The 51167-nt window shown below is 43.7% G+C and carries 52 protein-coding genes, 2 tRNA genes and 1 pseudogene; 28 read left to right on the top strand and 27 right to left on the bottom strand.

Annotated elements, in window-relative coordinates:
• Nucleotides 1-185 (bottom strand): annotated as a pseudogene (locus FEF09_RS31910) (AraC family transcriptional regulator); the annotation flags it as partial.
• A gap of 833 nt (nucleotides 186-1018) precedes the next feature.
• Between FEF09_RS31910 and FEF09_RS25450 the strand changes: the two are divergent.
• The 3 genes from FEF09_RS25450 (at nucleotide 1019) to FEF09_RS25445 (ending at nucleotide 3088) form a co-directional block, all read left to right on the top strand.
• On the top strand, nucleotides 1019-2044 hold the full coding sequence (locus FEF09_RS25450) for an MFS transporter (protein WP_222597132.1): 1026 nt from the start codon (nucleotides 1019-1021) through the stop codon (nucleotides 2042-2044).
• Nucleotides 2041-2397, top strand: coding sequence for a hypothetical protein (locus tag FEF09_RS31905; RefSeq protein WP_222597131.1), 357 nt, complete (start codon nucleotides 2041-2043; stop codon nucleotides 2395-2397). The genes FEF09_RS25450 and FEF09_RS31905 overlap by 4 nt, the downstream gene beginning before the upstream one ends.
• Nucleotides 2398-2575: 178 nt before the next feature.
• Nucleotides 2576-3088, top strand: coding sequence for a DinB family protein (locus FEF09_RS25445; protein ID WP_146307722.1), 513 nt, complete (start codon nucleotides 2576-2578; stop codon nucleotides 3086-3088).
• Nucleotides 3089-3514: 426 nt separating this feature from the next.
• On the opposite strand, the gene FEF09_RS25440 is transcribed toward FEF09_RS25445, so the two are convergent.
• The 12 genes from FEF09_RS25440 to FEF09_RS25385 all read right to left on the bottom strand — a co-directional run bounded on the left by FEF09_RS25440 (nucleotide 3515) and on the right by FEF09_RS25385 (nucleotide 12523).
• Nucleotides 3515-3587, bottom strand: a tRNA-Lys gene (locus FEF09_RS25440).
• A gap of 83 nt (nucleotides 3588-3670) precedes the next feature.
• Nucleotides 3671-4651: a GSCFA domain-containing protein gene (locus FEF09_RS25435; RefSeq protein WP_146307721.1), complete on the bottom strand. Its 981-nt coding sequence runs from the start codon at nucleotides 4649-4651 to the stop codon at nucleotides 3671-3673.
• A 9-nt stretch (nucleotides 4652-4660) separates the two neighbouring features.
• Nucleotides 4661-5506 carry a hydroxymethylglutaryl-CoA lyase gene (locus FEF09_RS25430; protein ID WP_146307720.1) on the bottom strand — a complete coding sequence of 282 codons (846 nt, stop codon included), beginning with the start codon at nucleotides 5504-5506 and terminating at the stop codon, nucleotides 4661-4663.
• A gap of 14 nt (nucleotides 5507-5520) precedes the next feature.
• Nucleotides 5521-6312, bottom strand: coding sequence for a 23S rRNA (guanosine(2251)-2'-O)-methyltransferase RlmB (rlmB, locus tag FEF09_RS25425; protein ID WP_146307719.1), 792 nt, complete (start codon nucleotides 6310-6312; stop codon nucleotides 5521-5523).
• Nucleotides 6313-6413: 101 nt separating this feature from the next.
• On the bottom strand, nucleotides 6414-6983 hold the full coding sequence (locus FEF09_RS25420) for an NUDIX domain-containing protein (RefSeq protein ID WP_146307718.1): 570 nt from the start codon (nucleotides 6981-6983) through the stop codon (nucleotides 6414-6416).
• 110 nt (nucleotides 6984-7093) lie between these two features.
• Nucleotides 7094-8026, bottom strand: a complete 933-nt coding sequence (locus FEF09_RS30990) for a GNAT family N-acetyltransferase (protein ID WP_186774521.1) — start codon at nucleotides 8024-8026, stop codon at nucleotides 7094-7096.
• Nucleotides 8007-8924, bottom strand: coding sequence for an EamA family transporter (locus FEF09_RS25410; protein WP_146307717.1), 918 nt, complete (start codon nucleotides 8922-8924; stop codon nucleotides 8007-8009). Before FEF09_RS25410 ends, FEF09_RS30990 begins: the two co-directional genes overlap by 20 nt.
• Before the next feature lie 33 nt (nucleotides 8925-8957).
• Nucleotides 8958-10370: a pyridoxal phosphate-dependent decarboxylase family protein gene (locus FEF09_RS25405; protein ID WP_146307716.1), complete on the bottom strand. Its 1413-nt coding sequence runs from the start codon at nucleotides 10368-10370 to the stop codon at nucleotides 8958-8960.
• Between the two features lie 191 nt (nucleotides 10371-10561).
• A complete protein-coding gene (locus FEF09_RS25400; RefSeq protein WP_146307715.1) occupies nucleotides 10562-11050 on the bottom strand; it encodes a methylated-DNA--[protein]-cysteine S-methyltransferase in 489 nt (162 codons plus the stop codon).
• Between the two features lie 20 nt (nucleotides 11051-11070).
• Nucleotides 11071-11979: a DNA-3-methyladenine glycosylase family protein gene (locus tag FEF09_RS25395; RefSeq protein WP_146307714.1), complete on the bottom strand. Its 909-nt coding sequence runs from the start codon at nucleotides 11977-11979 to the stop codon at nucleotides 11071-11073.
• Between the two features lie 14 nt (nucleotides 11980-11993).
• Entirely contained in the window at nucleotides 11994-12170 is a 177-nt protein-coding gene (locus tag FEF09_RS34995; RefSeq protein WP_222597130.1) for an Ada metal-binding domain-containing protein, read from the bottom strand.
• A 23-nt stretch (nucleotides 12171-12193) separates the two neighbouring features.
• Entirely contained in the window at nucleotides 12194-12523 is a 330-nt protein-coding gene (locus FEF09_RS25385; RefSeq protein ID WP_186774520.1) for an ArsR/SmtB family transcription factor, read from the bottom strand.
• Between the two features lie 490 nt (nucleotides 12524-13013).
• Here FEF09_RS25385 and FEF09_RS25380 point away from each other — a divergent pair, with 490 nt between their 5' ends.
• Complete coding sequence (locus FEF09_RS25380; protein ID WP_261387775.1) at nucleotides 13014-14126, top strand: PLP-dependent aminotransferase family protein; 1113 nt, start codon at nucleotides 13014-13016, stop codon at nucleotides 14124-14126.
• The gene (locus FEF09_RS33755; RefSeq protein WP_315898188.1) at nucleotides 14015-14440 is read left to right on the top strand and encodes an aminotransferase class I/II-fold pyridoxal phosphate-dependent enzyme; all 426 of its coding nucleotides are present in this window, start codon (nucleotides 14015-14017) and stop codon (nucleotides 14438-14440) included. Before FEF09_RS25380 ends, FEF09_RS33755 begins: the two co-directional genes overlap by 112 nt.
• Before the next feature lie 70 nt (nucleotides 14441-14510).
• On the opposite strand, the gene FEF09_RS25375 is transcribed toward FEF09_RS33755, so the two are convergent.
• The 8 genes from FEF09_RS25375 to FEF09_RS25340 form a co-directional block, all read right to left on the bottom strand.
• A complete protein-coding gene (locus FEF09_RS25375; protein WP_146307711.1) occupies nucleotides 14511-15626 on the bottom strand; it encodes an ABC transporter permease in 1116 nt (371 codons plus the stop codon).
• Complete coding sequence (locus tag FEF09_RS25370) at nucleotides 15623-16729, bottom strand: ABC transporter permease (RefSeq protein ID WP_146307710.1); 1107 nt, start codon at nucleotides 16727-16729, stop codon at nucleotides 15623-15625. Before FEF09_RS25370 ends, FEF09_RS25375 begins: the two co-directional genes overlap by 4 nt.
• A gap of 14 nt (nucleotides 16730-16743) precedes the next feature.
• Entirely contained in the window at nucleotides 16744-17487 is a 744-nt protein-coding gene (locus tag FEF09_RS25365) for an ABC transporter ATP-binding protein (protein ID WP_146307709.1), read from the bottom strand.
• Between the two features lie 7 nt (nucleotides 17488-17494).
• Nucleotides 17495-18418, bottom strand: coding sequence for an ABC transporter ATP-binding protein (locus FEF09_RS25360; RefSeq protein ID WP_146307708.1), 924 nt, complete (start codon nucleotides 18416-18418; stop codon nucleotides 17495-17497).
• A gap of 2 nt (nucleotides 18419-18420) precedes the next feature.
• Nucleotides 18421-19353, bottom strand: coding sequence for an HlyD family secretion protein (locus FEF09_RS25355; protein ID WP_146307707.1), 933 nt, complete (start codon nucleotides 19351-19353; stop codon nucleotides 18421-18423).
• Between the two features lie 18 nt (nucleotides 19354-19371).
• Nucleotides 19372-20613, bottom strand: a complete 1242-nt coding sequence (locus FEF09_RS25350; protein ID WP_261387774.1) for a TolC family protein — start codon at nucleotides 20611-20613, stop codon at nucleotides 19372-19374.
• A gap of 54 nt (nucleotides 20614-20667) precedes the next feature.
• Nucleotides 20668-21276 carry a TetR/AcrR family transcriptional regulator gene (locus FEF09_RS25345; RefSeq protein ID WP_146307706.1) on the bottom strand — a complete coding sequence of 203 codons (609 nt, stop codon included), beginning with the start codon at nucleotides 21274-21276 and terminating at the stop codon, nucleotides 20668-20670.
• A 78-nt stretch (nucleotides 21277-21354) separates the two neighbouring features.
• A complete protein-coding gene (locus tag FEF09_RS25340; protein ID WP_089815325.1) occupies nucleotides 21355-21624 on the bottom strand; it encodes an ArsR/SmtB family transcription factor in 270 nt (89 codons plus the stop codon).
• Between the two features lie 145 nt (nucleotides 21625-21769).
• Between FEF09_RS25340 and FEF09_RS25335 the strand changes: the two genes are divergently transcribed.
• Complete coding sequence (locus tag FEF09_RS25335) at nucleotides 21770-23227, top strand: PLP-dependent aminotransferase family protein (RefSeq protein WP_146307705.1); 1458 nt, start codon at nucleotides 21770-21772, stop codon at nucleotides 23225-23227.
• Here the strand turns inward: FEF09_RS25335 and FEF09_RS25330 are convergent, their stop codons facing one another.
• Entirely contained in the window at nucleotides 23228-23878 is a 651-nt protein-coding gene (locus tag FEF09_RS25330) for a MarR family winged helix-turn-helix transcriptional regulator (RefSeq protein WP_186774519.1), read from the bottom strand.
• A gap of 376 nt (nucleotides 23879-24254) precedes the next feature.
• On the opposite strand from FEF09_RS25330, the gene FEF09_RS25325 reads away from it, so the two are divergent.
• From FEF09_RS25325 to FEF09_RS25300, 6 genes are all read left to right on the top strand, one after another.
• The gene (locus FEF09_RS25325) at nucleotides 24255-24767 is read left to right on the top strand and encodes a hypothetical protein (protein WP_146307703.1); all 513 of its coding nucleotides are present in this window, start codon (nucleotides 24255-24257) and stop codon (nucleotides 24765-24767) included.
• Between the two features lie 24 nt (nucleotides 24768-24791).
• Nucleotides 24792-25454 (top strand): hypothetical protein, encoded by a 663-nt coding sequence (locus tag FEF09_RS25320; protein WP_146307702.1) that lies wholly within the window; start codon nucleotides 24792-24794, stop codon nucleotides 25452-25454.
• A gap of 36 nt (nucleotides 25455-25490) precedes the next feature.
• Nucleotides 25491-26231: a sensor histidine kinase gene (locus FEF09_RS25315; protein ID WP_146307701.1), complete on the top strand. Its 741-nt coding sequence runs from the start codon at nucleotides 25491-25493 to the stop codon at nucleotides 26229-26231.
• A gap of 58 nt (nucleotides 26232-26289) precedes the next feature.
• Nucleotides 26290-26958 (top strand): response regulator transcription factor, encoded by a 669-nt coding sequence (locus FEF09_RS25310; protein ID WP_146307700.1) that lies wholly within the window; start codon nucleotides 26290-26292, stop codon nucleotides 26956-26958.
• Nucleotides 26959-27015: 57 nt separating this feature from the next.
• On the top strand, nucleotides 27016-27591 hold the full coding sequence (locus FEF09_RS25305) for a histidine phosphatase family protein (protein WP_146307699.1): 576 nt from the start codon (nucleotides 27016-27018) through the stop codon (nucleotides 27589-27591).
• A 483-nt stretch (nucleotides 27592-28074) separates the two neighbouring features.
• A complete protein-coding gene (locus FEF09_RS25300; protein WP_146307698.1) occupies nucleotides 28075-28530 on the top strand; it encodes a MerC domain-containing protein in 456 nt (151 codons plus the stop codon).
• Between the two features lie 27 nt (nucleotides 28531-28557).
• On the opposite strand, the gene FEF09_RS25295 is transcribed toward FEF09_RS25300, so the two are convergent.
• Nucleotides 28558-30591, bottom strand: coding sequence for a gliding motility-associated C-terminal domain-containing protein (locus tag FEF09_RS25295; RefSeq protein ID WP_146307697.1), 2034 nt, complete (start codon nucleotides 30589-30591; stop codon nucleotides 28558-28560).
• A 147-nt stretch (nucleotides 30592-30738) separates the two neighbouring features.
• Here FEF09_RS25295 and FEF09_RS25290 point away from each other — a divergent pair.
• The 4 genes from FEF09_RS25290 (at nucleotide 30739) to FEF09_RS25275 (ending at nucleotide 34824) form a co-directional block, all read left to right on the top strand.
• Nucleotides 30739-30823: transfer RNA gene (locus tag FEF09_RS25290), tRNA-Ser, on the top strand.
• A gap of 82 nt (nucleotides 30824-30905) precedes the next feature.
• Nucleotides 30906-32627: a P-loop NTPase fold protein gene (locus tag FEF09_RS25285; protein WP_146307696.1), complete on the top strand. Its 1722-nt coding sequence runs from the start codon at nucleotides 30906-30908 to the stop codon at nucleotides 32625-32627.
• Nucleotides 32620-33516 carry a hypothetical protein gene (locus FEF09_RS25280; protein ID WP_146307695.1) on the top strand — a complete coding sequence of 299 codons (897 nt, stop codon included), beginning with the start codon at nucleotides 32620-32622 and terminating at the stop codon, nucleotides 33514-33516. The genes FEF09_RS25285 and FEF09_RS25280 overlap by 8 nt, the downstream gene beginning before the upstream one ends.
• 291 nt (nucleotides 33517-33807) lie before the next feature.
• Nucleotides 33808-34824, top strand: coding sequence for a hypothetical protein (locus tag FEF09_RS25275; protein ID WP_146307694.1), 1017 nt, complete (start codon nucleotides 33808-33810; stop codon nucleotides 34822-34824).
• Nucleotides 34825-35074: 250 nt separating this feature from the next.
• Here the strand turns inward: FEF09_RS25275 and FEF09_RS25270 are convergent, their stop codons facing one another.
• From FEF09_RS25270 to FEF09_RS33740, 4 genes are all read right to left on the bottom strand, one after another.
• On the bottom strand, nucleotides 35075-35830 hold the full coding sequence (locus tag FEF09_RS25270) for an SDR family NAD(P)-dependent oxidoreductase (RefSeq protein WP_146307693.1): 756 nt from the start codon (nucleotides 35828-35830) through the stop codon (nucleotides 35075-35077).
• A 173-nt stretch (nucleotides 35831-36003) separates the two neighbouring features.
• The gene (locus FEF09_RS33750; protein ID WP_261387773.1) at nucleotides 36004-36417 is read right to left on the bottom strand and encodes an SDR family oxidoreductase; all 414 of its coding nucleotides are present in this window, start codon (nucleotides 36415-36417) and stop codon (nucleotides 36004-36006) included.
• The gene (locus tag FEF09_RS33745) at nucleotides 36414-36764 is read right to left on the bottom strand and encodes an SDR family NAD(P)-dependent oxidoreductase (RefSeq protein ID WP_261387772.1); all 351 of its coding nucleotides are present in this window, start codon (nucleotides 36762-36764) and stop codon (nucleotides 36414-36416) included. Before FEF09_RS33745 ends, FEF09_RS33750 begins: the two co-directional genes overlap by 4 nt.
• Nucleotides 36765-37217: 453 nt before the next feature.
• Nucleotides 37218-37349 (bottom strand): hypothetical protein, encoded by a 132-nt coding sequence (locus tag FEF09_RS33740; RefSeq protein ID WP_261387771.1) that lies wholly within the window; start codon nucleotides 37347-37349, stop codon nucleotides 37218-37220.
• Between the two features lie 188 nt (nucleotides 37350-37537).
• Between FEF09_RS33740 and FEF09_RS25260 the strand changes: the two genes are divergently transcribed.
• The 12 genes from FEF09_RS25260 (at nucleotide 37538) to FEF09_RS33725 (ending at nucleotide 51052) form a co-directional block, all read left to right on the top strand.
• The gene (locus tag FEF09_RS25260; protein WP_222597129.1) at nucleotides 37538-38311 is read left to right on the top strand and encodes an NUDIX hydrolase; all 774 of its coding nucleotides are present in this window, start codon (nucleotides 37538-37540) and stop codon (nucleotides 38309-38311) included.
• 219 nt (nucleotides 38312-38530) lie between these two features.
• Nucleotides 38531-39121: an RNA polymerase sigma factor gene (locus tag FEF09_RS25255; protein WP_146307692.1), complete on the top strand. Its 591-nt coding sequence runs from the start codon at nucleotides 38531-38533 to the stop codon at nucleotides 39119-39121.
• A 110-nt stretch (nucleotides 39122-39231) separates the two neighbouring features.
• Nucleotides 39232-40365 carry a FecR family protein gene (locus tag FEF09_RS25250; protein ID WP_146307691.1) on the top strand — a complete coding sequence of 378 codons (1134 nt, stop codon included), beginning with the start codon at nucleotides 39232-39234 and terminating at the stop codon, nucleotides 40363-40365.
• Nucleotides 40366-40611: 246 nt separating this feature from the next.
• Nucleotides 40612-44142, top strand: coding sequence for a SusC/RagA family TonB-linked outer membrane protein (locus FEF09_RS25245; protein ID WP_261387770.1), 3531 nt, complete (start codon nucleotides 40612-40614; stop codon nucleotides 44140-44142).
• A gap of 11 nt (nucleotides 44143-44153) precedes the next feature.
• Entirely contained in the window at nucleotides 44154-45524 is a 1371-nt protein-coding gene (locus FEF09_RS25240) for a RagB/SusD family nutrient uptake outer membrane protein (protein ID WP_146307689.1), read from the top strand.
• Nucleotides 45525-45535: 11 nt separating this feature from the next.
• The gene (locus tag FEF09_RS25235; protein WP_146307688.1) at nucleotides 45536-46474 is read left to right on the top strand and encodes a BT_3987 domain-containing protein; all 939 of its coding nucleotides are present in this window, start codon (nucleotides 45536-45538) and stop codon (nucleotides 46472-46474) included.
• 22 nt (nucleotides 46475-46496) lie between these two features.
• Nucleotides 46497-47624, top strand: coding sequence for a TlpA disulfide reductase family protein (locus FEF09_RS25230; RefSeq protein WP_146307687.1), 1128 nt, complete (start codon nucleotides 46497-46499; stop codon nucleotides 47622-47624).
• Nucleotides 47625-47642: 18 nt separating this feature from the next.
• Nucleotides 47643-48329 (top strand): DUF4369 domain-containing protein, encoded by a 687-nt coding sequence (locus tag FEF09_RS31900; RefSeq protein WP_222597128.1) that lies wholly within the window; start codon nucleotides 47643-47645, stop codon nucleotides 48327-48329.
• A 32-nt stretch (nucleotides 48330-48361) separates the two neighbouring features.
• Nucleotides 48362-48619, top strand: coding sequence for a TlpA disulfide reductase family protein (locus FEF09_RS33735; RefSeq protein ID WP_261387769.1), 258 nt, complete (start codon nucleotides 48362-48364; stop codon nucleotides 48617-48619).
• Complete coding sequence (locus FEF09_RS33730) at nucleotides 48616-48762, top strand: peroxiredoxin family protein (protein ID WP_261387768.1); 147 nt, start codon at nucleotides 48616-48618, stop codon at nucleotides 48760-48762. Before FEF09_RS33735 ends, FEF09_RS33730 begins: the two co-directional genes overlap by 4 nt.
• A 636-nt stretch (nucleotides 48763-49398) precedes the next feature.
• Nucleotides 49399-49755, top strand: a complete 357-nt coding sequence (locus FEF09_RS25220) for a hypothetical protein (RefSeq protein ID WP_146307686.1) — start codon at nucleotides 49399-49401, stop codon at nucleotides 49753-49755.
• A 799-nt stretch (nucleotides 49756-50554) separates the two neighbouring features.
• A complete protein-coding gene (locus FEF09_RS33725; RefSeq protein WP_261387767.1) occupies nucleotides 50555-51052 on the top strand; it encodes an LLM class flavin-dependent oxidoreductase in 498 nt (165 codons plus the stop codon).
• The last annotated feature ends 115 nt before the right edge of the window (nucleotides 51053-51167 follow it).

The following is a 51167-nucleotide window of genomic DNA, read 5'->3' as shown; positions in this document are numbered from 1 at the left end:
TTTGAACCAAACGTTTTTTCCAATAGCTGAAAAAAGTCATAGACATGCCGGTATTCATTATTTGTAGGTACAGTTACAAGATTGTGCGCGCGTTTGGTTGCAGTTAGTATGATCAGTTGAATGTAAGCCTGTAGAACATCCCCTGACTGGGTGCTATAAGAAGCCTCTTCCTGATGCATTTTCATAAACAATTCAGTGAGTCCGGCGGAGTCTTCCTGTGTACACGGATCATGCTTTTGGAAATGTCAGTAAAAATCCATATTTCTCCATAATCGTTTTAAGTATGGAATGATCCTCAATAAACTCTTTTGTAAACAAACAATATGTCCCGTAGACTCAGTACCGGTGTTCTCCCAGAGATGATCTCATTGGGGTGTATAAATGCTATTGTTGATTCATTTATCCGGTAAGTTTCCAAACCAAGTGTGAAATATCCATCGCCTCCATTTCAAAGAAAATGATCTGATAGAATTCCCGTCTGTTAGGTTTTAGATGCTTGCGACAAGTGTTATCCTTTCTGTCATATATTTTGATACCTGACCTGCCAAAGTTGATGTCCACATTTTCGAAAAGGTCGCGTATTTCGTTTAAGTGGCCAAGTTGTCGTGCGTATGTTTTTTTTGAGGACATAATATGAAGATAGACAGTTTGTATGAAAAATTCGTTATCAAATGTCAAATTCGCAGACCGGTTATATATATGATATTATCATTATATCCATACACAGATGGGCGATTCAAGGTATATTTCAAAACAAAATTGCTTTGCAAGGATATTTGATCCTTATAAAGGAATAATATTTTAGCCTGCGCTAATCAGGCTGTACTAATTCCATGCAACTATCATTGAAAATCATATAAACCGCTTAGAAATTAATATAAGATTCACAAAAGATTGCAAGGATATTTGTGCCTGAAAAAATAATGTAAAAACAGACAATTATTAACGCATTCATGCCAGATCTGATTCTCCATCGCAACTATCTGCGCATTTAAATCGGGCATAACACAGTAAGTAAATGAAAGAAAACATTAATGATCCTCGTCGGTGGATGGCCTTAGCCGTACTGCTAACAGGCACATTGCTACCGCCACTGGATTTTTTTATCGTCAACGTGGCCCTGCCTGCGATCCTTAAGGATCTGAATGCCTCTTCTGCTCATTCACAATTAGTGGTATCAGTGTACGCTACGGCGTATGCAGTCACATTGATATTGGGTGGGCGCCTTGGTGATATTTATGGCCGAAAGCGGGTATTCATTAATGGCATGCTTGGCTTTGGGGCAGCATCTGCACTTTGCGGTCTGGCACCGTCTCCCACTGTGCTGGTAGCAGGCCGACTGCTTCAGGGTGTTACAGCCGCCATCATGGGACCACAATCGCTGGCATCTATCCATGCCATTTTCCCCGCTGATGAAAAAAACCGTGCACTTAGCTTTTACGGCGCAACCTTTGGTCTGGCCTCTATTGCCGGTCAGTTACTTGGTGGTGTGCTTGTGTCCGCCGATATGTTTAACCTGGGATGGCGAAGTGTGTTTCTTATCAACCTGCCTATTATTCTGTTTGCCATACCGGCGGCTTTAATATTACTACGGGAAAACCGTGCTGAACGATCAGAGAAATTGGATATTCCTGGCGCGCTACTTCTCGCTGCGGGACTATTGACTCTTGTGCTGCCGCTTATCGAAGGGCGTGAAAATCACTGGCCATGGTGGTGTATAGTTCTCCTGATACTGAGCTTCCCTTTATTGTATATATTCTGGCATTACGAAAAAAAACAGGAATCTGCAGGAGGGTCACCATTGGTATATCCTTCGTTATTGATGAAAAGTGGGCTACGTCGAAGTTTGTCCGCAGCATTCTTCTTTTATGCACTTGCATCTTTCTTTCTCGTCTTCGCTATATATGAACAGGGCGCTTTGGGTCATGACACACTAGCAACAGGGCTGGCCATATTACCATTAGGGATAGGCTTTTTCTTGGCCCATGGTGTAGTCCGTCGGTTGCCCAAAGGCTTGGTGCGCGTACAGCCGCATTCGGTATGATTCTGGAGGTCACGGGCCTGATTCTCACAGCTATATTAACTGTAACAGCTAACTCATCCTGGCTTCCCGTACCGCTGTTTATTATAGGTTTAGGACAAGGTGTTGCCATTCCAGCACTGGTACGTTTAAACGTTGATCAGGTTGATCCTCGTTTTTCAGGACTGGCAGCAGGGGCAGTAAGTGCCACATTACAGATAAGTGCTGCCGTATTCGTTGCCCTGATCGGCGGCTTATTTTTTACACTAGCGTCAGAAGGTGCAGGTGTCCGGGAAATCGAAGTCAGCTTTGCAGTATCCACCTCCGCAATCGGAGTTTCTTTGGGATTGGCAGCAATCCTATGTTGGAAACGATAGTCCCCGATACTATAACATAGTTGTAAGAGTGCATAGTTAAAGCCAATAATGGGAAAGGGCTTTTATACTAATCTCTGGTACCCTTGTTTGAATGCAGAAAAAGTCTTATTGCGTTTGTCAATTCGCTTTTCACAGCTAAAGCTTGAAAATTTTTTATTACTATAATTACTGATAATAAATGGACACCAATTTAGAAACAAACTATACCGGGCAAATCATCAGTCAGGTTTTACGTAATTGGGATAATGAAGTTGCCCACGTCAATCGCATGTTTAACAAATATCCGGATGAAATTTATATGCAACAAGTGGCTCCCGGAAGAAACAGTGCGTGGTATATTTTAGGCCATCTTGCGGCGACTACTGATGCTATGCTTCCACAATCTTTTGCCGGGGAACTTATTTATCCGGATATAGCACCATTTCTGTATACCTCCGAAAAAACGCTTTCTGTTAAGGCAAATATCCAATATCTGAGAAGATGCTGGGTTGATATTACAAACCATTTTAGTAAAGAAACAAGAAGATTTTCATCGTCTGAATGGATGCAGCGTCATGCTTTAACATCTCAGGAAGATTTTGCAAGGGATCCCGGACGTAACAGGTTGAACCTACTGATGAGCCGCACCGCGCATCTGCGTTACCACCTTGGTCAGATTGCGTTGTTAACTCCTACAAATGCAGGGATCTGACAATATCGAAAAAGACAACTGCTCACTCGATATTCTGCCTTGCCAATTAGCACGAACCTGTTGACGCATGCGGTGACACAATCATTTAATGCGAAAGTAAAATCATTTAGGAACGCTATAAAGGGAGTCAATGTGAACTTATATCAAACAAAAAGCCCGACTTCTAAATGAAGCTGGGTATGTGCGATCCCGGCATGAGAAACTCAAATTGGATCGAATAAAATTCTTTATCTCTTTTTGTCATAGTAAAAAGATTCTGTCAAGCTATTAAATGGGTCTGAAAAAGCTGTAACAAGACTTTTATAGGTTTCCATTCTATTTACTAATCTTCGAACCCGATTCAAGGTTGATAATGAGACAATAGGTTAAATGGCATAAACCAAAAGCGCTTCAGGTCTTTCAACCTGAAGCGCTTTTGGTTTCCTGTGATCCCGCTGGGACTCGAACCCAGGACCCATACATTAAAAGTGTATTGCTCTACCAACTGAGCTACGGAATCATTCCCGCTGAACGGGGGTGCAATATTACACTTAAAGATTTACAATTCCCATTTTTTTTAATTTTTTCTTCGCGTAAACTTTTTCACGCTCCTTCAAAGTGCTTCAACTCGGCCTCCAACTGCAAAAATGGATATTCTTCCATCAACTGTTTTGTCTTTCGTGCGTATGTCTGCAAGAACTGTTGGTGTTGACTTCCTTCCGGATTAAATGGCCGATGCTGTTTTGCTCTTATGATTTCTGCTACGCGTGGTAATAGTTGTCTGTCTGACTCTTCCAGACAGTTTGCCGTAAAATGATCCCACACATAATTTACCGCCTGTTCATTCGGATGTACGAGGTCTTCTTTATAAAACCGGTAATCGCGCAGGTCATCTATCACAAGTTCGTACGCTGGGAAATAAAACAGGCGATCAAATTTATTCACCAGATGGTGAACTGTTTGTATCAATACCGCCTTACTCAGATTATTCTCTACTACGCCGTCACGTGCATAACGTACAGGGCTGATGGTAAACATGATCTTTACTTTCCGGTTGCGGAAAAACAAGCGGTGCATCAGATTATCCAGTGCAGAGATGGCGTCCGGGGGGGATAATAGTTTCTTATGGAAAGAGGTTGCGGGTACTTTATGGCAATTGCCTACCACGTAGTTGTTGCTGGTCAATGACCATGTAAATGCAGAACCAAGGGTGATGATGAGCCAGTCTGCTTCTTCCAGTTGTCTGGCAGCAGCTTCCTGTGCGGTATTGATGCCTTCGAGGACCTCTTCAGGATTAATACCGGAGAAACGGCTATGATGATCCCAGCTATGCCATACGTCATTTTGCAGGAACAGATCATCCTTCGTATATTTTTTACCGTCGAGATAAGTATGTAAGGCCTGTGTGATGCTGATAGGATTGTAAAGGATCCCATGAGGATTGATCACAGCATCAAAATGATATTGTTGTAAACGCTCTCCTATCTCTTCTGCGAAGCAGGAACCTATCATCAATATCTTATCGGTATATCTGACAGGTGTTGCAAATGGAGAAGCGGGAAAGGTCAGACGAAAATTTGTCATGATACAAGACTAATAAAAAATACGGTCTGCTATCTGCTGAGCGACCTGTAATGCAGTGAAGTCCAATCCAAGCTGTTCGTGACGTTGTACACTGAAATCAAGCAGCCTTTCAGTGGCAAGATTACCGACCAGTTCATCTTTGGCCATCGGACAACCACCGATTCCTTTAATGGCACTATCAAAACGTCTGCATCCCTGATCGTAGGCAGAGGCTACTTTTTCCTCCCAGTTGTGAGGAGCGGAATGAAAGTGTGCACCGATTTCTACTTCCGGATAAGCAGCTATAAGGGTTGAGAACAGTTTTGTGATAATCTCCGGATTGGCAACACCAACCGTATCAGCGAGGGAAATTGTTGTGATATCCCTTTTCACCAACTCTTCCACCCACTGCAAGGCAATGGAAGCATCGTATGGATCTCCGTAAGGATTGCCAAAACCCATGGAAATGTAGACTACCAGCTGCTTACCGTTTTTAATACACAGTTCCTGCATGGTATCTACCAGTTCCATTGATGCGCTGATCGTTTTATTAGTATTACGCAGCTGAAAAGTCTCGGAGATAGAGAAAGGATACCCCAGATAAGAAATTTCATCGAATACCACCGCTTCTTCAGCTCCCCGCTGATTGGCAACAATTGCCAGCAGTTTGCTTTTTGCATTGCTCATGTCCAGACGGGATATCACATCAGTGGTATCAGCCATCTGGGGAATGGCTTTAGGTGACACAAAGCTGCCAAAATCAAGGGTATCAAAGCCCACTTTCAGTAGTGCATTCAGATACTCAACCTTTTCATCCGTGCTGATTAACCTGTGCCAGCCTTGCATGGCATCACGTGGACATTCGATCAATTTCATTTACTGGAGATTTTTTATGCGCCTCTCTGTTTCATGGCTTCATACAGGATGATACCTGCTGCAACAGAGACATTGAATGACTCAAAGTTTCCGGCCATCGGAATGTGGAACAGGGTATCCGATGCTTTTATCAAAGCCGGGAACACACCTTTGTCTTCCGATCCCATAATTACCGCTACCGGCTCCTGTAGCTGACAGTCATAGAGCTTGGTTTCAGCCTCCATTTCGCTGGCAATCACTTTTATACCGTTCAGATGGAGGGTATCGATCGCTTTCAGCAGACTGTTCACGCGGCATACGGAGATTGTTTCCAATGCACCTGCAGAAGATTTAATAGCTTCTTCGTTCAGGGCAGCGATTCCTCTGTCAGGGATAATGATCGCCTGCGCACCACAACATACGGCACTACGGGCAATAGCTCCGATATTACGGACGTCAGTAATACCATCAAGGATCAGGAATAAAGGGGTCTGGCCCTGTTCGGTCACATGTGATATAACATCCTGGAGATCCAGATAGTTAATATTACCTGTGATGGCCACACAGCCCTGGTGATTAGCGGAGGTTAACCCATTCAGCTTCTCTACCGGGACCAGATTTATCGGAATATTATATTGTTCTGCTAACTGTCTGATCTGAGGGATAATCTCCCCTGTTGCACCGCGCAACATAAAAATACGCTCGATGGCCTTGCCCGCTTTCATCGCTTCCACAATTGGCTGTCTGCCAATCACCAGAGAAGAGGACTTCGGTCTGGGAGCATGCTGACGGAAACCGCCAGGCTTCTTAAATTTTCGTTGTTCCATTACTGCAAAGAACGGAATTTATAGTCAATTTGGAATTACGAATTAGGAATCAGGAATCTCCCATCCCCAAAAACTGACAGTTAGTATCCCGTGTGTCTAAGCTATAAGGCTGTCTGAATCTCCCCTTCCAGCATCATCAGTTTTAGCTTCAAAATGGCGGCGACGGACATAGAATCGGTAATTTCATGGTTTTTCACCATCTGATAGGCTGTCTCAAAAGGCACCTTTTTTGTGAACAGTTGTTCAGTTTCCTCCGGTTCTGCTTCCCGCTGCTCCAGATTGCGGGCTAGAAATATCACAGCGGCTTCATCTGACACAGAATTGGATAGGTGCATGTGTACAATGGGTTGCCAGTCGGATGCCACGAGGCCGGTCTCTTCCAGTAGCTCCCTTTGGGCGCCCAATAACGGATCTATGCCCAATGGTCCTCCGCCCTCAGGGATCTCCCAGCTGAATTGCTCAAGGGGAAAGCGATACTGCCCCACCAGATATATATTATTGTGTTCGTCAAGGGCTACCACACCGATCGCGGCATTCTTGAAGTGTACCACACCATAGATACCGTTACCACCGGATGGGTTAATCACCTGATGCTCCGTCACTTTTATCCACGGATTGTCGTATTTCTTCTCACTGGACAATATCGTCCAGGGGTTCTGTTGCATTTCCATACAGGAACGAAAATAAAAAAAAACCGCCTCGTTAAGAAACGAGACGGTGTCAACCAGATGTCGGCGGTAAATACCTTTTGAACATCATACCTAAATCTAAATCGTATCTTTTATAATATTATTTTCACTTGTGATAGATGGTGTTTTAAATGATGCAAATAATCCGTCACCACATATTGCAGTGTGACAGGTTCTTTCTCATTAATACTGATAAGGTTGTTTAGTGCTCCTGCGGGTATGGCGCGTATTGTTAACGCCAGATGTCTGTTCATCACCGCCCATAATTCGATAATTTCCTGCCAGCTGCTCAACTGCCAGGCTTGTCCCTTTACCCAAAACTCCTGTGTATAGCCAGGAATTTCCAGCAAAGATATTTGTTGTGATCGTATAAAACGAACATTATTATTAATTGCTGAATCAATTAAATGTCCGACGATCTCTTTCCGACTCCATTTATATCTGGAAAACCGCTCTGCTGCTGCCATTTCGGATATCTCACGTAAAAGCGGTAACGCCGCATTTACCGTCTTTAAAAGTTCTTCCGCAATGATATAATGAGGGTTTTCCTCTGACAGAATGATTTCCATTTTGATATCACTCCGTACGTAACGTCCTTCTTCCACCGGAATTTCCCTGAATCCGAGCTTCTGATACATTGTAATGGCAGGCGCCAGTCTTGTGTTCGAATACAGCACCACTCTTTCCAATCCCTTCTTTCTGGCCAGTTCCAGTATCCCTTTTGCCAGCTTCCAACCAATCTTATGTCCCTGATAAGCTTCGTCCACAGCCATCTTGGTCATTTCTGCGCTAACAGCATCTATTGGTTTTAAGGCAACCGTCCCCACGATATTTTCTCCTACAGCAGCGAAGATAATGTCTCCTCCTTTGGCCAATATATGTTTATCAGGATTACCAAGCACGTCCACGTCTACCGGCTCTACGGTAAAATATTTCTCTATCCACCACAGGTTCAGTCTTTCAAAATGCACTTGATAAGAAGGGATATAATCTATCAGTCTGACTTCATGATTTAGTGGTTCCATATTCTTTTTTATTTCTGTTTACAGCCATATTTACCATATAAACGCCTCCCAATGTCACCAGACAGGAAAGACCAGTGGTCCAGTTCAGGTGTTCCTGCAGGATCAGCCATCCCAGTAATACCGCCACAATCGGATTAATATAGGCGTATACGGAAGCAAGGGAAGTCGGCAGATTGTTCAATACAAACACATAAGAGGAATATCCAAGTATGGAACCAAAGAAGACCAGATAAACGATACTACCCCAAAGTTCTTTATTAAACCCGTCTAACGGTAAGGAATACCCCATAAATATTGCTGTCCCCGTCATGACAATACCGCTGAACAGCATCTGAAAACCTGCGCCATATAAAAAGTTTATCTTGAGCGCCCATCTGGCCGTCAGCACCGAACCAATTGCCCAGCTGATACAGGAGATGAGCGTCAGGAAAATACCGAACCGGAATTCAGGATTAGCCAGACTGGGCAGATAATCATAAAAGATGCCTCCCACTCCCAATAATCCAACCAACATGCCTGTGATCAGCAAGATGGTGAATTTTGTACGTTGTACCAGAAAATAACTGAATATAGTTATCCAGATAGGTACTGTTGCAACAATAATGGCACAAAGACCACTGGGAATATATTGCATGGCCCATGTAATTAACCCATTGCTCAAACAAAGCATCATCACGCCAATTACAAAGAGACGAGACAGTATAATCTTTTCCGGAAACTTAAATCCTCTCAGCAAAAAGAACCCTGTTAAAAGGATGCCGGCAATTGTTTGTCTGACACCTGCCAGCATTAATCCATGCGTATGGCGTACGCCGATCCTGGAAGCCAGGTAGGTGGTACCCCAGAAAATACTTACCAGCACCAATGCCATGTAGGCATTCGTGTTTGACTTTTTCATACTCCGAAGTTGTTATGGTGAATTAATAATAGATCAGTCTTCTCCTACAGTCGGTCCGGCCGCCTGTTGCAGCATATCTTCCCATGCAATGGTCAGATCCTTTTCTGTAGTACGCCAGTTGACCAACGCTGCCCGGATCGCCGGAACTCCCTGATAAACTGTTGGCGTCAGCATAACCTTGCCGCTATCGTTCAATGCTTTCAGGAATGCATCAATGGCTGCCTGTTTCTCTTCATCCGCTACATTCAGCGTAAAACAAACAACGCATAATCTGACAGGGGCCAATAGGCGGAAAGCATCATTCTCACTGATCAATGTTCCCAGCTGACGGGCTAACTGTATATTATTATTCACAATAGCTGTATATCCTTCGGCGCCATAAGCCACCAACGTAAACCATGCCGGCAATGCGCGAAGTCGTCGTGAATTTTCAGGTGTATAATTGCTGTACTTAAAATCTTTTTCGGGGTCGCCGAGATAGGCGGCGCCTACGTTCTTAAACGTATCTAGCTGCAACTGCAAATGACGGGTGAATACCATCGCGGCATCATAGGGCACATTCAGCCATTTGTGGGCATCAATGGTAATACTATCCGCCCATTCCCATCCATCCAACAGCTGCTTATATTCGGGTACACAGGCTGCAAATGCACCAAAGGCGGCATCTACATGTAGCCAGAAATTATACTCTTTCTTTAATGCTGCAATTGCCTGCAGATCGTCAAAGTCCACTGTATTTACGGTACCGGCACTCGCCACTACTATCAGGGGTTCTCCTTTATGTGCAAGCAGGTATTCTTTCAATGCATCAATATCAAATGCTTCCCTGCCTGCCAATGCAGGGATCTTCAGGAGCGCATTTCTCCCGAACCCTAGCATTGCCATAGACTTTACGGTACTCGAATGTGGCGTACAGGAAACGATCTTTGCATTCGCTAATGCAGCCATTCCTTCCTGTGCCACATCAACTCCCAGTTGCCTTCCCAGCCACTGTCTTGCAATGGCCAGTCCGGAGAAATTTGCCATCGTTGCTCCCGTAACAAAATTTCCGGAAAATGCATCCGGCAACCCAAATAGTTGCCGGAGCATTGAGATGGTTTCTGTTTCTATTTTGAATGGCGGCGTGTCTCTGTCAGAGGCGTTCATATCGAAGACTGAAGTCAGCCAGTCTCCGGCGATCGCTGGTATTGTTGCCCCTCCTGTTACAAATCCCCAGTTACGCGGACCACTATTGCCCGCAAGATGTTCTTCGTATCTCTTTCTGAATTGTGAGAGGGTATGCATGGCGCCCATTCCCTTTCGGGGAAGATCAAACAACTCAGACGAAGCAGTGGCAGCCTTTACTGGTAAAGTATCTACGCTGGATAAGAATAACACGCTGTAATCCTTAATCTCCTGTAAGAAATTATCTGATTGCTGCAGATCCTGGTTCAATAACTGATTCATCTGAGTGGATTTATGGTGAATGGGTATCAGACTTCAAAATTGGAATAATTCCGGGATATAAAACAGATTCAGTTTTGTAATTTTTGACCAGATCAGATTGGGTTTTTCAGGGGCTAGATCAGTTGATACTTTCGGTATGTTTTGTTTCGTTTTATTTGAGTTTTATTTTCTTGCGGAATATTATTGTTGCATCAGAACAACTCCAATGATCCGAATTTCTGCTTTATCTCGTGTTCCAACAACCACTTCTTGCGCCACAACCCACCTGCGTATCCGGTCAGTGAACCATCACTGCCTATTACACGATGACAAGGCACTACAATAGCAATCCTGTTCTTACCATTGGTCGTTCCTACTGCACGGATACTCTTCGGATTATTGATACGTTTGGCCAGCTGCATATAAGAGATCGTCTGCCCATACGGGATATCTCTCAGTTGTTGCCACACCGTTTGTTGGAACTCTGTTCCCGGTTGTGCAACGGGAAAAGTAAATCCCTGTACACTACCCGCGAAATACGCATTCATCTCTTCCACACATTGCAGCATCACATCTGATAATGGTTCCTGTGTAGGGACTATCCCTTCTTTAAAAGTAAGCGTATTGATTGCCTGCTCATCGCCAATAATAGTCAGATCCCCTACCGGCGTAGTAATAATATGAATATGTTCTATCGTCATAATAATCAGTATTGCGAATGTTATTGCATCAATGACCGCCACAGGTAAAAAGTAGCATATGCAGCATACTCACCCCAATGTTGGGTATACTCTTTTACGTCGGTCAGAGACGGTTTTGTTGTCAATTGCATTTGTTGCTTTAAGGCATTGTGTAAACCGGCATCTTCCAACGGTAATGCCTGATGATGACGGTGGTATTTCATCAGTACATAATTGGCAGACCAGTTACCTATACCCCGAAAAGATATCAGATGGGTTCTTGCCTGCTGATAATCCATTTCCCATAACTGCTTATCCGTCAGCAAACCATCAGTCATCGCTTTTGCCAGTCCTATAATATAGTCGGCCTTACTCCGCGAAAACTGCATGGCCATCAATGAGGCCGGTTCCAGCGAAGCCACTACCGCCGGGTGCGGATAAACATAGTAGTCTTTTCCGGCTATGACGGCATGATGTCCGAATGCATGAATAAACCGCTGTCGCAACGTGTAAGCAAATCCAAGGTTGATCTGCTGGCCGGTAATGCTCCAGGTCAATGCTTCGAACAGATCAGGAATACCGATCAGCCTCAATCCTTTGTAGCGATCAGCCAATGGCTTTAAAACAACATCTTTCTTTGCGAACTTATAAAATGGACGAAGGTCCGTCTCCAGATGCAACCAGTGGCTGATATATCTCCGGATGTGTGCCTCATCAATCTCTGCATCCCCGCCGTCCAGCACTCTCGCTTTTAAAGCCTTTGCAGCAGGATCGTCACTGATCTCCAGCAATACTGGGTGTCCATTGGATACCATCATTTTATGTACCACATTACCCTGTACATAATGCAGGCATTCTTTCTCCGACCTGCTCAAAAATACCAGACATTCCGCGAATGAGAAATTATCATGATCTGTAACAGGGATGTCTGTCAATCTGCTTTTCTTCATATTTTCCGGTTTTCTCAGGGCTTGCAACGCTTGCAGGCACGATATCCGTTCTTCAATGCCTCATCCCTTGTGATATAAAATGTTACGTTATCCGGACGTGGATTTGCAGAACAGGATGGCTTGCAAAAGATACCTGTAGTCCTTACTGCATTATAAAAAAGTCCGTCGAAATCCTTGTCCTTACTTAGCATTGCCTGTAACATAACCGGCTGGGTCAGTGGTGTCCCTGTTTATACGCGGCCTCTTCTACAAATACGCCGTGATCATTCTCTAAGGAGCGTTCTCCCCATTGCAGGTAGCCGTCCAACCATTCTTTAAAAGCATAAAATGCTGCTTTGTTCAGATAGCCGTAGCGCTCTCTGCCAGCCTGATAGATCTTGATCCAGCCGCTTTCTTCCAGAAATTGCAGGTGTTTGGATACTGCCTGACGGCTGATTTCATTGAAGTGTTCGTTGATCTGGTTCACGTTTAGTGGCTGCAGGCGTAGTAGTGCAAGGATTTCTCTTCTTACCGGATCTGCGACTCCTTTAAACAATTCGTCCATTGTGCAATTTTTTAGTTGCATGAAGTTATGCAATTTTAGAGTTGCGCGAAATGTATTTTGGGGTAAAATTACCTTGTGGGAATATTTAGCAAGAATCGGGTGGTGCATGGTTTTTTGTGATGCTTTGGGGTTTTGTGATGCTTTGGGTTTCAGATGGGCCGGCGGGCTGATGCCCTTTTTCGGGGAATGCTATTGGGCGTTGTGAATCGTGTCGGGCATTGGAGGTTGGATTAAACGCTGTCAAGCGTGTAGGGGCCGTAAAGGGCTAAGGCCCTTTGGCTCCATCTGAAACCCGCCGCAGATAATGTATTACTATAAATTAAATGACTTTCTTTCTAAATGAGTTCCTGTAATGCTGTTATTGTGTGTCAAGGCTACTTAAATCAATATAATATGCGTAATGCTATACTATATGCTATATGGAATAAACACCCTACCATATCAGTTCAAATTTCCTTACATTTGAACCAGATCAGTTCAACCAAAAGCCATGTTTAAAACCGCTGAACATCTTTATCTTCAGATTGCTGACAAACTGGAGCAGCTTATTGCTAAAGACGTATTAAAAATCGGAGACAAGCTTCCGTCTGTTCGTACTATGAGTGAAGAACAGGGCGTTAGTATGAGTACTGCCTTTCAGGCTTATTATCATCTGGAGGCGAAGGGACTTATTGAGTCCCGCCCTAAGTCGGGGTACTATGTCATCTTCAGTCCACGTCGTATGCCGGAAATGCCGAAAGTCTGCGAGGCGGTTAAAAAGCCCTCAGAAGTTACCGTACATGAGATGGTGACACAGGTTTCTCAGGATATGCGGCTGGAAAACATTACCAGATTTGCTTCTGCGGCGCCTCCGGAATCGATGCTGCCAGCGGCTAAGATATCCAAGGCACTTATACAGGCGCTGAGGAAAACACCTTTTGCGGGTGTAGGATATGAACCTGTGCAGGGGAATCCTGATCTCCGCAGACAAATAGCCCGCAACTCCATCCTTTGGGGTGGCGCCGTCAGCGAAGATGAGATTGTCACTACCAGTGGCTGTATGGATGCGCTCACACTTTGTTTGTCTGCCGTTACGCAACAGGGGGATACCATCGCCATTGAAAGTCCGGCTTATTACGGATCCCTGCAGCTGGCAGAAACCCTCGGACTGAAAGTATTGGAAATACCTACGCACCCGGGCACAGGGGTGGATCTGGAATATCTGGATAAAGCTATTCCTAAGTTTAAGATCAAAGCCTGTCTCTTTGTAACCAATTTTACCAATCCGCTGGGCGCCTGCATGCCAGATACACATAAACGGGAATTGGTAAGGTTGCTGGAGAAGTATGAGATACCACTAATAGAGGACGACATCTATGGGGACATGTACTTCGGCAAGGAACGTCCCGGTGTCTGCAAGACTTTCGATACCAGCGGACTCGTACTGCTGTGTAATTCCTTCTCTAAGTCCGTCGCACCGGGCTACCGCGTAGGCTGGACTATTCCCGGCAGATATCTGGAGAAAGTGCTGAACCTGAAAAGACACCACTCTATCTCCTCTCCTTCTCTCCGGGTGCAGCCATCGCCTGTTTTCTGGAAAACGACCGCTATGAGCATCACCTGAGAGGAATGCGTAAAGCCCTCCATACACAGTATATGCGACACCTGCAGGCGATCAGGGAGTATTTTCCGGAGGACTGCTGCGTATCTCGTCCACAGGGTGGATTTGTGTTATGGGTGGAGCTGAATCCGAACGTGAATACTTATGAGTTGTATGAACAGGCGATCAAACATAAGATCTCCTTTGCACCCGGCAGGATCTTTTCTTTGCAGGATCGTTATACAAATTGCATGCGCATTAGTTATAGTAATCCATGGAGCAAACAAATGGACGACGGACTCAAAACACTGGGCAGACTTATCAGAAAACTATCATAAATAAAAAGGACCGGGATAAGACTATCCCGGTCTCCTGTTAAACCTACAACTGTATATACTAATAAAAATTTTATGCTGTCTTACGATAGTTCCAGATAGCCCAGCCATTCAATACCAATGCAAAAGCCAGTTCATACAGCAACTGCATCTTTATATCTGCAAAACGACTCCCCTTCAGCACGACCATCCTCATCACATCAATAAAATGCGTCACCGGTGTCAGTTTTGCAATTATCTTCGCCCACTCAGGCATATTATCCACCGAAACAAAGAGTCCGCTCATCAGCATGAAGATCATGATAAAAAAGAACGCTACAAACATAGCCTGTAGCTGGTTATCGCTGTAAGTGGATATCAATAGTCCGAAGCCCAGCAGTGCCACCAGATAAACAGCCAGAAAGCCGTACAGTAATAACAGACTGCCCAACGGAATAATACCATAGACAAACCTTGCCAATAACAATCCCAATGAGAAGTCTACCATGCCAATCACCCAGAAGGGAATCAGCTTACCCAAAATAAACTGCCACTTCTTAACAGGTGTGACATTAATCTGTTCAATGGTGCCTATCTCCTTCTCTTTTACGATATTCAGAGCGGCGATGAAGCCCCCTACCATAGTCACCAGTAATACCAGTATACCGGGTACCATATACAAACGATAATTCATATTCGGGTTGAACCAATTTGAAGATGTCACCTCTATGGTGCCCGGTCCGGGTGCTGCCTCGGGTAGCCATTTCATCCGGATCTCATTATTGAAGTCCGCCAGTATGGTATTAAGATATGCACTACCCAATCCGGCCTTTGTACCGTTAATAGCATCAGCTGCTACATACACAGCAGCCTTATTCTCCTTCACCAGATCTACTTCAAAATGCGCAGGTATTTCCAGAATAATATCTGCTTTCTCGCGCTCTATCTGTTGCTGTGCAGGTGTGTAATCTGTATAGTAACCGGTGACATGAAAATAACCTGAGGAAGCTATCTTCGATATCATCTGTTGTGTATAAGTGGAATGGTCCCTGTCTACAACAGCGAGATTAATGTTCTTTACGTCGAAATTTGCGGCCAGTGGCATAATCAGCAGCTGCATCATCGGCATCACAAAGATGATGGGCAGCAAACCTTTGTCACGGAAGATCTGCCTGAATTCTTTTTCCAGTAGTAATCGTAATGTTCTCATGACAGCCGTGTTTTAAAGCTTTTAATACTGATCGTTAGTAATACGAGGGTCATCCCGGCCAGTACCAGCGTTTCTTTCCAGACGACGCCGATACCCAGTCCTTTTAACATCACTGCTTTTACGATGACATAAAACCAGCGGGATGGCAACAGATTTGAAATCAGCTGAAGAGGCAAAGGCATATTCTCCAAAGGAAAGATGAAACCTGTAAAAAGGATCGTCGGGAGCATCATGCCCATCATCGATACCATCATGGCCGTCTGCTGTGAGCGGGTCACACTGGATATGAGTAAGCCGAGTGAAAGACAACTGATAATAAACAGTGTACTTTCGAAGAACAGCAAAACGAGGTTTCCTCTTACCGGCATTTCCAGTGCCAGTACACTCAGTATCAGTATGATGACAAAATCTACCATGGCCAGTGCCAGATAAGGTACCGCTTTCGCCAGCACCACATACACCGGTTTAAAAGGGGATACCAATAATATTTCCATGGTGCCCATTTCCTTCTCTCTTACAATAGACACAGATGTCAGTGTTGTACAGATGATCATCAATACAAGGGCCATTACGCCGGGTACAAAGTTCATGGAACCGTTCAGTTCAGGATTATAGAGCATGCGGGTAACGGGCTCTATCCGCATCGGAATGTTAGCCGTTGGATTTACCTGTTGCTGATAATCTGCTACTATAGCCGTAATATAATTGGTCAGTGTTTTCGCGGTGTTGGGATCTGATGCATCTGCAATGACCTGTAATTGTGCGACCTGTCCATTCAGCAGATCGTTGCCAAAACCTGTCGGGAATACAACCGCACACTTTACTTTTCCCTGTTTAAATGCCTTATAAATATCTTGATCTGATGCAGTACTGCTGTTGATATCAAAATATTTACTGGCAGTGATCATGGTGGTCAGCTGTTGTGAAGCAGCATCCCCCGCGTGGTCTACGACAATGATTTCCGCATTTTTTATCTCGGTGGTCAGTGCGTAACCGAACAGCAGGATCTGCATAATCGGAAGACCGAAGAGTATCAACAGGGTGCGTCTGTCCCGGAAGACGTGATAAAATTCCTTTCTGACAAATACCATGAATTGTTTCATGTGTATAATAAATTTTAGTCGGCCGAGCGTTTTGCGCTTCTGGCCAGTGCATAAAATACTTCATTCATGGAGGTAGCTCCAAACTGTTGCCGCAGATTGGCTGGTGTATCCAGTGCATCTATCCGTCCATCAACCATGATGGAGATCCGGTTACAGTATTCGGCTTCATCCATATAGTGGGTGGTGACAAATACCGTGATACCCTGTTCTGCTGCATCATAGATCAGGTCCCAGAACTGTCTTCTTGTAACAGGATCTACCCCACCGGTTGGCTCATCCAGAAAAACAATGCGGGGCTGATGGATAATAGCGACTGAGAAAGCAAGCTTCTGCTTCCAACCCAACGGCAGACTTCCTACCATCATTTTCGCTTCCTGCTGCATGCCTAACTTTTCAATCAGCTCATCTCCTTTCTCTTTTAGCTGTTTGTCTGACAGCCCGTATACACCACCATAGAAACGGATATTCTCTCTTACGGTCAGACTCTCATACAGTGAGAATTTCTGACTCATATAGCCGATATTCTTTTTGATCTCCTCCTGTTGTTTAAACACATTAAAACCTGCTACTGTCGCTTCTCCCGAACTCGGATAAGACAAGCCGCAGAGCATACGCATAGCCGTGGTCTTACCGGCGCCATTGGCTCCCAGAAAGCCGAAGATCTCGCCCTGTTCTACTTCAAAAGAAATATGATTAACTGCAAAGAAATCTCCGAAACGTTTGGTAAGATCTTTACAGGTGATTGCCTTGTTGTTCATATCCACACTATTGCGGGTTACTTAATTTTTCTATAAAACAATCCTCGATATCCGGTCTTATCTCTTCTATGGCTACTGTCTGATGACCTTTACTTTTGAGGTAGGTCAGCAGTGCTGCCGGATGATCCTTACCGTCTTCTTTAAAAGCAATGTGCAATTTTTCACCAGCGGCATAACATTGTCTGATACCTGCATACCTTCGCGTATCAGGCAGCAGCAGATGCACTTTCGGTGCTCTTAACGCATATAGTTTACCGGGATAAGCAGCCACTATATTATCTGGTGTATCGATGGAAAGGATATGTCCTGTCTGGATCAATGCGATTCTTTCACAAAGGCTGGCTTCATCCATATATGGTGTAGAGACCACGATGGTGATTCCTTCATTTTTGAGGCGTTTCAGCATATCCCAGAATTCCTGACGGGAGACGGCATCCACACCTGTGGTAGGCTCATCAAGAAAAAGTACTTCCGGGCGATGCACCAGTGCACAGGAAAGTGCCAATTTCTGTTTCATCCCTCCTGAGAGCTTACCGGCACGCCTGTTTTTAAAGGGTGCGCTCTGTTCGTAGATATCTTTGATCAGAGCATAATTCTCAGAGATGGTAGTACCAAACAGGGTAGCAAAGAAGTTCAGATTCTCTTCAACAGTAAGGTCCTGATAAAGTGAAAACTTACCGGGCATATACCCTACGCAACTACGGATCTGATGGAAGTCTTTTACGACATCATATCCGGCTACAGTTGCCTTACCTGCATCTGACAATAGTAAAGTGGTCAGTATACGGAAGATGGTGGATTTACCGGCTCCATCCGGCCCTATCAATCCGAAAAGCTCTCCTTTCTTTACCGAGAAGGACACATTTTCCAATGCAGGGGGCGCATTTTTTATGTATGATTTGCTGATGTTTTCCAGTACGACTGTATCCATGATCAATGGAATTGAGTGAGCGCAAACATGCCTATTTTCAGATATCCGTCATTAGGGACACGCACCTTGATCGCATAAACGAGGTTGGCGCGTTCCTCTTTTGTCTGGATGGTTTTAGGCGTAAATTCTGATTTACCTGAGATATATGAGATGACACCCGGATAAGACTTATATTCTTTTTTGCCGGCATCGATCAATACTTTCACTTGTTGCCCCAGCTTGATCTCCGGTAGTTGTGTACCTGTGATATAGGCTTTCAGCAACAGTGTATCTGTATTGGCTATCTTATATAATGCCTTTCCTATTACGGCCATTTCTCCCTCCAGTGCATAGCGGGCGAGTACAGTCCCTTTTACAGGATTGACCACTACGCCTTTACCGATTTCATCATCATATCTGGCCAGTGATTTTTGCAGCGGACCTCTTTCACTTAACACGCTTCTGTTCTGGTTAGCGACGTTGGTTTCGCTGACGGTGAGTTGCTGACGGGTAGCCAATATCTGTTTCTGCATCTGATCAATGGAGGCATTCATGTCATCGAGCTGTTTCGGTGTAGCTGCATCTTCTTTAACCAGATTTTCGGTACGTTTCTGTTCATGCAGTAACTGTTTCAGCTGTGCTTCCTGTATAGCGAGTTGTTTACGTACAAGCATGACCTGTGGCTGGGGATCGGTGGTCTTTTCTTTCAATGCACTGATAGTCGCTTCTGTCTGCTCTTTCTGTAGTGTGAGTCCGTTGACGTCTATTTGTCCGACGATAGCACCTTTTGCAAGTGTATCTCCTTCTTTCGCAGTAAAAGACAACAATTGTCCGTTCTGTTGTGCAGAAACGATCACTTCATCCGCTTCAAAATTACCCTGTGCATCAGCTTCTATTTCCCGGCCGGAACAAGCTGCCAGGCAAAATAATATTACGGGGATGGCTAAGTATTTCATATCTCAAATGACGATTTATTAGTTACCTGATGTGTTTTTATGATTGTACTGTGCCTGCAGCAATTGTATTTCGTGCAGTACGAGTGATAGTCTGGCCTGATTTTCTGCATTCACCTGACTGATATAGTCGTGGGAGGTGATGACGCCGTTTTCCAGTTGTGCGACCGCCGCCTTTTTTACGGAAGTGCGCAGATCAATAATTTCCTGATCTTTCTGTATAAGATCGGTGTATTGGGCGACTTCCATCTGCTGACCGATCATCGTCTGTTTTGTATTAAAGAGAAAGGTCTCTTTCTGTACGTCCAGATCCTGCCGGTTGATGTGCAGCAGTTGTTTGCTGTTTTTATTTGTATACAGGCTGCCGAGGGCCCAGCTGAATCGAACACCTCCGATACCATAGAAGCCGAAATCATTGCTGACGATATTCAATGTAGGCCGGCCATAGTTTCCCTGTACGAATGCATTGACTTTCGGCAGATAACTTACTTTCAGCTGTTTTTCCTGAATAGTCAGGCTTTTTTGCTGATAGTCATATAGTAATAATTCCGGGCGACGTATTTCAGGAGATAATGGTACCTGTGCCGGACGTATCAATTGTACCTGATTATCCAGTGTCTGGTTGATAAACAGTCCCAGCATCTGCAGATAGGCCAGTCTGTTTGTTTTTAATTGCGTAGTGGACTGGTCTGTGTTAAGGATTTCCGCTTTCAGTTCGTCGAGACTGCTACGTAAGGCGGTTCCATTATTAACAGCTCCCTCGGTTTTATGGGCGCCGCTCTGGATATCCTCCTTTCTCAGCTGGTTTTGCTGCAACTGTTCGTCTATCAGCAGGATACCAAAGAAAAGCTGGCTCACCCTTTCCCTTATATTAAAGAGGTTGACTTCCAGTTGTTGTTGCTGTACAGCAGTATTTGCTTTACTGAGTTCCTGCTGGTAGTGAATGTTGCCCCCGTCAAAAAGGGTTTGTGTTACTTCTGCCTGCACCTTATACTGGTCTTTACTGATCTCCGGGGCGCCGGGAATAGGGATGGCCACCACCTGTGTCTGATAGGTGGCTTGTCCGGAGAAATTCAATTGGGGCAGATAACCCTTTGCGGCATTGGCTACGTTATAAGCACCGGCCTTGCTGATCAGTTCCCGCTGACGGACGAGCGGGTAATTCTTTTGCGCCAGCTGATAACAGTCTTCCAGCGTCAGGGAAGTTTGCGCCATGGCAGGTATACTGCTTAATAGTATGGCCCATACGAGATACTTCATCATTACTAACTGTTTATTTTAACCAATTGGTTAATTTATATTCCAAAAAAAAGCCTTTTAAGGCTTTAACCAGGCGAGTATTACATCTGCCGCCATCTTTTTCCGTTCTTCTATGAGCAGATCAAACTGTACGTTATCCTGTTGAAAGATTCCCTGTACGAGTGGCCGGGCCACGAAGGGGAATATACACAGTGAAACGATATTCAGGAAGAGCTGAATGGGGCTTACTTCCCTTATTTTACCATTTTTACCGGCTTCGATCACCTCTTTCATGAAATTCATGATACTACCAAAGGATGGTTGAGCATTTAGTCTTTTGATCATGATCTCCGGACGTTGATTCACCTCGCTTAATATAAATATTGGCAGATAAGGCACTTGTGAGATGCCGGTAATATAATGATCGATCACTTCTTTGATCTTCTCTTCTATTGGTCTTGTCCCTTCGAGGATATGTCCCAGCGGGGTCACTACTTTGGAGAATGCTTCATTAAAAACGATCTCAAACAGTTTGTCTTTGCTACGGTAATAATAATGTAGCATGGCTTTGTTAATACCGGCTTCATCTGCGATATCCTGCATACGTGCGCCGTCGAGCCCCCGTTTTACAAAAATCTTTCTGGCCGCTTCTATGATCTGTTCCTCTGTGTTTTTTTCCTGTGCCATTTAAACTATCCGATTTAACCATTTGGTTAATCAAAGGTAATATGCAGATTTGAATCTGCAAAATGTTTTAAAAAATGATCAGCTTAACTGTCCGAAGAAGGAAGAGAGGTGTTTCATCATCTCTTTGTTAATGGTTAACTGAACATTGCGTCCGGTTTTGTCATAAATGAGTATCCCACTGTCTACCAGGATCTTAATGTGATGGGACACAGTGGGTTGAGACAAACCTGTAAGTTCGGTGATTTCGCAGCATTGGATAGCGGATTGCCGGGAGGCAGCCAGTATAATGGATAACCGGTGCTTATCAGCTATTGCGTTTGCTGCTTTCTCTATCGTTACTGCGTCCATTCTGTAAAAATAGAGATTTTTCGAAGCCTTTAAAAATACGGATGGAAAATAGCGACCTCATATTTATAAATATTTTCATCATTAACAAAAATTAACAACCGTATACGTCTGACGTCCGTATATCAAAGACACCTTATTGCCAGCTATGAAGAGTTACAGGCATGTGCAGATCCAGTTGTCGTTCAACAAGAATGAGCCGATATACCAGCAGATCAAAGCATATATAATTAATGAAATCGTGAGAGGCAGGCTTCTCCCGGGAGCCTTATTGCCAGGTTCCAGGGTGCTGGCTCAGCAACTTAAAGTTAACAGGAATACGGTCATGCTTGTGTATGACCAGCTTATAGCCGCGGGATGGCTCACTTCTCATTATAAGAGTGGCACCCGGGTCAGTGATAGCATGCCTTCAGGGCATACGGGGCCACCGGGACAGGAAACGCCTCCGAAACAGCCCCTCCAGATCCCTTTCCGTCATGTGAATATCTCTCTCCCCCCATCCAATCCGAGTGGTAATTACGATATAATATTTGATGATGGTCTGCCAGACCTCAAGCTGATCCCTGTTGCAGAAATCACAAGGGAATGCAGAAGGCTTGTGCAGCAGGATGACCAGCGTACTATATATAATAACAATAGTGAGCGCGGGAATGAGTATCTGTTGCAGGAGATCAACACGATGTTAAATAATGACCGCGGACTGGCAGTAACGACAGAGAATATATGTATTACGCAGGGCGGGCAGATGGCATTATACCTGACGGCCCAGACTCTTTTATCTCCCGGTGATCATGTAGCTGTTGAGCATCCCGGATATCAGCCGGCATGGCAGGCATTTGCCATGGCAGGTGCCCAGTTACACTATGTCCATTCTGATGAACAAGGTATCAATCTGGACGAGCTGGAATTGCGTTGTCAGCAAACACCTCTGAAGGCATTATATATTACGCCACATCATCAGTATCCTACCACGACTACCTTATCTGTTGAGAAGCGGCAGCAACTGCTGGCGTTGAGTGAGCAATATAACTTTATGATCATAGAAGATGATTATGATCATGAGTATCATTTCCATACACACTACATACCATTGGCGGGAATGCCACATGCAAACAATGTGATCTACATAGGATCGGTGATGCATACACTCCCTATCAGCTTTGTATGTGGACCTGCGGACTTTATCAGGTCGCTGGCTGCGTATCGTAGTATTGTCAACAGAGAAGGCGATCCTATCTTACAACAGGCCATTGCCAATCTGATGGTGGCCGGAGATATCAGGAAACACATTCATAATACCCGTTACGTATATATGAAAAGACTGGACCTGACCCATAACATTATACATTCCGTCTTTGCGGGACAGGCGCATTATACACGTCCACAAGGAGGACTGGCCATATGGTTACAGTTGTATAAACAGGTGGAATCTGAACAGTTATTACAAAAGATGCAGTCAGCTGGTGTGAATCTGGTAAATCCGCTGAGTTATTATAATCCTAAGTACAGTCATGCTACGGGCTTACGGCTTGGTTATGCGTCAATGAATGAAACAGGTATTATTAAAGGATTGGGGAAACTGGCAAAGGTGATCCAGCAATTATAGTTATCCGTTATTATCGGATGATGATATGACTCTGGCTGGTCCTGATAAACTGGAGTGATCTATACAATCGATCTGCAATTCTGCAGATAACAACTTTTTCTTAAAGAGGCGGCAGTAATGCTGCCTTTTTTTGTTGCCTTCGTAATGTGCGCAACTATAACACATGCGTTGCATTCCCCCTTTCTCTTTATCATAGAGACCGGCAATGATTGTGTAAACGGACTGGTATAAACTGCTTTTCTCCTGTAAAGGTCTCTTTTGCAATATAGTATCCAGTTCGGCGATATATTGTTCTGCCTGTGTCAACACTTCTCTGCCTGTATCCGTGAGCAGGAATGAATAACTACGTCTGTCACGCATATCTTCTTCCATCCGCAGAAATCCTTTGCTGACAAGTGCTGCAGCTGCATCACTGACGGTAGGACGGCTTAGTTGTAACTCGGTAGCGATATAAGCGACCTTGTTCACTTCGGCTGTGTGATGACCTGTGAATAATAATATCTGTAATTGTAAGGGTGTTATACCCAGTATTCTCGCCTGCTCCCACTGCATGGCTTTGAGCATATCACTCAGCCGCTGTAATGACAACAAGAGTCTTGCGTCCAGCGAGGTAAGTTGTTGCTCAGGACTGAAGCCTGATGTTTTCTTCATTGTCAAATGTAAAAGGAGGACAAAAATAGATTGTGGATAATACTGATATAAGTACCAGATATTAGTTTTTTTTGAGTAGTCTGGACCAGTAATAATCAGGATGTGATAATCAGGATGCAGGAATTTACCTTCTAAAAGGCTTCCGTTGGAGCAGATGGTGCAATACGATGTCAGACCTGTTGTCTGTTTGTTACCAGGCATATGGCAGATTAAGTAATTACTGATTGTTAATGCTTAATTTGAATTTGTTTTATATTACACTTACAACGGCCCCGCCCCATCACGTATTTATACGTTTTATTTTCAGCATTTCTACCCGGTATAAAGCCGGCCATATCTATTAGCTTACATATTCAATCATCATAAAACCGCTATTATGAAGCACCGTAACATGATACGTTTCTTTTTCGTGGCCTTCCCCATTGCCGCGCTTTCAGCATGTACCCATGGTCCTTCCACCCCAAAAGGCGACATTCCTCTGGATCAGAGCAGAGCCTTCGAGCATGTAATTCCAATTGAAGAAGCCCGTAGTCTGAGACAGGGTTATCTTGCCGGCCGAAAAGAGTTACAAGCCAAACTGGGTGGCAATTATCTTGACAGTGCTTTTAATATTCCTGAAGGAGAAACGTTTAACCGCCATGCCATTGCCGCCATCCTCAATGCCAAAGGAGCTGACGGACTTCGCATCTATTTCGGTAAAGATCAGAAGGGTCAGGTAAGACTGGTACTACTGCCTGTGGATGCTGAGGGAAAAGATATTCTGACTACCCTTGTAGCAAGGGAGAAAGCTGCCAACGTGCCGGGCGTTTCGTCTGCCAAAGCGGGTTCAATGGATCAGGCCATGGAAAGTGGTCAGCGTTGTCCTCCTCTCTGTAAAAGTGCATTATAATCATCCCTCATTATCCTTGTCCTGATGAATAATATAGGCGCCTTTCTGGTAAGCCAGCTGGTCATTATTCCTTTGGCAATAGGGCTGATACGCTTCAACAGAACTGTTGCAAGCTTTCAGCCCTTCCTGCTACTCCTCTCACTGGCATTCCTGTCGGAAACGATCGGCTTTATCTGCATCCGTGTACTACATACCAGTAATGCCGTTCCCCTCAATCTGTATGGTCTTGCCGAGTCTATTGTGATCGTGTATCAGTTCTTTGTATGGGGTACGCTAAAGCGAAAGCGGCTGCTTTTTATCGGATTATTATCCGGTCTGGGAGGGATATGGATTACAGAGAATATCTTCTTCAACAGAATAGAAACTTTCAGTCCTTATTTCCGGGTTATCTATGCCTTTGTGACGGTGTTACTCAGCATCAACGAAATCAATTATCTGATTGTAAAAGATAACAAGTCATTATTCAGGAATGCCCGGTTCCTTGTTTGTATGGGATTTATCATCATCTTCATCTATCAGATCATCTATGAAGCATCGATGTTTATAGGCTCCGATACGGTACTATCGCTGCGTATTATTTTTATGTTTAATTATATCAATGCTTTTGTAAATTTGATATACGCAATAGCAGTGCTGTGCATACCTGTTAAGCCATCCTACTATTTCAACAAACATTTCGACGCATAGCCGAAAGCCACAACGCCCCCAAAATGATGATGCCCCATGGACGACAAAATATTTTATATCACCATATTTATCTCGCTGCTGATAGCCATCATCATTCTATTCTTTGTCATTTCTATTGTTTTGTATCATCGCCGGTACATACAACTGCAACGGGAGCGTATCGTTGCGGAAATTACTATTCTGGAGAATGAGCGGAAAAGGATTGCTGCTGATCTGCATGACAGTATGGGACCTTTGTTATCGACCATCAAACTCAATATTCATAGTATTGAAGTAGCAGATGACAGAGACCATCAGGTCATTGTCCGTTCTTCCGGATACATTGATGAGGTGATCAAAGGATTGCGGCAGATATCGCACAACCTGTTGCCAGCTACACTCGAGCGTAAAGGCCTCACGGAGGCTTTACATGAGTTCATTCGTCAGTTGTCGGGTAAACAGGAGCTTGAGATTAAGTTTCACACTTCCGGTAAGATTGACATTGCCCCTGAAAAACAGATCCATATCTTCCGTATTATACAGGAGATCACGCACAATACCCTGAAACATGCCAAAGCTACACAATTACAGATCGTGCTGACAAGAGAAAACGGCTTTTATCTCGTACTGATCAAAGAAAACGGGATCGGATTTGATGTAAAAAAAGCCAGAAATGAATCTGCCGGACTTGGTATGAAAAGTCTGGCTATCCGTACAGACATCCTGCGGGGATCACTATCTATCGATTCTGTACCGGGTCAGGGCACCAACTATTTCGTAAAAATTCCGGTGGGATAATGTAACTTTATAGCACGTTTAATCCCGGTCACACAACTTACCCCAATTCTAACAATCAATGAATCACGACATCCGATTAGTGATAGCTGACGATCATGAGATATTCCGAGACGGACTTGCATTAATGCTTTCGAGACAACCTGACATTACCCTTGTAGGGCAGGCCAACAATGGCAGGGAATTACTGGAATTACTGACAAGCGTCGAAGCGGACGTAGTCATGACTGACCTGAAAATGCCACTGATGGATGGCATTACTGCAACCCGTGCATTACTGCAACGTAATCCGGATATCAAGATTATTGCTTTATCCATGTTTGATGAAGAAGAGCTTATCGTAGAAATGCTGGAAGCAGGTGCAAAAGGTTATCTGTTGAAAAATGCAGACAAACAGGAGATCATCGAAGCCATCAACAGTGTGTATGAAGATCATATTTTTTATTGCCGGCAGACTTCGGCCAGGCTGGCAGCGATGATCGTTAAAAGCCGTTTTAATCCTTCCCGGGAGAATAATCCGGTTACTTTCACCGACAGGGAAAAAGAGATTATCCGACTTATCTGTCAGCAATTTACAGCGCAGGAAATCGGTGATAAAATATTCCTCAGTAAGCGTACCGTTGAAGGACACCGCACCCGCATACTGGAAAAAATGAATGTCAAGAATACTGCTGGTGTAGTAGTTTTCGCCCTGAAAAACAATCTCATCAGTGAGGCAGAACTGCTCTGAGGTTTCCATTCCTGCGGATCTGTGCGTATATTTGCGGCAACCAACATAAGAGAGCCTATGACACGTATAGCCCTGATCCGTCACGGAAGTACAGCATGGAACAAAGAAGGGAAAATGCAGGGGAGCACAGATGTAGCTCTGGACAATGAAGGACTTGAACAGGCCAGAAAACTGGGCTTACGGCTTTCTGACGAACCCTGGGATATTATTTATACCAGTCAGTTATCCCGCGCAAAAAAGACAGGTGAAATCATTGCTACTGAACTCGGCATCACTGATATCCGCGAAGACAGGCGTATCATGGAAGTGTCCGGTGGTCAGACAGAGGGTACCACTGAGGCTGACAGGATCGCTAAATGGGGTACCGGCTGGCGTCAGCTGGAGCTGGGTATGGAGACGGAACAGGCTGTTTTGACCCGTGGTATGGCTTTTCTGGATGATATGATGCAGGAGCATGCCGGCAAACATATTATTATTGTAAGCCATGGCAGCTTTATCCGCCATCTGCTGAAAAAACTGGCACCCAGTCTGGTACAGGATTCAAATCTGAAAAATACCTCCGTTACGCGTTTTACGGTAGATGACGATGTATGGGAATGTGAATTGTACAATTGTACAGCTCACCTTGTTTAGAAGATATTATCACAAATTCATATGAGTGCCGGTTAATACCGGCACTTTTTTTTGCCTTAAAAGTACATTTGTCCTGAATGCCCCCTATTCTCCCTAAAAGCTGTTTGACATGCTCTATACCCGACGTATACCGGGCGTATACCGGGAGCATCTCCGGGAGATCCCCTACTTATCAGGATCATTTTATGACCAATTACCCCCTCAGAGGGGTCAGATTCCCATCTATTTATCCGCAAAGGGTGTGTTTGTCCGTTGTCCCGGACCTTAATTGTCCATTATACCGTTACTACTCCGCTATTGTACCGGTATTTGCACGTCCGCGGACGAAGAAATAAGGCTGTAATGCCGATATAATAAGGATATATATTGAAGAAAGAATAGGCAAATCAGCCATAGTCAGGCATTCTGCGCCGATAGTAATTATTTTTTGCATCACCGTTTCATTTAACTACTTTTGTTACCCGCAGAACGAAAAGAGGAATCATGGAAAAGATATCAGAAAGACATAAGGAGAATGGTCATGCTTACGAAATGAAGTGGGATGCAATCGGCATAGGGGCCTCGCTGGCCTGCGCTATACATTGTGTACTCCTGCCGGTAATCTTCACTACACTGACCCTGTTTGATATAGATATTCTAAAAAATGTCATGCTGGAAGTGCTGACAATCGTCGTATCAATGAGTATAGGTGGCTGGGCCATCTGGAAAGGATATAAACGCGTCCATGGGCAGAAGTCCGTGGTGGTATATTTCGGGGTTGGTCTGACGCTGATGATTGCGGCTAACTTTATTCATGGCAGCGCTTTTGAAATGGGGCTAAAACTGACCGGGGCAGCATTACTGATCACCGCACACGTTAAAAACTGGAGAGGCTGCCGCAATTGTGAAGTACATACTGCTACCAGTCATACTACTGCCTCTTCTTCTATAGCAGCCTGACCCGTCAAAAGGCGGACCGTACCACTGCTAACGCAGCAGTACGGTAGTACCTTTCTTAAATACCTTCTTACCGGTATCTGTGATCGTATAACGTAACATCCAGACATAAGTACCTATATCGGCAGGTAATCCTTTCACTGTACCGTCCCATTTCTGTGTCCAGTTGGTGGAATGGAATACGAGTTGACCTACACGGTTATATACTGAGAACTCAAGATCTGTCGCTTTATAGGCACTCAGAGGATACAGAAAATCATTCTTACCATCATTGTTGGGTGAAAATGCCGTAGGCACATCAATATAGCAGCTGGTAACTGCTTTGATCACATGATCTGCCGTATCCAGACAGTTCTGTGTATCCAGTACAATCAGGCGGATACGATAATCCTGTTCCTTTCTTGTAGGATAATATTGCTGTGGCAGAGGTGTTGCATCTATGCTGGTAATACCGTTTCCATAATCCCACAGATAAGACACGATGTTACCGAAGCTTTCATTCTTTGGTGATACGACATCCATCGGACAATAAGGTCCGGGATCTACACTGAAGATCGCTCCCAGAGTCCTTTCCAGATTGATCTCCCTATAAACGGAATCGCGGCATACGCCGTTGGACACCAGCAGGGATACCTTTTTAATGCCGAAATCACCATATACTTTGTTTACGTTCTGTGTATAACGATGATCGGTACTGTCGAAAGTCCAGTGCCAGTAGTTTACGCTATTGGCGCCATTATGCGTCAGATCAAGGACACTTAACTTACAGTTTCTATTCAGTCCGAAATCGAAATCTGCTGATACTGTATCGACTGTATGAAAATTCACTACTTGTCCCAAAGGAGCTGGCTGTCCGCACTCTCCTAATATCGGCGTACCATCGGAACCGGTAGTCAGAGTGATGGAATAATTGCCTTCTCTGTATAATGGCTGCGTAAATTCTATCACTACGGTGTCTGTCAGATTATTACTGTTACAGATCCCTGTAGCACTGCGGATACTGGCTGCAGGCGATCCACTCAAACGGAAATCACTTCCATTGGGTGCAATAGAACCACAACGTATCGGCACTGACAAAGGAATCTTTATTTTCTCCGGCGCACAGCCCGGAGTTATGGTATTGATCAGCAACACATCAGGTGGTACTTCAACCCGGAAGCTCGCGCTCTCCCCTACTGCCAGACCATTCCCACAGATATCGAGTATTGTATTTCCATCACTACCGTTCTTCACCGCGATGGTATAATTACCTGGTGCCAGCGGCGCACTGGTCTTTATCAATATTGAATCAGCATCAAATCCGTTGCTGCAGTTCACGCCTGTAGCACCGACTACTGTACCGGTACCACTGGTAAAGATAAACTCGGTACCATTGGTAGTCAAAGTCTTACACAAGGTTTCTTTGCTGAGTTTAATACCGATGGTATTATCATGGCAATAGTAACTGGCCCATTTAATAGCAGGTATGCCCGGACTGGTGATATCGGCAGTTCCCCCACCAAACTCGAGGTCATATCCTGACTGTGACTGGGTAAAGTGGCTGAGCAATAAAAGGTATTCATGACCTTCTATGAGGGTAGGCATTTTACTGAACAAAGGCATTCCAAGGCCGCCGCAGATATCAAAAGAAGTTCCTGCGCCGGAAGCGCCCGTTACGCCGCCTTCTCCCGACCAGTTCATACATACATACAGACTGCGGTCTGTATAGGCGTCATTGGGATTATGTCCGGTGATATCAAAGATCTGCCAGTCATAGTCATCCTCAAGGACTTTCGGCGTAATCTTAAAGCCGAGGGTACCGCCTTTATAGCAGGTAAATTTATACCAGAAGGGGTTGATATCTGTGTGTCCACCATCACCGCTACCATTACAACCGGGACCCAGAATAGGTCTGCCACCACAGATAGGAACGGACTCCTGGCTAAAGACTTTTGTTCCACAGACGGGGAAAGCCGTGGAAGCATTCTGACCAATCCCTGTGCAAGTGGTCTGTGCCTGCGTTCTAACAATGTTGGCAAACAGCAGGATAAAAATTGGGTACAGGAAGCTGAGTTTAGATTGCATGTTTATGGTCCGTAGTGGGTATCTGTAATGCCTAAAAATAGTTTTTTTTCCCGAGCAAAACCAATCTGACAAAGGATTTTAAATAGATGAATATGTATCTTAAAAAGATTTTTTTTGAAAGTTCGACCAGTTTTATACTTTTGCAGCGGAGAAATGGCAGAGCGGTCGATTGCGGCAGTCTTGAAAACTGTTGACTGTAACAGGTCCGGGGGTTCGAATCCCTCTTTCTCCGCAGAGAAAATCGAAAGATTTGGAAAACCTTCAGACGAAAATCTGAAGGTTTTTGCATTTTGATAATTTTTGATTGTTTCCCTATGATAAGCTTCAAATGGAAGAAAGAAGACTGGAAGCTGGAACAATTCTTTATTGTTGGCCTGCTTGTAATCATTGCCGGGCTTTTTAGCGATGAATTATCCGGATTATTTAACAGTCTTGTAATAGAACCCGTATTATCTAAATACAATCGCAAGGGCACCTACCCTCTGATCCTACCGGTTTATACTGCTTTATTCATTGCCACTGCCTGTTGGGGATATCAAAAACTGGCAAAAAATGTCTACAAGGCATCAGTACTCACCATCGCCATCCCGGCTGGTCTTTGTTACTTATATTGGCGTGAGCGTTTCTTTGTCAATAATTACCATATGGCGTCGCTCTCAGACATATGCTATCTGAAGTCTGTAACGATATTTGATCCGGCATATCTCTTGCTGACAATTGGTACAGTGTGCGCGTTTATAAATAAAGTTAAACCGTCAGTGTATCCGGCAAATCAAACCTTTCTCAATATGGATCAGCCTATTGAGGACATCGGCAATGACCAGTATGAGCGGCAGGAATTCTTTCAAAAACTACTGGTTATACTCAGAAACATTGCTTTTGATACCAGTAAAGGATTTGCAATAGGTATAAACAGTTCGTGGGGGTACGGCAAAAGTTCTTTACTAAAATTGATTGAAAAGCGTCTTAAGCAAGAAGAAAATGTCATCTGTGTTCAATACAATCCATGGTTATCTATTAAAAAGCAAAGCCTTACACACGATTTCTTCCAGATATTAGAAGATGAACTGTCGAAGTACATAGATACTTCGAATATGATTGCGAAATATGGTGAACAGATCTCAAAGGTCGATAACGACAAGAATATCTTTAAAAATGTCTCTGGTCTTTTTGTAAAGGAGAAATCGCTACAGGAACAGTTCGAGCAAATCAGCGAACTGATAAAAAGAGTTAACAGGAAGATCTATTTTATCATCGATGACCTTGATCGGCTGGATAATTTAGAAGTGAGTGAGGTATTAAGGTTGATACGTAACACAGGTAATTTTCCGAGAATTACTTTTATTGTGGCATATGATAAGAATTACATAAAAAATGCGCTCACAGTAAATAAGCTGTTTGATCCTGAACGCTATCTTGAAAAGATATTTGATCTGGAATTGGTGTTACCGAAAATTCAGCATAGAATTATATCAGAGATACTTTTGAAAACATTTGTGCAGGGATTTGATAAAATACGATTGATCGACAGTGAAAAAAAGGAATATATAAAACAACTGGACAGGCTAATCTTTAATACATCTAATAAGACTATAAAGACAAATTTAGTGAGCAATGAAATTCCAAATATTTGCAAAAACAAACGGGATATCATCAAATTTGTCAATGCGATATTAGTAGGTCTGGAATTGAATGGTCCTAATATCTACTTACCGGACTTGTTCATACTTGAGGCGATTAAATTGAAAGATAGTGATACATACGAACTGATTGCAGATAGTGAAAATTTTCTGGAAAAATATGAGGACAAAGGTATCTTACGGTATAAACCTCAATCCCAAAAGATAAGGAGTTTATTCGGGAATGAATCAATCACAAATTTGGCAAAAGCATTGTTTGATATTCCTGAAACAAGTGATCTGAAATCAGATAAGGCTATTAGTATCGTGAATAGCTTCGACAGCTACTTTATTTATACTGTTGCAAAGAGCAGCCTCTCAACAACAGCAATTGATAATTTACTCGGACATGAATAAGTTTAAGGAAATAACTGACACAGTTACAGCTGAAATTGAGAATGGTACGGATTATTCATTAATTGAGCAACTCGAAAACACAGCTGGTTCTAAAATCAGTAGTGAAAAAGCGCTCAGGAATTATATTGTATTCCTGCTTGTTTTGATTGAGAAGTCAAAATATACGGAAACTGCATCAGCCGTTCTTATTGATAAAATATATAAAGACAAGATAGGCTACGATGCCGTCGATAAATCAAAAGAGAAATACGGAGCTATATTCATTGAAACAATTAAAGATGGGGCAGTTTTTCCTTATGTAAATACATCCTTCTTTTTACAGAAATTATTCCGGTCGATTATTTATGGACGGGGAAATACTGAAGAACAAAATATAACAAGTATTACTCCTCATAAAAAGCTGCTCGAAGCCAATGAATACTTACTTGTACAGCACTTAAATGAAAAAGGCATTGACGATGAAGCCATCAATATCTATTGCAATAGTTTTTTGGATATTGATGTAACGGTGAAACTAGATCCGGATGCTAATAAAATAATGCGTGATAAAATATTAGGTCAAGGGCAATTCAAAGAACCAGATCTCATTTCATATTTAAAGATTTTCATCAGACCGTTATATAGTTATCCAAGCGGGATGACTGAGCGTGTACCGTTTTATGTTCCTGAGCCTTTTTATACACAAACCTTTGGCACCCATGACAGACTTATTGAAATACTAGAAACGGAAATAAATCGGCCTAATTACTCAGTAGAAGAACGAAATTTAATCATTGATATCATTGCTTTTTTGAATAAATATCAGTCAACCAGAGATAGAATAGATACACATAAGTATGTGAAGTTAAAAACAAACACAATGGCATCCAAACTTCACAAGCATTTATAATCCAACTAAACCGCTATATTCATTTTCATAACAGGCATATCGTATATGTCTGCAAGGCCCGTTATTGCCCAAAATTGTTCGATCTTATTTATATCTCTAACACTTTTAGCTACTTTGAACAAAACTAATTTCATTAATCTTCGAATAAATAAATACCTTTTTCCCCGATAAAAATCACTTAGTACTCATACTACTTTATTTATCCCCATAAATCAAACCCTTGACGCGCTCATAACTTATACCACTAGTTTGTCAGTAACACTCAAATAATCATCTAAATTTCAAAAAAACATGCAACACCCCCCCCCCACGGACACCCAACAACAATCATTTATCCCCGCAGGATGGATTGGCGGCTTTTCTACTCAACCACCTGAACAACCTTATCCAAATTCAGCACTTCTTGCATCACTTCCTTTTGAGGGGAATATGGACAACATTCCCAGCATTAACCGTATGCTGAGAGCCAAATGGCCTGAATTCAGCTGGGAAACGCAGAGAGGAGATCCTACAACAAGGATGTATCAGATGTTTGCGCCGGATATATCAAGACTCGGATACGATAATACCGGAAGGGTCTGGTCTATCATATGTCCGCAACAAGGCGTATATATTCCGTCGCTGGGCTTAACATTGAACGTTGAAGTTACTGTTACCGGAAACAGAGGCTGGATGAACGAGCTGGCATCTAAAGAAGCGTTATTTGCAGCAGATATAACGATCAAACCTACCATCTGGTTCAGCCCGGATAATGCGGACAGTTTTTTATGGCAACAGCTCGTTAAACTGAACGACAAATGGTCTGATTTGTTGCCGCTTAGTAAAGCCAAAGGTATCAGGTTGAAGACCTCTAATCAGGACGGTACTAACGACATCATTCAGGTACGGATGGGAGAATATCCAAACTATCCTTTCCCTGAACGTGCTAACCACTGGAAGGAGTATGCGTGGGCCGTTGCAAATTTAGGGGTAATCATAGGAGCTGTAGAACCCAGCTCTGATTCGCACGTCAACGAGTTTAATGAGAAGGTAATGGAACTTTTCAATCTGGGCTCCGGTAATCTGTTACAAGAAAGCAATACTCTGATCTGGAACCTCTGGGCCGGATCTCCTGAGCTGGTAAATCAGGAGGAATGGACGGATCACGCAAATTATTGGCGACACTCTATTGACGTAAATCATCGTCCACCAGAAGGAGAAGGTACCAGCATCACAGACATTAATGGTCAGCCATTTGAAACGGATCAGATTACCTTCGATTTAAAGGCAGCCGAATTTGCGGCGTGGGTTGCACTACAGCTGTTATAAAGATTATAGAACAGCCATATATAAAACAGGCCATTCACCGTAATGGTAAATGGCCTGGCTCACAAACGTATATTAGAAAAAAGCTCTGCTATTACGCAATACGGAAAAATAAAAATGCGTATCGATATTCCGGGAGCGTGACAGCAATAAAAAATATGGGCCTTCCTGATTGGAAAGCCCATATTAAATTGGTCGGTGCAATTGATTACACCCTGTTATACTTTATCGGCAGGAATTGACATTGCATCACTTAGAATCCATAGATACCACCGGAAGCAGCAAGCAGCTCTCCTGTCATCCATGCTGAATCATCAGAAGCTAAAAACGCTGCTACTTTTGCAATATCATCAGGTTGTCCCATACGACCGAGCGGCGTATTGGCCACTAGTACTTTCTCAAAATCACTCCCCATTACACCAGAGGTGTGTGTGCCTTCAGTTTCTACAGAACCCGGCAAAAGAGAATTGATCCGGATTTTCCTTGCGCCCAGTTCTTTTGATAAAGCAACTGTGATAGCATCTAATGCCGCCTTTGAGGCAGAATACACGGATCCTGTTGCCATAGGCGTTCTACCGGCGACGGAACTGATATTGATAATGTTTCCACCTTTATCACCGAACAGTTTCAACGATCCCTGTATTGTAAGAATAGATCCCCAGACATTGATATTGAATTGCTGATGAAATGAGGTTGCTGACACCTGTTCAATGGGTTCATATTGATAGATACCTGCATTATTTATCAACACATCCAAACCTCCAAAAGCATTTTTAGTCTCGTCAAACAGTCTGTTGACATCAGCCTCATTTGCTACATCGGCCTGCACAGCAATAGCTGTTCCTCCATTATCAGTAATCGTTTTCAGTACCTTCTCTGCTCCTTCTTTATCGGACGCATAATTTACAACTACCTTTGCTCCTTCTGCTGCAAGGTATTTAGCAATAGCTGCTCCGATTCCTTTTGATGCTCCTGTTACCAGTGCTACTTTGTTATTTAACTTTCCCATTTTCTATTGATTTAATTCCTGAGCTACAAAGTTAGGGAGACGAGGTTTACATTAGTAACCTTGTAACAAAAGTAACAGTAACATAGCGGTAACAAGGTAACTAATATGATACCAGCACATTCCTCCGGCAAGGAAGCTGTCCGGCGCATATCAATTCAGACCAGACCTGTCTGTTAAATATTCATACCACCAGATACCTCTATACGTTGTGCGGTGACCCATCTGGCCGCATCGGTACATAAGAAGGCTACTACTCCACCGATATCATCCGGTTCTCCTACACGACCTAATGCGGTCAATGCGGTTACGTTTGCTCTGAATTGTACATTGTCTTTTACAATACCGCCACCGAAATCTGTTGCAGTTGGTCCGGGAGCTATTGCATTCACACGGATACGCCGGGCGCCTAGTTCTTTCGCCTGATAACGGCTAAGCGTCTCAACGGCAGCTTCATAGATGCATATGCGGAATAACCGGGTACACCAGATTGTGCCGTCTGCTGGACAGATTAACGATAGCACCACCATCCCGAAGGTATGGAAGCGCCTGTTGTGTGAAAAAGTATACCCTTTGAACAGGACATTCATGAGCAGATCAAACTGCGCTTCTGTTGTTTTTCAAAAGGCATATGCAATCCTATTCCGGCATTGTTGATCAGATAGTCAAAACGATCGGTTTGAAAGTCTGTCTGCAGTACATCAGCCAGTGTGTTAAAGAATCCGGGAAATGAGTCTGTATGCTCTGTGCTGAGCTGTAATGCAACAGCATGTACTCCTGTGTTGTTTATCTGTTCAACAACTTTCAGGGCTTCGTCTTTTCTGGTATTATAGGTAATAATAACAGCTGTTCCCTGAGCGGCTAATTTTAAAGCGATGTTGCTGCCAAGGCCACGACTTCCGCCGGTGACCAGTGCTACTGTCTTTGATACTGACATATTCTATTGTTTAATTGCAGACACAAAACTATAGCAGCCAGTAACATTGAAGAGTAGCCATTCAATGGTTATGATAGGACAATTGATGGTTTTAAATTGCCAGATACTTCTATACATCAGGGCACAAAAAAGGGAACACTTATGTAAGTGTTCCCTTTCTGTTTTAAAATGCGGCCCCCATTATAAAAGGTCTTCAATCATCAGCAATAACTGATTTTATCAATGTTCTTTTCTACGGACACCCGTAGTCGTAAAACCGGCCAGATTACCTTTCACATGATCTTCATCAACCGGTCTATTGTCAGGGTTACATCATAATCCTGAGAGGTAAAGTCGATTGCCGCTGTCTTACCATTTTCAGTCACTTTTGTAATCTTCGTCAGTTCTGCACCGGTTGAGTCCTTATGACCCCACCCAGTTTACCATCCTTTCTTTCAAGCACGAAGGTCCTTTTTACATCACCGTAGGAGTGCCAAATATCATAACGTCCCATGTGCCGGGATAAAAATCTTTGTTTGCGCTTTTATGCCAGATACGGCAAAAAGGCTGATAAACAGCACAAGCGTTTGCTTTCAGTTTTTTCATGTGTTTTAGTTTTTGGTAGTTGGTATTTGATGTTTTTACAATTCGTCAATCATATTGACATAGTTGCATTATCGGATTAATAATCTGACACCTGTTACATTTAGTAAATTTTACTAAATGAATATAGACACAATATTTCATTATTTAGTAAATTTTACTAAATAAATTTATAAGGAGCGTTTTCCGACGTGGGAAAACGTTATTTTTGGAGATGCAACAGAAGAAGAATTCAGGATTTTATACTCAACGGACATCTGTATTATATTCCTCACGTTACTATCGACTGTGCTATATTTGGATACCATGAGCAGCAGCTCAAATTGCTACTTATCAAACATAGAAATATCGATAACTGGTCCTTACCGGGGGGATATATTAAACGTGCTGAGAAGTTGGTAGATGCTGCCAATCGTAATATAAAGGACCGTACCGGCGTTGACAATCTGTTTCTGCAGCAATTCAAGACTTTTGGCGATCCGGACCGTATACAGTTTGATAAATTCGATAAGAAAAAGTGGCTGGAACAAACCGGACTGTCATCCTGGGAGGGCAACTGGCTTATCAATCAAACGATATCTGTTGGCTTTTATGCCATCACAGATTTTTCAAAAACTAAACTACAAACGGACTTCAGTACGGAGGCCTGTGCATGGTTTGATATCAACAATCTGCCGCCGCTGGAATATGACCATGATGAAATGGTAAGGGAAGCCATGCATACGATGCGATTGCACCTGTATCATTATCCGATCGGGCTCAATATGCTGCCGGAAAAATTTACACTGGGTGAGATCCATGCATTATATGAAACATTATTGGGGAAAAAGCTCGACGTCAGCAACTTTCCTAAAAAGCTGCTTGCACTCAAATTGCTGAAAAAACTGGAAGAAAAGCGGAGCATCGGAGCACATCGCTCACCACATTATATAGCTTTGACAAAGAAAGATATGACCTGGCTTTAAAGAGGGACTGGTATTAAGTTAAAAACAATACTACAGATAAATAAGCTGACACAGGCAAACGATCAACCAGAATGACGCATATTTCCATCGTGTGGAAATTGCATGTATAGCCATCAATGATGATTGATCGCTTATTATAGCATGTCAGGGGACTTTCATGCATGACACTTTCATTTGAAAGTCACTGTCAAATTTAATTATTATATTGTTCGGGAGAAGATGACGTATTATAACAAGCTCACGGATCCGGAGTTGGCCGACCTGTTGAAGGCCGGTGACGAAGCTGCCTTTAAAGTGGTCTATCAGACCTATTGGGACAAATTGCTTGCCATCGCAGGCAAGCGCTTAGGAGACGTCAACGAGGCAGAAGAAACGGTTCAGGATATCTTCCTGAATCTATGGAAGCGTAGGGAAAAGTTTGAGCTAAACGTCAATTTTGAACATTATTTCGCAGTAGCTGTAAAATTTGAGGTCATCAACCGACTGGCAAAAAGATCAAGAGAACAACAAAGAAATGATGCGTTCGCGAAAGAGACGCCAGCACAACAGTTACCCGTAGAAATCCGTTTCGATCTGGAAAAACTCCGGCAGGAACTGGAAACAACCATTCATTCACTTCCCCCCAAATGTCAGTTGATCTTCAGGATGAGCCGGGAACAACACCTGACCAATAAAAAAATCGCGGAATATCTGAACATTTCAGAAAAGGCGGTTGAAAAACATATCACCACTGCGCTAAAGGTACTAAGATCCCGTTTTGGATCACGCTTCACTATTATACTGCTGTTATTGTCAGGCATGAAACACTAATTGCTCCTTCTACAGGACTCTACACCCGGAATTTCATATTTTTTAATAATTTCTTAAAATTAAGGTAGGGTATCATTCATTTTGTTTGGCTATATATAAAACGAGCCGACATGAATCAACCAAATATCCCGGACCGGATTAACTTTCTTGCACAAAAATGGCAGGAAGGGACTATCACAAACGAGGAGCGGCAGGAATTTGAAAATTGGTACAATAGTTTTGACAACTCACTGGAAATCCCGGGGGAATCCAGAAAACATATGGAGCAAAGGCTTTATAGTCTTATTGCTGAAAAAGGGGACATCAGATTAAAACAGAAAACAAACTGGCCGCGTCTGGCAGCAGCTGCATCGATCTTGCTTTGTCTTGGCATCGGTGGTTATTATTTTGTTAAACGGGACACAGTAAAACAGGTTGCCAAAGTCGTACAGTACGATGTAGCGCCGGGCAGTAATAAAGCAACCCTGACACTTGCAAATGGTCAGCAAATCTCACTGGATGATGCCACCAATGGTCGGCTGGCCGTTCAGGGAAACACACGCATCACCAAAACATCAGACGGTAATCTCGCCTATGAACCAACGGATGAACATACAACTGCATCCGCATCCATCGCATACAATATAGTAAACACGCCACTGGGTGGCCAATATCATCTGACGCTCACTGACGGAAGCGACGTATGGCTGAATGCAGGTTCATCCGTTAAATATCCGACAAGCTTTAAGGGTTCAGAACGAAAAGTAGAGATCACGGGTGAGGCCTACTTTGAGATTGCTCCTGATGCAGCCAGACCATTCCGCGTAGTTACAGCGGGTCAGGTTGTAGAAGTATTGGGTACGCATTTTAATGTGAATGCCTATACAGATGAAACAGATATAAAAACTACATTACTGGAAGGTTCGGTGAAAGTAACCGGATCGAATCATACCAAAATCATCAAACCGGGAGAGCAGACTGTTTTGAACAGCAATGGCCTGAATGTTACAAATGCTGATCTGGAAGAAGCCGTCGCGTGGAAAAACGGCGAATTCCGTTTCAATGACGAAAAGATCGGCAGTATCATGCGTAAGCTGGCACGCTGGTATGACATTGAGGTCAGCTTCAAAGGTCCTCTACCGGAAGAAGGGTTCAACGGAAAAATATCCAGGTATAAGAATATCAGCCAAACTTTAAAAATGCTTGAAAAAACAAAAGCTGTTCACTTTCAGATTGAAGGAAGGAGAGTTATCGTAATGCAGTAGCTCTACCTTAATATCAGTTCTTAAAAAGCCATTCCGGGGTTCGAGCCGGAATGACCTGATGAATGGATATTTCAATAGTCTTAAAACTATTTAAAACTGCGAAGCACCTTAACCATCTGGAAAATGCAGAGGTGCTAAGCATAAACCCATGCCTTACAAATGTACAAACTTTATGCTAAGTTCTTTGTACAGCCGCCCGGCTGTATGTCCAAAATGCTATTGACTATGAAGTTAACTGCACTTCTTATGACTGTATTCATCATGCAGGTCAGCGCGTCAACCTTTGCTCAGAGGATAACGCTAAAAGAAAAGAATACACCGCTTGGGGAGGTCTTCAATAAGATCAGTAAACAAACAGGCTATGATTTTCTGTACACGTCCTCTTTACTCAGGGGCGCCAAACCAGTAAACATTGAAGTAAAGAATACTGAACTGAACGTCGTTCTTAAAGCAGTTTTTGCCGAGCAGCCTTTTGATTTCAGTATTGAAGACAAATCGATTGTCGTCACGCCGAAAACCAAACAAGCTGCACCAGCCGGCGCTTCAAACATGCAGGCGCTCATTGAGATCAAAGGTACCGTTATTGATGCAGCATCAGGACAACCGATTTCAGGTGCAAGCGTTGTTATTAAAAATACTGCACAAGGCATCAGAAGTGCGTCAAATGGATTCTTCATCTTAAACGGTGTCGACGAGAATGCGACGATTATCATCACCGCTGTTGGTTATGCATATAAGGAACTCCCTGCAGCTAAAAATATGGGCACTATTGCACTGGACATTCTTACTAAGAACCTTAAAGAAGTAGAAGTAAGCGTGAATACAGGTTACCAGCGTATCAAACCTGAACAAAGCACAGGTGCAGTAGCCCAGATCAGTACAAAAGCGTATGAGTCCAGAGTCAGTACGAACTTTCTGGATGGTCTGGTTAACCGCTTGCCGGGTCTGATGATCAATAACAATGTGTCCTTTACCAGTACTACTCCTGGCAGCACAGGATCAAATTCCAGAAGTCTGTTCAATATTCGCGGTATATCCACTATGTCAGCCAATCAGAGTCCATTGATCGTAGTGGACGGCTATCCGACGGAGCTGAGTCTGAATATGATAGACCCCAACGAGATCAAAAGTGTCACTATTTTATCTGATGCGGCAGCTGCTACGATATATGGGGTACGGGCATCCAACGGCGTGATCGTGATTGAACGCAAACAGGCACTGATCGGTAAACCAAGATTCGAATTCCGTGCTACCTCCAGTATCACACCTAAAGAAAACTATAACCGATACAGGTACGCAGATGATGCCTCCGCCATTGTTGCAGACTACGAACAAAGTATTTATTCAGGTAGCGTCAATGCAACTACCTGGCCACTGTTATCACTGATCGGCAGCAATGCTATTGTGCCGAGAACACCAGTGTATTATCTCCTTGCTCAATCAGCGGGAAATGTTATTACACCGGAGCAATTTGCCTCATCATATACAGCATTACAACAATCCGACAACAAAAATGAATACCGTAAACTATTTTTGCGATCAGCAATCACGCAGACCTATACTTTAAGTACTTCAGGTGGTAGTGACAGAGCGTTGTATTACATTAAAGCTAATTACACAAAAAACCGCTTTTCCCAACGTAATAATGATGACAACAACTGGTTACTTTCCGCAAGGACAATGTTGAAATTATCTCAAAGACTAACGCTGGAATTAACAACCGACTATGCAGAGTTAAGGAACAACAGTGCTCCTGTACCTGGTCTTGAAGACCTCTCTCCTTTTGAAGGCCTGCGAGATGTTAATGGCAATCCGCTCTATTCAACCAGAGGCTCTCAGGTCAATCCTTATTTAAATAACTCCCTAATGGGTAAAGGTTTGCAGGACATCCTTTATTATCCATTGGTTGACGTTGATCAGATCAGTGACAAAGTCAAAACAGTCAATAACAAGATTACCGCAAACTTTAATTACAATATCGGAAAAGGATTCGGCTTGTTGTTTGGTGGCATTTATGAGAACTCAAATACTGACACCCGGCACTATGCATCAGAATTCTCTTCTGAAGCAAGAGAGTATATCGCGCAATATGTTACTGTAAATACAGATGGTACATTAACCTATAACATTCCCAAAGGCGGCTACCTGAGACAGCAGGCAAGTAATTTCTTCAGCTACACTGCCAGAGCCAGTCTCAGTTATAATAAAAAAATAGCTGCAGATCATTCGTTTAATGCTATCCTGGGCGGAGAATTGCGGAACGTTGTTTCAAAAAGTAATCTGGCTTCTTACTTCGGGTATAGTGATGAAACATTACTACAGCAACCAGTGAATTATGTAGGTATCACTGACGGATCAATAAGAGGTTCTTTCCTGACCAGCTCGCCTTTTGCTAACCGCTATAATTCACTTTTTGGCCAGCAGTACAATGAAGACAGGTTCCTGTCGGGCTTCTCCAATATCGTTTATTCGTACAGGGATATGTATTCACTCAGCGGAAGTATCAGGATTGACCAATCCAATCTTTTCGGAACAAATCCTAAATATAAATATAAGCCGCTATGGTCTATCGGAGCGCGTTGGAATGTTGAGAAAGAACGCTTTATGCAACAACTCGACTGGGTAAATCAGCTAACTTTCCGTGCATCTTATGGCTTTAATGGTAACGTCGCAAAGCTCTCCCTCCCACAGGTTATCGCAGGGTATACGCTAACCCCTTATACAACTCCAAGAAGCACTGCCCTTGAATTACTATCCTATGCCAATAGCAGCCTGAGATGGGAGCAGACTAAGAATATCAACTTCGGAATGGACTACCGGATATTTACACATATCGATGGAACCGTCAATTATTATATCAAGAAGAGCACTGACCTGCTTGGTAATTCGTTGATAGACCCTACCATAGGGGTTAGTCCGTCCATTATCAATAATGCCTCTATTGATAACAGGGGTATTGAGCTCAGGCTGAATGCGGACTGGATCGCCCGTAAGAATTTTAACTGGAATACGGGATTTGTTATCGCACGAAATACCAGTAAAGTGATCGATGTTTACCAGCGGGTTGCCTATAACCCACAAACATTAAATTCACTAGGATATGTGAAAGGCTACCCGGTAGGTGCGATGTTTTCCTATCGTGATGCTGGCATAAGCAGTGCAGGTTTTCCACTGATAACAAATGGGAAAGGCAAAATCTATGAGGTCGATAACAGCTCAAATAACACGCCTCAGGGCCTCATGCTGACCAGTCTTCTTTCCAATGACACATCAGGCGTAACACGTTATGCAGGATCCTCTATCCCCACTATCAACGCTGGTCTGAGTAACCGGTTTGACATTGGCAGGTTCTATGTTTTTGCAATGGTGAATTATTATGGTGGGTTCAAAGTACGGGTTCCGGTACCTGATCCTTCCGTTCTCCGACCACTTGAAGGATCCGGAAACTACTGGAAAAATCCGGGGGATGAAAATTATACAGATATACCAAATATCGCCACTTATAATAGCGGTAATCCAAACTTTGTATACAGATATTCTGATAAATATGTTGTCAACGGCGATTATATCACCTTAGGCGACCTTACGCTGTCATATAGTTTGGATAATCAGCCATTCGTAAAAAATATTGGATTTACGCACTTCGAAGTGAAACTGCAGGGGTCTAATTTATGGACAAAGGGTTTTAATAAATACAACTACAGCGCAGCAGCTGGCAGTTTCCAGAAATCCTATATCACGCCGACATATTATCTGACAATTTTCACCAACTTCTAATACGAACACTAATGCACCGATATAGTTATACCTTACTTTTTCTAATACTGGGTTGTTCGGTATTCACTGGTTGTGACAAGTACCTGGATATTCAACCGAAAGGAAAAACCCTTTTATCTACAGTGACCGATTATGACCAGTGGTTGAACGCACCCTCACTTGCCAATGGTTTCGGGGCGCCTTTCGGGTATACCAACTTCATGACTGATAATGTCGATTTCGTAAACACAGCGACGCCCCCAACTACGCCACAGGAGCTACTGTACACATGGTCACCACAGTTTACTTCAGACGTTGTTAGTGCTCCACTTTTGTGGGGTGAGCATTATGCACACATTAACCACTACAATACCGTTCTTTTAGGCATTGATGCAGCGACCAATGGAACAGGAAGCCAAAGGAAAGCACTGAAAGCAGAAGCGCTGCTCGGCAGGTCGCTGGAATACTTTTACCTGGTAAATGAATATGGAAATCCTTATGATTCAATGACGGCAGGTAAGGATCTTGCAGTTCCATTCGTGACATCCAATGATGTCACACAAACAGTACCGGGGAGAAGTACGGTTGACGAAATCTACAAACATATCATTGATGATACCAACGAAGCACTTGCTGATTTACCGGTAAATAACAGCATGAACAGACTGCGTGGTTCCCGTGCAGCAGCATACAGTTTATTGGCCAGGACATACTTCTATGCCCGTAATTATGCTGAGGCCAGCAGGAATGCTGAACTTGCGCTGAATAATACGCAGGCAACAATGATCAACCTGAATGGCCCCCTTCCTACATCAGACCAGGTAGGCGTCCGTCCTGATGTTATATATGGCAGATTTGTTCTTGGCAACTTTCCCGTGGCTTTAGATTTTATGCGCTCTTTTGCCGGCAACGACCTGCGGGTGAACCGGATGTACTATAGTCTTGACAATTATCAATATACAACTCGAGGTGCAACCACGTTTATTCCGTTGCAGGTTACGCCAGCTCTTCAATATGTTAATAGCGGTACATCGGTACAGGAGATGAAACTCATTATTGCAGAAAACGCCGCCCGACGTGGTGACCTGTCAATTGCATTGCAGCAACTGGATGATATACGAAAAAACAGGATCGCCGCATCCAGCTACGTGCCTTTCCAATCTTCGGATAAAGAGGCTGTACTGGAAGAAGTCCTGCTTGAAAGGAACCATGAACTTGCATTTTCAGGATTGCGCTGGTTCGATATGCGAAGACTCGACAAAGAAAACAGGATGGGAACAGTTACCAGGCACGATGCTAATGGGAATGTCATTGCTACACTTCCTCCACACAGCAGCCGATATACACTGCAGATACCCACTCAGGTTCTAAGTTTTAATCCGGGAATGCCACAAAACCCATAATAGTTAAATTTATGTCTAAATCTTGTATTACTATATTATGCTGGCTGATACTTGTATTAGCTGCCTGTTCTAAAGAAAAGGGAGTTGAAGCATTGCCGGATAGCAGCGTTGCTTTCGATTTAAAGGCAGGGGAAGATACCGTGGTAATGCCACTGTCCATTCAGGCTGACACCATCATCACCGTTAATTTCAAGGCGGTTTTATCAGGCTCTCCATCCTCTACTGATCATTGGGTAAACTTTGCAGTGGACACATCAAAGATGAGTTCATACCGATTGAAATACGGAGCTGCGTTACTGCTACCATCCAATTCCTATCTTTTTTATAAATCGCAGACCCGTTTACCAGCTGGCTCGTCCACCTCTGAGCCAACGCAGTTAAATATAGTCATGCAAACCAAGCTGACCGAATACACAACTTACGTGTTGCCTATCGTGATTCAGTCAGTCGACGGAGCGCTGGAAGGACCCGCAAAAACGGAAGTCTTGTATTATGTATTTAAGACTGGCGCACCGCTGGTTATTAGCAAAACCGGGTGGACAATCGCTGGCGTATCTTCCATTTTCGGTTCATTTGTGGCACCCAACGTTATAGATGACAACAAAACGAGCACTTACTGGACCAGTAACATTACGCAGTCTATGCCGCAATGGATCAGCATCAATTTTAACAGGGATATTACGTTTTCTACTGTTAGTTATTCCGTTCCTACCTTATTAAACTATCCTGCTCAGGGCGGTTATCCAACTTCTATGCAGATTGAAACCAGCATGGACGGAAACACGTGGGTAGACAAAGGAACATTTACCGGTGACATTAATAATAATACACAGGCAATCAACGTAGGAACTACTACGGCCAGATATCTCCGGTTTACATCGCTGGCTTCCGTTAAATATGCAGGCGTTTATTCCGCCATATTCATCAGTGATATATCTCTGGTACCTTAAAGGAAACATAAATCAATAGCAGATGAAAACAATCAAATTTATATTAGGAACCATGTGCCTGCTTCCGCTTGGACTTAAAGCACAAAACAATTTCACCGTTCAGGGCAAAATAGGGCCGAAAGCTGCGCCCTCCATAGTGTTCCTGAATTATTATCAGGAAGGTAAACCAGTCAAAGATTCGGTAATGCTGCAACAAGGGCAATTCATTTTCAAAGGCAAAGTGAATAGTCCGTCAGAGGCCATCATTTCCGTAAAAGAACAAGATGCAAAACAAGTCGCCGGCGGTGATGAGATTACATTCTACCTGGAAAATTCGAAGATCACGATCAGTTCAATGGACTCACTCTGGAAAGCGACCGTTAAAGGGTCAAAAACCAACGACGAACAGGCAGCACTTCGGTTATTGCAAAGGCCCTATCGCAAAGTGGCAGACTCCATCATGCGTGTGTACAATAGCTGGACACCTGAACAGCGAAAAGATACGGCTTTGACAAAAACACTTGCACCTCCTATGCGGGCCTCTCAGGCGGGTTATGACAGTGTGAACCGCGTATTTATCAGCAGTCACCTTAACTCTTTTATTGCTTTACGTGTGTTCAAAGAACTGGAACTTGGGTATGATTTCAACCCGGATACTGCAGCAGTAAGGTTCGCGCGATTCCCGGCCAGACTGAGGGAATCCTATTCCGGAAAGAAAATGGCAGCCATGATTGAGATCGGCAAAAAGACCAATACAGGGGTAGTTGCGATGGACTTCATGCAAAACGATACGACCGGAAAACCCGTTAAGTTATCCGACTTCCGTGGTAGATATGTACTGGTTGATTTCTGGGCTTCCTGGTGCAAGCCATGCCGCGCAGAGAATCCTAATCTGCTGAAAGCTTACAACAAGTTCAAAGACAAGAACTTCACGATCCTCGGTGTATCACTTGATGATGAAGACGGCAGAAAAGCCTGGCTGCATGCTGTGGCGAAAGATGGTATGCCATGGACACAGGTTTCTGATCTGCAAGGCTTTAAAAGCAAAGCAGCAATTGATTACGGGATCAATGCCATTCCTGCCAATTTCCTGATCGCTCCTGATGGAAAAATCATTGCCCGGAATCTTCGCGGCGATGAACTGGAAAAGAAACTGGCACAGGTATTATAACATATTAACAAAATCAACGTGAAACCATCTAGCTTATTTATATTTTCATTCGCAGTCTTCTGTTTACCATTGACTGCGCTTGCGCAAAAGGGATATACGATCACCGGTAAAGTGGGACAGTTAAAAGTTCCTGCTAAGGCGATGCTCCTCACCGTTCAGAATGGGGCTTTCAGGAATCAGGATTCGGCGACCATTAAGAATGGCACCTTCCAGTTCAAAGGCAAGGTTGAGGAACCCAAACAGGCCATCGTATCAATCGTCCGGGAGGGTGCAAAAGGTCCGGAAGCATCCGAAGACTATGTTTCCTTCTTTCTGGAAAATTCAAAGATCACTTTGAAAGGAACGGACTCCATAAAAAATGCAACCGTGGAAGGTTCAGTTGCCGAGAAAGAAAATAGCGAACTCGAAGCTTCTATACGACCATTCACGCGACTCATTATCAGGCTTAACGATGCTTTTCGCGGAAAGCCTAAAGATGACGCGTGGCAGAAGGCATCAGATAGCGTCACAAATGCTATCGCACAGATCAAATTGCTCAATACAAGGTTCGCTGAATCACATGCGAATTCCTTTATGGGTCTTTATGTATATCATTACAATGTGCTCGGCAGTAAATTCAACCCTGCAGAGGTAGAACCGATATTCCAGAAATTTTCACCGGAATTACAGTCCTCCCCGCTTGGTAAACGCACATTGGAAAATTAACCGCCAGTAAGAAAGGTCAGGCAGGTGTAAAAGTGACTGATTTTACACAAAACGACCTGAATGGCACACCATTTACGCTGTCCTCACTGAGGGGCAAGTATGTACTGGTTGACTTCTGGGCCAGCTGGTGCGGCCCGTGCCGTGCGGAGAGTCCTAATCTGGTGAAAGCCTACGATGCCCTTAAAAACAAAAATTTTGAAGTTGTAGGCGTGTCATTAGATGAGAACAAAGGCGCCTGGGCAGCAGCTGTAAAAAAGACAGTCTCCCCTGGATCCAGGTTTGTGACATGAAAGGATGGAAAAACGAGGTAGCTGTACTTTACGGTGTAAACTCAGTACCGCAAAACTTCCTGATTGACCCTAATGGCGTCATCATTGCACGTGACTTACGTGGTGAAGGACTGACAGAAAAACTATCAGCGCTGATCAAATAATCACCAGTGCTAACAATAGCCTATTTATTCAATAACCAGCCAACCAGGGGGCGTCTTCAAAACAGAAGGCGCCCTTATCTTTTTCCCATCTCATAACCCCATAGTCATCTGAAAAAACGTGTATCTTAGTATAACAATACACCTTAATAAGCCTCAACAACCGCTTTAGACTATGGAACAGGAGTTCCCATTTCCACCTATATTGCCCTACAAAAGGAATTAAATGCAGAACGGGCCTCGCTTGAAAAGGAAAAAGCCGCCTGGAATGCCGCCAGAACTACGCTTAGCGAAGCTGAGACCGATGAATTAGACAAACAGTTCTGTGGAGATATTGAATATCTTATCAGTTCGATATACGATCCTGATATCGCCCCTCCTTTACTTGAATACCGCAACTCACTCAGGGCACTTGTAAAACAAGGAGCTTCTGCCAGATTAATGAGTACCCATGAACTGGAAGGCTATAACCTCGCTATGTTCATTAAAGATATCTACCGATCAGCGAGAATAAGAATTGGAGCTGGCAGCAGATATCGTCAGAACAGCCATTATCGCTGACGCAAATATCGCCCATCAAAAGCATATGTCGGGAACGGAGGTATAACTTCAATTGAACAGGTGTGTGGATACCTTGCTATGGGTGTAAACTGCGGATTTGCCAAACTCACTATTGCACAATATAACTTCTGTTACCGGATTTCCTGGATCGCACAAAGACAAGACCCAATGATTGCCGAACACGGAGAATACAGAGAGCCCTATCACCTGTTCAGGCGTATGCTGCATTCATCTCCTGATGTGGAAGAACTCCAGGAGAAAACATTGCTGCGAATAATGATCCTCGGATGGACACCATTTTCAATTGCTGACGAATGGTTAAGCGCCCGCGCGTTTGCCCAGGTGGCAAACACTAATTCCAGATTGCTGACGATACTTATACCATATGAACGGAAGAACTACGGTCATATCTGGACATCGCACGGGAAAGGATAAATCCGGCTATCATCAAGTATCTGCTGAACGCTTTCACCAGTGACAAGAAGATCAGAAAACATGTCAGAATGTTCTTCTCTCACCGGCCTCACTGGCTGTTAAAAAAGATCATCTCAGAAGCACAGAGACCATCTTTGACCTGGTAAGAAGAAATGAACAGGACCTGCTGATACCCTTCCTGAAACATTATAAGCAGGATATCGTCGCATTGAGGAATAAGGACGATCAAACACTGTTTGAATATGCCGTGAAATGCAGAAGTACTGTAGCGAATACCGTACAGCTTTTACAGCAGACAGGAATTTGATTGATCCCTTACACTGTTAGAATAGTTACCTTTGTGAGGACATTTTCACTAGAAAACGGACTTATGAAGAAAATAGGATTTTTATCGTTTGGACACTGTCTGACCATCCAGCCTATAAAACCCGTACGGCGAGCGACACATTGCTTCAATCCATTGATCTGGCTGTTGCTGCTGAAGAAATCGGCTTAGACGCGCATATTTCCGGGTACATCATTTTGCAGCTCAGTTAGCATCCCCCTTCCCTTTGCTTTCGGCCATAGGCGCCAAAACAGCACGATAGAGATTGGAACGGGTGTTATTGATATGCGTTATGAAAATCCCCTTTATATGGTGGAAGATCAGGCGCCGCCGATCTGATTTCCGGTGGGCGATGCAGTTGGGAATCAGCAGAGGTTCGCCCGAACAGGTGATCGATGGCTGGCGTTATTTTGGATATGGACCAGCAGCAGGAGAAACAGATACGGATATGGGACGGCATAAGCATTGCAATTTTTGGATAAGCTGAAAGGTGTCGGATTTGCCACGCCCAATCCCTTCCCGATGTTCCCTAACCCTCCCGGATTATTAAGATTGGAACCACACTCCGAAGGACTACGGGAACGTATCTGGTGGGGCGCATCCTCAAATGCCACAGCGATTTGGGCTGCTGAAAATGGTATGCACCTGCAAAGCTCAACCTTGAAACTTGATGAAAGTGGCAAGCCTTTCCATGTGCAGCAGGCAGAGCAGATCAGAGTGTACAAGGAAGCATGGAAAAAAGCAGGGCATCAGCGCGAACCAAGGGTGTCGGTGAGCCGGTCTATCTTTGCGCTCATGAATGATCAGACAGATATTTCTTCGGACGGGAAACTAACGGAGTGGATAAAGTTGGTAATATCGAGAAAGATCAACGCGCCATTTTCGGCAGAAGTTATGCCGGAGAACCAGATCAGCTCATCAGGGAGCTGGCGCAGGATGAGGCCATTCAAGAGGCAGATACGCTACTTTTAACAATACCTAATACGTTAGGGGTCGACTACAATGTGCACGTATTATCCTCGATATTGAAACATGTAGCCCGGATTAGGTTGGCGTTAATTCATTACGGTTATCAGTGTACATCAAA

Source organism: Chitinophaga pinensis, assembly GCF_007896845.1.
Classification (GTDB): domain Bacteria; phylum Bacteroidota; class Bacteroidia; order Chitinophagales; family Chitinophagaceae; genus Chitinophaga; species Chitinophaga pinensis_C.
This window is presented reverse-complemented; position numbering and strand designations above follow the sequence as displayed.

Bases quoted from the DNA above. Each gene is read 5' to 3' on its own strand.
- FEF09_RS25450 (WP_222597132.1), top strand. From the start codon at position 1,019: ATGAAAGAAAACATTAATGATCCTCGTCGGTGGATGGCCTTAGCCGTA.
- FEF09_RS31905 (WP_222597131.1), top strand. From the start codon at position 2,041: ATGATTCTGGAGGTCACGGGCCTGATTCTCACAGCTATATTAACTGTA.
- FEF09_RS25445 (WP_146307722.1), top strand. From the start codon at position 2,576: ATGGACACCAATTTAGAAACAAACTATACCGGGCAAATCATCAGTCAG.
- FEF09_RS25435 (WP_146307721.1), bottom strand. From the start codon at position 4,651: ATGACAAATTTTCGTCTGACCTTTCCCGCTTCTCCATTTGCAACACCT.
- FEF09_RS25430 (WP_146307720.1), bottom strand. From the start codon at position 5,506: ATGAAATTGATCGAATGTCCACGTGATGCCATGCAAGGCTGGCACAGG.
- rlmB (WP_146307719.1), bottom strand. From the start codon at position 6,312: ATGGAACAACGAAAATTTAAGAAGCCTGGCGGTTTCCGTCAGCATGCT.
- FEF09_RS25420 (WP_146307718.1), bottom strand. From the start codon at position 6,983: ATGGAAATGCAACAGAACCCCTGGACGATATTGTCCAGTGAGAAGAAA.
- FEF09_RS30990 (WP_186774521.1), bottom strand. From the start codon at position 8,026: ATGGAACCACTAAATCATGAAGTCAGACTGATAGATTATATCCCTTCT.
- FEF09_RS25410 (WP_146307717.1), bottom strand. From the start codon at position 8,924: ATGAAAAAGTCAAACACGAATGCCTACATGGCATTGGTGCTGGTAAGT.
- FEF09_RS25405 (WP_146307716.1), bottom strand. From the start codon at position 10,370: ATGAATCAGTTATTGAACCAGGATCTGCAGCAATCAGATAATTTCTTA.
- FEF09_RS25400 (WP_146307715.1), bottom strand. From the start codon at position 11,050: ATGACGATAGAACATATTCATATTATTACTACGCCGGTAGGGGATCTG.
- FEF09_RS25395 (WP_146307714.1), bottom strand. From the start codon at position 11,979: ATGAAGAAAAGCAGATTGACAGACATCCCTGTTACAGATCATGATAAT.
- FEF09_RS34995 (WP_222597130.1), bottom strand. From the start codon at position 12,170: ATGCTAAGTAAGGACAAGGATTTCGACGGACTTTTTTATAATGCAGTA.
- FEF09_RS25385 (WP_186774520.1), bottom strand. From the start codon at position 12,523: ATGGACGAATTGTTTAAAGGAGTCGCAGATCCGGTAAGAAGAGAAATC.
- FEF09_RS25380 (WP_261387775.1), top strand. From the start codon at position 13,014: ATGTTTAAAACCGCTGAACATCTTTATCTTCAGATTGCTGACAAACTG.
- FEF09_RS25375 (WP_146307711.1), bottom strand. From the start codon at position 15,626: ATGAGAACATTACGATTACTACTGGAAAAAGAATTCAGGCAGATCTTC.
- FEF09_RS25370 (WP_146307710.1), bottom strand. From the start codon at position 16,729: ATGAAACAATTCATGGTATTTGTCAGAAAGGAATTTTATCACGTCTTC.
- FEF09_RS25365 (WP_146307709.1), bottom strand. From the start codon at position 17,487: ATGAACAACAAGGCAATCACCTGTAAAGATCTTACCAAACGTTTCGGA.
- FEF09_RS25360 (WP_146307708.1), bottom strand. From the start codon at position 18,418: ATGGATACAGTCGTACTGGAAAACATCAGCAAATCATACATAAAAAAT.
- FEF09_RS25355 (WP_146307707.1), bottom strand. From the start codon at position 19,353: ATGAAATACTTAGCCATCCCCGTAATATTATTTTGCCTGGCAGCTTGT.
- FEF09_RS25350 (WP_261387774.1), bottom strand. From the start codon at position 20,613: ATGATGAAGTATCTCGTATGGGCCATACTATTAAGCAGTATACCTGCC.
- FEF09_RS25345 (WP_146307706.1), bottom strand. From the start codon at position 21,276: ATGGCACAGGAAAAAAACACAGAGGAACAGATCATAGAAGCGGCCAGA.
- FEF09_RS25340 (WP_089815325.1), bottom strand. From the start codon at position 21,624: ATGGACGCAGTAACGATAGAGAAAGCAGCAAACGCAATAGCTGATAAG.
- FEF09_RS25335 (WP_146307705.1), top strand. From the start codon at position 21,770: ATGAAGAGTTACAGGCATGTGCAGATCCAGTTGTCGTTCAACAAGAAT.
- FEF09_RS25330 (WP_186774519.1), bottom strand. From the start codon at position 23,878: ATGAAGAAAACATCAGGCTTCAGTCCTGAGCAACAACTTACCTCGCTG.
- FEF09_RS25325 (WP_146307703.1), top strand. From the start codon at position 24,255: ATGAAGCACCGTAACATGATACGTTTCTTTTTCGTGGCCTTCCCCATT.
- FEF09_RS25320 (WP_146307702.1), top strand. From the start codon at position 24,792: ATGAATAATATAGGCGCCTTTCTGGTAAGCCAGCTGGTCATTATTCCT.
- FEF09_RS25315 (WP_146307701.1), top strand. From the start codon at position 25,491: ATGGACGACAAAATATTTTATATCACCATATTTATCTCGCTGCTGATA.
- FEF09_RS25310 (WP_146307700.1), top strand. From the start codon at position 26,290: ATGAATCACGACATCCGATTAGTGATAGCTGACGATCATGAGATATTC.
- FEF09_RS25305 (WP_146307699.1), top strand. From the start codon at position 27,016: ATGACACGTATAGCCCTGATCCGTCACGGAAGTACAGCATGGAACAAA.
- FEF09_RS25300 (WP_146307698.1), top strand. From the start codon at position 28,075: ATGGAAAAGATATCAGAAAGACATAAGGAGAATGGTCATGCTTACGAA.
- FEF09_RS25295 (WP_146307697.1), bottom strand. From the start codon at position 30,591: ATGCAATCTAAACTCAGCTTCCTGTACCCAATTTTTATCCTGCTGTTT.
- FEF09_RS25285 (WP_146307696.1), top strand. From the start codon at position 30,906: ATGATAAGCTTCAAATGGAAGAAAGAAGACTGGAAGCTGGAACAATTC.
- FEF09_RS25280 (WP_146307695.1), top strand. From the start codon at position 32,620: ATGAATAAGTTTAAGGAAATAACTGACACAGTTACAGCTGAAATTGAG.
- FEF09_RS25275 (WP_146307694.1), top strand. From the start codon at position 33,808: ATGCAACACCCCCCCCCCACGGACACCCAACAACAATCATTTATCCCC.
- FEF09_RS25270 (WP_146307693.1), bottom strand. From the start codon at position 35,830: ATGGGAAAGTTAAATAACAAAGTAGCACTGGTAACAGGAGCATCAAAA.
- FEF09_RS33750 (WP_261387773.1), bottom strand. From the start codon at position 36,417: ATGAATGTCCTGTTCAAAGGGTATACTTTTTCACACAACAGGCGCTTC.
- FEF09_RS33745 (WP_261387772.1), bottom strand. From the start codon at position 36,764: ATGTCAGTATCAAAGACAGTAGCACTGGTCACCGGCGGAAGTCGTGGC.
- FEF09_RS33740 (WP_261387771.1), bottom strand. From the start codon at position 37,349: ATGAAAAAACTGAAAGCAAACGCTTGTGCTGTTTATCAGCCTTTTTGC.
- FEF09_RS25255 (WP_146307692.1), top strand. From the start codon at position 38,531: ATGACGTATTATAACAAGCTCACGGATCCGGAGTTGGCCGACCTGTTG.
- FEF09_RS25250 (WP_146307691.1), top strand. From the start codon at position 39,232: ATGAATCAACCAAATATCCCGGACCGGATTAACTTTCTTGCACAAAAA.
- FEF09_RS25245 (WP_261387770.1), top strand. From the start codon at position 40,612: ATGACTGTATTCATCATGCAGGTCAGCGCGTCAACCTTTGCTCAGAGG.
- FEF09_RS25240 (WP_146307689.1), top strand. From the start codon at position 44,154: ATGCACCGATATAGTTATACCTTACTTTTTCTAATACTGGGTTGTTCG.
- FEF09_RS25235 (WP_146307688.1), top strand. From the start codon at position 45,536: ATGTCTAAATCTTGTATTACTATATTATGCTGGCTGATACTTGTATTA.
- FEF09_RS25230 (WP_146307687.1), top strand. From the start codon at position 46,497: ATGAAAACAATCAAATTTATATTAGGAACCATGTGCCTGCTTCCGCTT.
- FEF09_RS33730 (WP_261387768.1), top strand. From the start codon at position 48,616: ATGAAAGGATGGAAAAACGAGGTAGCTGTACTTTACGGTGTAAACTCA.
- FEF09_RS25220 (WP_146307686.1), top strand. From the start codon at position 49,399: ATGGGTGTAAACTGCGGATTTGCCAAACTCACTATTGCACAATATAAC.